We start from the raw sequence: 54880 nt of genomic DNA on the forward strand, positions 1-54880 counted from the left end.
TGCCCTGGCGCAGCGCGGCGAGGTACACGAACAGCTTGAACGTCGACCCCGGCTGGCGCCTCGCCTGCGTGGCGCGGTTGAACGAGGACTTGGCGTAGTCGCGCCCACCCACCAGCGCCACGACCTTGCCGTCCGGCCGCATCGCGACCAGCGCCGCCTGCATGCCGCCCGGCGTGCCCGCGCGCACGCTGCGCTCGGCGGCGCGCTGCAGCCGGCGGTTGAGCGTCGTCTCCACGGTCGAGTCCGACTGGACTTCGCCCGCCCGGTCGCGCGCCTCGGGCAGTACCCAATCGGCGAAATAGGTGCCGCTGGGCAGCGTATCCGCGCGTTTGGCCTTGACGCGCTGCGGCTGGACGCGGTCGGCCTCGCGCTCGGTCAGGAAGCCCGCGTCCACCATCACGCCCACCACCACCGCCTGGCGCTTGCGCGCGCCCGACAGGTTGCTCGTCGGCGCGAGGCGGCTCGGCGCCTTGACCAGCCCCGCCAGCATCGCCGCCTGGCCGATGTTGAGGTTTTGCGGCGTGCGCCCGAAATAATGCTTCGACGCCGCCGTCAGCCCATAGACGTTGTCGCCGAAATAGACGTTGGACAGGTAGCGCGACAGGATCTCGTCCTTGGTCAGCCACGTCTCCAGCCAGAACGCGATCATCACCTCGCGGAACTTGCGCGCCATGGTCCGGTCGGAGTCGAGGAACGCGTTCTTCGCCAGCTGCTGGGTGATTGTAGAGCCGCCCTGGCGCACCCCGCCCGCGCCGAAGTTGCTCCACGCCGCGCGCGCGATGCCGCGGAGCGAGATGCCCCAGTGGTCGTAGAAGCGCCGGTCCTCGATCGCGAGGAACGCCTCGCGCACATGGTCCGGCAGCTTGGCCGCGTCGACCGGCCGGCCGATGATCGCGCCGCGCCGGGCGATCGGCGTCCCGTCGTCGGCGGTCAGCGTGATCGACGGCGGCGTCGGCGGCTTCAAGGACTTGGACAGCGGCGCGGTGATCGCAAGCCAGCCGATCGCCACGACGAGCAGGATGATGCCGACGCTTAACGTCCGCGAGATGATCCGGCCCCAGCGCCGCCGCTTCTTGGGCGCGGGGGGCTCCGGCGGGAGAGGGTAGCCCCAATCGTCCTTCAGCGGCTCGGTGCGACCGCTCGGGGCGGTCAGGTCGTCCATCGGTGCGCCACCCCAGAACGAGCTTCGCCCGCTCTGTTGAGGCGCGAATACCGGGTCCGGCTCGGGGGAGTCGGTCGGCTCGGAGTCCAGGTCGCGCCGCCAACGCCGGCCGTTGCTGTTGTCGAAGGGGTGGGGGCGCATGCCTCTACTCAACCGTGTGAGCCGGCTAATACACCAGCCGATAGCCGGATACTAGTGCCGCGCTTCCCATTCCGCCAGCCGGGCCCTAAGTCGCGACGGAACGAGCGGGAGCGGAAGGTGACGGAAGGCGACAAGCCCTTGGTGGTCGGCATCGGCGGCACGATCGGCGCGGTCTCGTCCACCGAGCGGGCGCTCCGGATCGCGCTCGACGCCGCGTGCGACCAGGGCTTCCGCACGCGCATGTTCGGCGGTGCCGACATGGCGCGCCTGCCGCTCTACGACCCGCGCGCGACCAGCCGCACGGATCACGAGCGCGAGTTCGTCGACACGGTGCGCCAGGCGTCGGCGGTGATCATCGCGAGCCCCGGCTATCACGGCTCCATCTCCGGCGTCGTCAAGAATGCGCTCGACCTCCTGGAGGAGACGGCCAAGGACCAGCGGCCCTACCTCGCCGACATGCCCGTCGGCCTGATCGCCACCGCATACGGCTGGCAGGCGACCGGCAGCACCATCGCCGCGCTCCGCTCGATCGTCCACGCGCTCAGGGGCTGGCCCACGCCCTTCGCCGCGGCGATCAACACGCAGGTGACCAAGTTCGATGACGGGGGCGGCGCGAGCGATCCGGCGGTGCTGGAGCAACTGCGGTTGGTGGGACGCCAAGTCGCCAGATTCGCCCCGCTGGTGGAGCGCCCTTAGCCCGATCCTCCCCCACCTTGCTGGGGGAGGATCGGTTCAGATCACATACTCGACCGACTTCACCTGCGCCCGGTCGGCCTTCACCGCGCTCCGCTTCGCCACCAACCTTGCATGTAACCGCGCGATCGTGCGCGAGCCCGAGGTCTTGCACAGCGCCGGCACCGCCGCGTGCACCAGGCAGGCGATCCCGCCCACGATCATCTCCGCGCCGAACCGGCCCGCGACGCGCGCGTGCTCGCCATAGCTCTCGCCCACCTCGTCGGGATGGTCCAGGAACAGCTTGCGGAACATGCGCGTCTCCCCGTGGTCAGGCCCCAAGTTAACGCGCGGCGAGCTCGCGCACCATCCCCTCTGCGAGCAGGCTCAGCGTGTCGTCGCGCGCGCCCATCACCACGACGCGGTCGCCCGCGCGGGCCTCGGCCACCAGCGCCCGCGCCGCCTCCGTTCGGTCGGCGACGTGGCGCGCATTGCGCCCGGCCTCGACGACGCCCCGCACGATGTTGTCGCTGCCCACCTCGCGCGTGACGGTGCCGCCCTGGTAGACGGGGTCGGGCATGACCAGCAGGTCGTCCGCCGCCATCTTCTCGCCGAAGGTCCGGACCAGCTCGCGCCCCATCATCTTGAGCGGCCCGAAGCCGTGCGGCTGGAACATGAGCAGCAGCCGTCCCGGAAAGGCGTGCAGCGCGTCGAGCGTGGCGGCGATCTTGTCGGGATTATGCCCGAAATCGTCGATCACCGCGACGCCGCCCGCCTCGCCGACCAGCTCCATGCGCCGCCTGAGGCCTACGAAGCCGCCCAGCGCCTCCGCCGCCTCCCCGACCGGCAGTCCGGCCGCGACGCATGCGCCGATCGCCGCCAGCGCGTTGGACACGTTGTGCCGGCCGGGCACCTGGAGCGCCACGGGCGTGACCCCGCCCGCATGGTGCAGCTCGAACTGCACGCCGAACGGCTCCTCGACCAAGTTCCGCGCGACGAGGTCGCCCGCGCCCTCGACCGAGAAGAACAGGCGCGCCTCGCGCTGGATCGCCTCACCCAGCACCAGCGCGTCCGGGTTGTCGGCGTTGACCACCACGCGCGACGCCTTGGCCAGGAAGTCGCGGAACAGCAGGTTCAGCTCGTCCAGCGCCTTGTGGTCCAAGCTCACATTGTTGAGCACCGCCACCCGCGGCCGGTAGAGCGCGATGGAGCCGTCGCTTTCGTCCACCTCGCTCACGAACGCCTCGCCTTGGCCCACCAACGCGCTCGCGAATGGCGCGTCGGGGGTGGCGAAGTTCTTCATCACCGCGCCGTTCATGACGGTCGGGTCGCGGCCGGTGGCGTGCAGGATCCAGCCGATCATGCCCGTGACGGTGGACTTGCCGCTCGTGCCAGCCACGCCGATCGCGAGCGCGCTGTCGTTGAACAGGCTGGCGAGCAGCTCGGCGCGCGTCGCGCGCGGGCAGCCGAGTTCGTTCGCGCGGACGATGTCGGGCACCGTCTCCTCGACCGCGGCAGACGCGACGACGAGCTGGTCGGCGGATGCGATGCCGCTCCCGTCCTGGGCGAAGAGCGCGATGCCGAGCGTGCGCAACGCGTCGAATTTGGCCGGCACGCGCCCCTGGTCGAGCGCGCGGTCGGACCCCGCCACCTCCACGCCCCGCGCGCGCAGGATCATCGCCAGCGGCATCATCCCCGACCCGCCGATCCCGACGAGGAAAGCTTTGTCACGCAACATGGGCTGCGGGGTTAGTGGGGGCGGGGCGGCCGGGCAAGCACCCGCCCGTCTCGACTTCGCGGCCTACGCCCGGCAAACCGCGCACCATGAAGATCGCCGTCGTCGCCCCCGCCAGGCCCATCGACCCGCTGGTAGGCGCCCGCGTCTCCGCCTTCGCCGCGATCGCCTATCCGCAGGTCGACCTGTACGTGCACCCGCAATGCTTCGAGAGCGACGGGCATTTCGCCGGCTCCGACCAGGTTCGCGCCGCCGCTTTCCTGGAGGTCGCGAACGACCCGAGCATCGACGCGGTCTGGTTCGCGCGCGGCGGCTACGGCTCCAACCGCATCCTCGAGCTCGTCATGCCGCGGCTGGGGGACGCGGCGCGCAACAAGACCTATCTCGGCTATTCCGACATGGGTTTCCTGCTCGCCGCCCTCTACGCGCGCGGCTTCGGGCGTCCGGTGCACGGGCCGATGGCGGTCGACATCGGGCGGCAGGGCGGCGACCGGACGGTGGCGCGCTCGCTCGGCTGGATGGTGGGTCGCGACCGGCAGGGGCTCGAGCCCAGCCTCGGCGGACGCCCGGCCGCGGCGTTCAACCTGACGATCCTCGGAAACCTGATCGGGACACCCTGGCTTCCCGACCTGACCGACCATGTGCTCATGATCGAGGAAGTGTCCGAACCGCTCTATCGGATCGACCGGACGCTGTTCCAGATGGCGCACGCGACGCAGCTCCAGGGCCTGGCCGGCGTGCGCCTGGGCGCGGTCACCGACGTCCAGTCCAACGACCCGCCCTGGGGGGAGACGCCGGAGACGATGATCCGCCGCTGGTGCGGGGAGATGGGGGTGCCGTTTCTTGGTGCGGCGGAGATCGGGCATACGGGGGGCAACACCGTGGTACCGTTCGGGGTGGCGTAGGGGTGGGTTCGGCCTTAGATGCCGCGCTGCACACAAGCCCTGGAAAGCCTTCGATGACCGCCATGTTCCGAATCACGCTGCCCGACGGATCCGCCCGTGAGGTCGCGCCCGGAACCACCCCCGCCGACGTCGCCGCCGCGATCGGCCCTGGCCTCGCCAAGGCCGCCATCGCCGCGCGCGTGAACGGCGAGGTGCGCGACCTCAACCGCCCGCTCGACGGCGACACCGAATTGGCGCTGATCACGCAGAAGGACGAGAAAGAGGCGCTGGAGCTCGCGCGCCACGACTATGCTCACGTCATGGCCGAGGCGGTGCAGCACCTGTTCCCCGGCACGGAGATCACCTTCGGCCCGGCGACCGAGGACGGCTTCTACTACGACTTCGCACCAAAGGAGCGGCCGTTCACCGAGGATGATCTGCCCGCGATCGAGGAGGAGATGCGCCACATCATCGCGCGCAACGAGCCCTTCACGCGCGAGGTGTGGACGCGCCGGCAGCTGATCGACCGCTGGACCGAACAGGGCGAGCGCTTCAAGGCCGAGTGGGCCGCCGAATTGCCCGAGGATGAGGAGCTGACGATCTACCGCCAGGGCGAGTGGCTCGACATGTGCCGCGGGCCGCACATGCCCTCCACCGGCCGCCTCGACCCGCAGGCGTTCAAGCTGACGCGCGTGTCGGGGGCGTACTGGCGCGGCGACCAGAAGAACGCGATGCTGAGCCGCATCTACGGCACCGGCTGGCTCAACAAGAAGCAGCTCGACCAGCATCTGCACATGCTGGAGGAGGCCGCCAAACGCGACCACCGCAAGCTGGGCGCGGAGATGGACCTGTTCCATCTTCAGCAGGAGGCGCAGGGCTCCATTTTCTGGCATCCCAAGGGCTATATGATCTGGCGCGAGCTGGAGGCGTATCTCCGCCGTCGCCTGGATGCGGGCGGCTACCGCGAGGTCAAGACGCCGCAGCTCATGGACGCGCGCCAGTGGGAGCAGTCGGGACATTGGGGTAAGTATCGCGAGAACATGTTCGTCGTCCCCGACGAGATCCCCAGCGGAGAGGACGACCGGCCCGTGCTGTCGGGCAAGGCGGACCTCATGGCGCTCAAGCCCATGAACTGCCCCGCGCACGTCCTGATCTTCCGCCAGGGCATCAAGTCGTACCGCGACCTGCCCATCCGCCTGTCGGAGTACGGCTGCTGCCATCGCAACGAGCCGCACGGCGCGCTCCACGGGCTGATGCGCGTGCGCCAGTTCACGCAGGACGACGCGCATATCTTCTGCCGCCAGGACCAGCTCGTCGACGAGGTGAGCATGTTCTGCGACCTGCTCGACCGCGTGTACAAGGATCTCGGCTTCGAGAAGTACGCGATCAAGCTCGCGCTCCGGCCCGAGAAGCGTTTCGGCACGGACGAGATGTGGGACTGGTCGGAGCAGTCCCTACGCGACGCGGTCAAGGCGACGGGCCGCGACACGCCCGAGTTCGGCTGGGAGGAGCTGCCGGGCGAAGGCGCCTTCTACGCGCCCAAGCTGGAGTTCCACCTGACGGACGCGATCGGCCGCACCTGGCAGGTCGGCACTATCCAGACGGACACCGTCCTGCCTGAGCGCCTGGACGCATCCTATGTCGGCGAGGACGGCGAGCGCCACCGCCCGATTATGCTCCACCGCGCGATCTTCGGCTCGTTCGAGCGGTTCATCGGCATCCTGATCGAGCATTACGCCGGCAAGTTCCCGACCTGGCTCGCGCCCGTCCAGGCGGTCGTCGCGACCATCGTGTCGGACGCCGACGACTACGCCCGCGAGGCGGTCGCCAAGCTCCGCGCCGCGGGGCTCAGGGTCGAGAGCGACCTGCGCAACGAGAAGATCAACTACAAGGTCCGCGAGCACAGCCTCGCCAAGGTCCCCAACCTGCTCGTCGTCGGCAAGCGCGAGGCGGAGGAGGGAACGGTCGCGCTACGTCGGCTGGGAAGCCAGGGCCAGGAGATCGTGGAGCTAGGCGCGCTGATCGAGCGGTTGACGGCGGAAGCGACGCCGCCGGACCTTTCCCGTTAACCGGGAAAGGATTATATAAGCGGTTCAGAACAACCAGGAGAAATACCCATACGTCCTCCCATGATGCGCCGGCCCATGCAGGCGCCGCCGATGAACGGACCTCGCTTCAACGAGTGGATCCAGTCGCCCCGGGTCCGCGTGATCGACCATGAAGGCGAGAATCTCGGCGTGATGTACACGCGCGAGGCGATCGCGCAGGCGCAGGAGGTCGGGCTCGACCTCGTCGAAGTGTCGCCCAACGCCGATCCGCCCGTCGCCAAGTTCCTGGACGTCGGCAAGTTCAAGTACGAGGCCCAGAAAAAGGCCAACCTCGCCCGCAAGACGCAGAAGACGCAGGAGATCAAAGAGATCAAGATGCGTCCGAACATCGACGACCACGACTACGACACCAAGATGAAGAAGGTGCAGGAGTTCATCGGCGAGGGCGACAAGGTGAAGGTGACGCTGCGCTTCCGCGGCCGCGAGCTCAGCCACGGGCAGCTCGGCATGGCCGTGCTCCAGCGCGTCGCCAGCGACACCGCCGAGATCGCGAAGGTGGAGGCGTTCCCGCGCATGGAAGGCCGCCAGATGCTGATGGTGCTCGCGCCCAAGTGACGCCGGTCGGCGGGGGCTAGTCGCCTCCGCCGCCATCCTGATGCCAAGCTGTTCCGGTGCTTCGTTCGTCGCCGCCGCGCACGTCGTGCGTCTTCGACGTCAGTCCACGCCATAGGCCAATCAGCCCCAGGGCGATCACGACCGCACCTACAATCAGGATGAGGTGATCGGTCACGCCGCCACCTCCATCCGCTCGCCCGCGGCCGCATCCAGCAGGCGCCGCTCCAGCGCGCGCAGGCGCTGGGGCTGGGTGATGCGGTCGCCCGTCAGGTCGGTCACGTAGAACACGTCCACCGCGCGCTCGCCGTACGTGGCGACGTGCGCGGAGTGGATCGTCACGCGCGACTGGAAGAGCGCGTGGGCGAGCTGGTTCAGCAGCGCCGGGCGGTCGCGCGCGTTGACCTCGACCACGGTGAAGCGGTTGGAGGCGTGGTTGTCGATGAGCACGTTGGGCGCGATCGGAAAGGCATCGGCGCGGGTGCGGGCGGCGGGCTTGGCCTCCAGCCGGTCGGCGAGGCGGCCGCGATTGGCCAGCGCGTCCTCGATCGCCGTCTTGAGGCGCGCGAGCTGGCCCGCCTCGTCGAAGGGACGGCCGAGCGGGTCCTGGACGAGGAAGTTGTCGAGCGCGCAGCCGTCGCGCGTCGTGTGGATGCGCGCGTCGATGATGTTGCCGCCCGCCAGGTGGATCGCGCCCGCGATGCGGTAGAACAGGCCGGGATGGTCGGCCGCCTGGATCGTCACCAGCGTCGCGCCGCGGTCGGGATAGACCTGCGCGTCGATCGCCAGCTCCCGGCCCGCGGCCTCCGCCATGAACCGGGCGTTGTGGAGCAGCACCGCGTCGGGTTCCGCGATCCAGTACGCCTCCGGGAAACGGCGCACGTGCGCGGCGAACGCGTCGTCGGACCAGCCCAGCGCCCCGCGCAACGTCGCCTGCTTGGCCGCGATCCGCTCGGCGCGGCCGCGCTGCTTGTGGCCGAGGCGGAGCACCTCCTCGGCGGCTTCGTATAGCTCGGACAGGAGCTGGCGCTTCCAGCTGTTCCACACGCCCGGCCCGACCGCGCGGATGTCGACCACCGTCAGCACGAGCAGCAGCCGCAGCCGCTCGGGCGACTGCACGACGCCTGCGAAGTCGAGGATCGTCTTGAAATCGGACAGGTCGCGCTTGAACGCGGTCGCCGACATGAGCAGGTGGTGGCGCACCAGCCAGGCCACCGTCTCCGTCTCCGCGTCGGTGAGGCCCAGCCTCGGCCCGAGCCGCTCCGCCACCTCCGCGCCCAGCACCGAATGGTCGCCGCCGCGCCCCTTGGCGATGTCGTGGCACAGCACCGCCACGTAGAGCGCGCGGCGCGAGACGATCTGCGGGAAGATCGCGGTAGCCATGGGGTGGTCGTCGCGGAGCCCCCCTTTCTCCACGCGCGCGAGCAGGCCCAACGCGCGGATCGTGTGCTCGTCGACGGTGTAGTGGTGGTACATGTCGAACTGCATCTGCGCGACGACGCGGCCGAAATCGGGCACGAAGCGGCCGAACACGCCGCTCTCGTTCATCCAGCGTAGCACCAGCTCGGGATCGCGTGGGCTGGTCAGCACGTCGAGGAACAGCGCGTTCGCCCGCGGGTCATCGCGCACCTCGTCGGCGAGCTTGGCGTCGCGCGCGGCGGCGCGCATCGCCAGCGGGTGCACCTCCAGCCCGTGCTTGTCCGCCAGCTGGAAGATCTCAACGAGGCGCACCGGATCCTCGCGGAAGAAGCCGTCATTCGGCAGCGCGAGCCGTCCGCGGTCGAGCACGAAGCCGTGGAGCTTGCCGGGCCGCCGCTTGAAGCTCGGCAGCGCGAACCAGCGCCGCCCCCGCGCCGCGAACCGCTCGTCCAGGTGCGCCAGGAAGACGCCGGTGAGCGTCCCCACCGTCTTCGCCTGCAGGAAGTAGTATTGCATGAACCGCTCGACCTTGGAGCGGCCCGGCCGGTCGCGGAAGCGCATGCGCTCGGCGATCTCGCGCTGGACGTCGAAGGTGAGCCGGTCCTCCGCGCGGCCCGTCAGCGCGTGGAGGTGACAGCGCACCGCCCAGAAGAAGTTGTCGGCGCGGTGGAACTGCCGATACTCCTCCGTGGTGAACAGCCCCACGTCGACGAGCTGCGCGGCGCGGTCAACGTCGTGGATGTACTTGCCGATCCAGAACAGCGCGTGGAGGTCGCGCAACGCGCCCTTGCCCTCCTTGATGTTGGGTTCGACGACGTAGCGCGTGTCACCCATGCGGCGGTGGCGCTCGTCGCGCTCGGCGAGCTTCTGCCCGATGAAGGTGCGTTCGGTGCCGGCCTGCACCTCCGCCTTGAAGCGGCGCATCGCCTCCGCGTGCAGGTCGGGGTCGCCGCAGACGTGGCGCGCCTCGAGGAGCGCGGTCCTGACCGTCACGTCGTTGCACGCCTCGCGGATCATCTCGTCGACCGAGCGGCTGGAATGGCCGACCTTCAGCTTCAGGTCCCAGAGCGCGTAGAGCATCGACTCGATCACCTGCTCCGAGTGCGGCGTGCGCTTGGCCGGCGTGACGAAGGCGATGTCGACGTCGGAATGCGGCGCCATCTCGCCGCGGCCGTAACCGCCCACCGCGAGCACCGTCAGCCGCTCGCCCGCGGTCGGGTTGTGCAGCGGATGGAGGCGGGCGGTGACGAAACGGTGGAGCGCGCCGACCACCTCGTCGATCAGGTACGCCTGCGCGTTCGCCGCCTGGAGCCCGCAGGACGGCTCGGCGAGCAACCGCCGCGCGACCTCCGCGCGGCCGGCGTCGAGCGCGTCCTTCAGCAACCGCGTCGCGTGCCGCCGCAGCGTGCTCCCGTCCGATTCGGGCAAGTGCGACAGCGCGGCGGCGAGCGCGTCGCGGTCGACGATAACGCGGCGGTTCGGGAGCGAGGCGAAGCGGTCGGTCACGGGGCGAAGCTGAACAAGTTGACTCGCGTTGACGCGTGGCGCGGTCCCCGAAGGTAATGAAGGTAAGCCGATGTCGCGTGGAAAACACGACGAACCGTCGTGCGCGGGGCCGAACAACTTGATGCGGGTCGACGCTTGGATCGGGCTTGGCCGGGGAACAGCCTAGCCGGAAAGGAGCGACGTGCGCGCAGCATGAGGTGACGGTCGCACAGCGCCGTTCGGTAGGACAGCGAAAAGTCGGCCGCGGGCCCGAGCCAAATTGCGCTTCCGTTCGGCGCCCCCTAGACCCTGTCGCGACGCTTAGGGAGAGTTTTCGTGGCCAGCATCAACGGAACCGACGGTTCGGACAGCATCAACGGCACGGACGGCGCCGACTCCATCTCCGGCCTGGGCGGCGCCGACACGATCAACGGCGGCCTGGGCGACGACACGATCGACGGCGGGGCCGGAGCCGACCGGATGGTCGACCAGGAAGGGACGAACACGTTCTTCGTCGATAATCGCGACGACCGCGTCGTCGGTAGCGGTCGCGATACGGTGATCACCTCGGTCAGCTACACCCAGTTCCTCACCGCCTTCGAGCCGGGAGGCGGCAGCGGCCTCCTCGAGATGCGCGCGGCGGCCGGAACTGCCCTGATCAATCTGACGGGCGACTTCGGACCCAACCGCCTGATCGGCAATGACGGCGACAACGTGCTGATCGGGTTGAACGTCGAGGGGGCGCTCAACGGCGACACCATGATCGGCCTGGGAGGCAACGACACCTATGGCGTCGCTAATGCCGGCAGCGTGATCACGGAAGCGGTGGGCGGCGGCGTCGACAGCGTATTCGCCGACGTGGACTTCACGCTGGCGGCCGGCAGCGAGATCGAGCTGCTGTCCGCCGCCGATCAGACCGGCACGCGGGCGTTCCGCTTCACCGGCAACGAGTTTGCCCAGACCATCATCGGCAACTTCGGCGCGAACGCGCTTCGCGGCGGCGGCGGCGCGGACACGCTCAGCGGCCTGCGCGGCGACGACAGCTACACCGTCGACTCCACCGCGACCGTGATCCAGGAAGCGGCGGGCGAGGGCGCGGACACGCTGGTCGTGACGGCGGCGGCGGCCAACTACCTCCTTAACGTCGGCGCGTCGGTCGAACTGCTGCGTGCGGAGGCGGGCGGTGCCGCCATCAACATCGGCGGCAACGAGTTCAGCCAGCGCATCGAGGGCAACTCGGGCGCGAACATCCTGTCGTCGGGCGGCGGCGGTGGTGTGGATACGCTGGTCGGCTTCGACGGCGACGACACCTACCGGGTGTTCGCGACCGGCGACGTGATCGAGGACACGGGCGGGTTCGACACCGTGTACGCGAGCGGCACGAGCTACTTCCTGTACTCGACGGCTGCGGTGGAGTACCTCTCGCCGTCCGAGCAGGCGGGCACCACCGCCATCTATCTCGTGGGCAACGGCGCGTCCCAGCTGATCGCGGGCAATTACGGCGACAACATCATCAACGGCCGGGGCGGTGACGGCCAGGCCGCGCCCGACACGCTGGTCGGCCTGTTCGGGAACGACAGCTACGGCGTGTTCAGCCAGGGCGATGTGGTGCGCGAGGCTGCGGGCCAGGGCACGGACGTGGTCTACGCCAGCGCGAGCTACCAGCTGCGGCAAGGAACCGAGATCGAGGGCCTGAGCGCGGTCAACCAGCAGGCCGCGGACGCCGCGTCCGCGTACACGCTGCGCGGCAACGAGTTCGCGCAGACGGTGGTCGGCAACAATGCCGGCAACGTGCTGGACGGGCGCGGCGGCAACGATACGCTGGTGGGCTTGGGCGGGGCGGACACGTTCGCGTTCACCACTGCGCCGGGCACGAATAACGTGGACACGATCCAGGACTTCGGGGCGGGCGACCGCATCGGGCTTGACGCCGGCATCTACCGTGGCCTGGCCGAGGTCACCACCGCGGTGGCCGCCGACCGGTTCGTGGTCGGCACCGCCGCAGGCGATGCGGACGACCGCATCATCTACGACCAGGCCACCGGCCGGCTGTTCTACGACGGCGACGGCAACGGCGCGGGCGCGGCCGTGCAGTTCGCGCAGCTCGCGGCGGGTACGGTGCTTACAGCGGCGAGCTTCGTCATCGTGCAGCCCGTGGGCGACCTGCCGGCGATGTGAACGGGGCGAAGCGCGGGCTCGCTTCCGCCAACCATGAGGTGATTCCCATGACGTCGCCCCGCATCGTCCTCGCTACGATCGGGACGTTGGGCGACCTGCACCCGTTCATCGCGATCGGGCTGGCGTTGCGCGAGCGCGGGGTGGAAGCGGTGCTGGCGGTTCCGGAGGACCATCTGCCCAAGTGCCGCGCGGCGGGGCTGGAGGCGCACGCGATCATGCCGCGGTTCGAGGAGGTCGGGCGGGCGATCGGCCTGCCCGACGACGAGATCGTGCGGCGCGTGGTGTCGGACAACGATTTCCTGCTCCGGCGCGTCATCCTGCCGTCGACGGGGGACGGCGTGGCGCGGCTGGTCGAGCTGGCGCGCGGGGCGGACGCGGTGGTGGGGTCGGCGGTCGCGCCCGCGGCGGGGATCGCGGCGGAGCGGTTGCGGTTGCCGTTCGTGCACGTGCTGCTGCAGCCGTTCCTCTGGTTCAACCCGCACGACCCGCCGCGCGGGCCGTCGTTCCGGTTGTTGAAGGGCGCGCCGGTCGGGCGAGCGGCGCGCGCGTGGAACGCGGTGCTGCTGGCGGCGATCCGGGCGGAGCTGCGGCGGCGCTTCGGCGGGGAGCTTAACCGCGTGCGGCGGGAGAACGGGCTGCCCTCCTCCCGCGCGGCACCGATGGTCGATGCGGGGCCGTGGGTCGCGCGCGAGCTGGGCGTCTACTCGCCGCTGCTGGGCGGCGCGCCGGCGCGGGCGACGGTGACGGGCTATCCCTGGTTCGACCGCGACGAGGACGGGACGGCGGCGCTCGATGCGGAGCTGGCGGCGTTCCTGGACGCGGGGCGGCCGCCGCTCATCGTGTCGCTCGGCTCATTCATCCCGTACTCCGACACCGACCTATATCGGCGCGCCGCCGACTTGGCCGGGCGGCTGGGCCTGCGCGCCGTGCTGCTGACCGGCGAGTCGCAGGCCGAGCCGTCGCGCGACGTGCTCGTCCGGCCCTACGCGCCGCACTCGCTGCTCTTCCCGCGCGCGGCGGCGGTGGTGCATCACGGCGGGATCGGCACGACGGGTCAGGCGCTACGGTCGGGCCGGCCGCAGCTCGTCACGCCGTTCATGGGCGACCAGTTCGACAACGCCGCGCGCGTCGAGCGGCTGGGGGTTGGGCTGCAGGTCGCGCCCAAGCGCTTCGCCGCCCGAGCGCCGGGGCTGGTCCGGCGGTTGCTCGACGATGCGGGCGTCGCGTCGCGCGCGGCCGCCGTCGGCGCGCAGGTCTCGGCTGAGGATGGGGCGGGCGCGGCCGCGGAAGCGATCCTGCGCGTCGCCGCCGATCAGTCTCGCGCCAGCGCCTTCAGCCGGTAGAGCGTGTCGAGCGCCTCGCGCGGGGTGAGCGCGTCCAGGTCGAGCCGCTCCATCTCGGCGCGCAACGGGTCGGGCGCGGGCTCCTCCGCCTGCGCGGCCGCGGCGAACAGCGGCAGGTCGTCCAGCCCCGCCGCGAGCCCGCCCGTCTTCTGGCGGCCGGCCTCCAGCTTCGCCAAGATGCTCTTCGCGCGCTGGACGGTCGCGGGCGGCATGCCGGCGAGGCGGGCGACGGCGAGGCCGTAGCTGCGGTCGGCGGGACCGTCCGCCAGCTCGTGGAGCAGCACGAGATCACCCTTCCACTCGCGCGCGCGGACATGGTGGAGCGAGAGCGCGGGGAGGCGCTCGGCGAGGCGGGTCAGCTCGTGATAATGCGTCGCGAACAGGCAACGGCAGCGGTTCTCCTCGTGGATCGCCTCCACGACCGCCCAGGCGATGGCGAGGCCGTCATAGGTGGACGTGCCGCGGCCGACCTCGTCGAGTATGACGAAGGAGCGGGGCGTCGCCTGGGCGAGGATCGCGGCGGTCTCCACCATCTCGACCATGAAGGTGGAGCGACCGCGGGCGAGGTTGTCGCTGGCGCCGACGCGGCTGAACAGGCGGTCGACCAGGCCCAGGGTCGCGCGGGCGGCGGGGACGAACGAGCCCGCCTGCGCCAGCACGGCGATCAGCGCGTTCTGGCGGAGGAAGGTCGACTTGCCGCCCATGTTCGGGCCGGTGACGAGCCAGAGGCGGCCGTCCTCCGACAGACGGCAGTCGTTGGCGACGAAGCGCTCGCCCTGGCGGGCCAGCGCGGTCTCGACGACGGGGTGGCGGCCGGCCTCGATCTCGAAGCAGGGGTGGTCGACGAGCTGCGGGCGGACCCACCCGCCCTCCGCCGCGCGTTCCGCCAGGCCAGCGGCCACGTCTAGCCGGGCGAGCGCGTCGGCGGTGTCGGCGATGCGTTCGCGATCCTGGAGCGCGCGGGCGGTCAGCTCCTCCAAGTGCGCTGCTTCGGCGGCTAGGGCATGGCTGCCCGCCTGCGTCACGCGCATCGCCACTTCGTGCAGCTCGGGCGTGTTGAAACGGACGACGCCCGCGAGCGTCTGGCGGTGCGTGAAGCCGCTGTCGGGCCTCATCAGCGGGTCGGCGGCGCGGGCCGGGACCTCGACATGATAGCCGAGCACGCCGTTGTGGCGGATCTTGAGCGCCGTGATGCCGGTCCGCGCCTTCAGCTCGCCCTCGAGCGCGGCGATGGCGCGGCGACCGCCCGACCCCGCGTCGCGTAGGTCGTCCAGCGCGGCGTCGTAGCCGGGCGCGATATAGCCGCCGTCGCTGGCGTCCACCGGCGGCTGGGGCACGAGCGCGCGCTTCAAGAGGTCGATGAGGGTGCCGTGGCCGCGCAGGCGGGGCGCGAGGTCGGCGAGGAGGGCGGGGGGGCGGTCGACGCCGGCCAGCCGCTCGCCGAGCTGCCACGCGCCGTCGAGGCCGTCGCGGAGCTGGCCCAGGTCGCGCGGGGAGCCCCGGCCCGCGGCGAGGCGGCCGAGCGCGCGGCCTATGTCGGGAAGCGCGCGCAAGGTGCCGCGCAGCCGCTCGCGCAAGGCACTGTCGTCGTGGAGGGACTGGACGAGGTCGAGCCGCCGGTCGATTTCGGCGCGATCCATCAACGGCGCGCCGATATCCGCGCCCAAGAGCCGCGCGCCGCCGCCGGTCACCGTGCGGTCCACGGCATCGAGCAGCGATCCCTTCCGCTCGCCCGCTTGGCTACAGCATAGCTCCAGGCTCTCGCGCGTGGCGGGGTCGATCGCCATGGCCTGCGCCGAGGCGTGGACGACGGGCGGACGCAGGAAGGGCAGCGCGCCTTTGCTCGTATGCTCCAGATAGGCGACGAGCCCGCCCGCCGCCGCCAGCTCGGCCCGGCCGAAGCGGCCGAAGCCGTCCAGCGTGGCGACGCCGTAGAGCCGCTTCAGCCGCGCCTCTCCGCCCGCGGAGTCGAACTCGGTCTTGGGACGGAGCGCCGTCGCGATCTCGGGGTAGGCCGTCGCCTCGGACGCGACCACCTCGGCGGCCGCCAGCCGCGCCATCTCGGCGGGGAGCGCGCTTGGCTCCGCGCGGACGATCTCGAAACGGCCGGTGGACACGTCGGCGCAGGCGAGCGCCGTCTCGCCGCCCGCCTCGCCCAGCGCGACGCACCAGTTGGCGGCGCGGCTGTCCAGCAGCGCTTCCTCGGTCAGCGTGCCCGCGGTGACCACGCGCACGATGCCGCGCCCCACCAGCGCCTTCGACCCGCCGCGCTTCTTGGCCTCCGCCGGGGTCTCCGTCTGCTCGGCGATGGCGACGCGGTGCCCGGCCTTGATGAGCCGCTGGAGGTAGCTCGTCGCCGCGTGCACGGGCACGCCGCACATCGGCACCGGCTCGCCCCCATGCTCGCCACGCGCCGTCAGCGCGATGTCGAGGACGGCGGCGGCGATCTTGGCGTCCTCGAAAAAGAGCTCGAAGAAGTCGCCCATGCGGTAGAAAAGCAGGCAGTCGCCGGCCTCGGCCTTAAGCGCGAGGTACTGGGCCATCATGGGGGTGGGGGCGGTCACGGCTGGGTCGGCCGACGACGGCCGTGGCGCACGCGGATGATGATCACGATACCGCCCCGTACACGATAGCGCAGGACATATGGCCAGACGGTCGTGAGTTCCCGCAGGTCGGCACCGATCGGCCGTCCACGATGCGGGAACTCGGCCAAGCTCTCGCCTAAGGCGATCAAACGCGCGCCGACCCTCTCCGCCGCGGCCGCGTCGTGCTGCCTGATATATGCGATGATTTCTGAAACGTGGGCAGTGGCGCGTTTCGACCAGACGACCCTAGCCATTCAGGTCGGCGAACCAGGCCTCGAACGATTTCCAATCGGGCCGGCCCGCAGTTCTCAGCCAACGCGCGACCACCTCGTGCTCGTATATGCGTCCCGCCGCGATATCGGCGTCAGCCTCGTCGTCCCCGCCATCGTCCACATGCGGTATGCCGGGCGCCGGCGGGAAACGCGCCATGTACGCGTCGAACTCGTCGTCCGACAGATCGGCTACGGCCTTGCCGCCCAGAAACTCGCCGGGGTCTCGATCCATGCGCGCGACCATAGCCCCGACTGGTGGGAGTGGCTAGGTGGCGGTTTCGTCAGGGGGTCGGCCACGTCCGACGAAGTCACCAACCAGTTCTCCGAGCGCGAGGCGCTGCTGTTCCATTCGGAGGGGCGGCCGCGAAAGACTGGGATCATCAACGTGGCGGCGGAAACCGCCCGCGTCGCCAACCCCGCCGATTAGAGTGGGCGGCCCCGGAACGGAACCGTCAGTGCCGCCCGTTCAGCGTCGCGAACACCTGGTCGTAGTCGCCCCGACGCTCCGCCTGGCGGAGGAAGCCGACGCGCTCGACGCAGATTTCGTGCGCGTCCGGGTTCGCCTCTATCAGAGACATGACCTCGTCAATGTAAGCCTGGAGCGGCATCGAGTTCGGGTTGTCCGCCTGTCCCGGCATCAGGTCGGTCGCGACCGCGGGGGGTACGATCTCGACCACGTCGATCGCCGTGCTCCTCAGCTGCTCGCGTAGCGACTGCGACCAGCTGTGGATCGCCGCCTTGGTGGCGTTGTAGGTGGGGGTCGCAGCGAGCGGCACGAAGGCGAGGCCGGACGAGACGGTGACGATCGACGCGCGCGGCCGGTTCTTCAGATGCGGGAGGAGCGCGGCGGTGAGCCTGATCGGGCCGAGCAGGTTGGTCGCGATGATCGCCTCCGCGTCCGACGTATCGTAGTCGTCAGCCGCCATGTCCTCGGCGCGCATGATGCCGGCGTTGTGGACCACGACGTTCAGCTCGGGATGATCGCCGGCGACGCGCACCGCGAACGACGCGACCGCGGACGCGTCCGCCACGTCGAGCAGCGCGGTCGCCATGCCCGGATTAGCGCGCGCGACCTCTTCCAGCGGCTCGGCCCGGCGTCCGGCGACGATCACGCGGTTGCCGCGGGCGTGGAGCGCTTCGGCCAAGCCCCGGCCGATGCCGGTTCCGCCGCCGGTGATGAGGATGGTGTTACCGGTGATGTCCATGATCGTCCTCCTGATGGCTGGACGCGAGTTAGGCCCGCCGCTTACGATCGGGAAGAAGGCATCCGAAGGTGCGGTACTTACTGTAGGGAAACCGAGCCATGGCGACGCACGCGCACGACTATCCGGAGAACCTCGACCCGCGCGTCGAGGCGCTCGTCACCGAGATCATCGGCCGCGTCGCCGACAAATGGACCGTGATCGTGCTGGAGGTGCTGACCGAGCATGGCGAGCTGCGCTTCACGCAACTCGCCCGCCTGTGCGACGGGATCAGCCAGAAGATGCTGACGCAGACGGTGCGGCTGATGGAGCGCGACGGCCTGCTGGTCCGCACCGTCCACCCGGTCGTGCCGCCGAGGGTCGAGTACCGGCTGACGCAGCTGGGCAGCGACCTGAGCGAGGCGTTCTGCGGCGTGTGGACCTGGGCCGCGCGCAACGTCGACCGGATCGAGGCCGCGCGCCGCGACTTCGACGCCCGCGCATCGGCGTAAGGGGTTCCCTTTCCACCGCCGCATTCCGTAAGGGCGGGGGCGAGCGAGGAGCCCGCATGTCCGACGAAGTCACCAACCAGTTCTCCGAGCGCGAGGCGCTGCTGTTCCATTCGGAGGGGCGGCCGGGCAAGATCGAGATCGTGGCGTCCAAGCCCATGGCGACGCAGCGCGACCTGGCGCTCGCCTACTCGCCGGGCGTGGCGGTGCCGGTGCAGCGGATCGCCGAGGATGCGAGCTGCGCCTACGACTACACGGCCAAGGGCAACCTCGTGGCCGTCATCTCGAACGGCACCGCCATTCTGGGTCTCGGCAACCTCGGCGCGCTGGCGTCGAAGCCGGTGATGGAAGGCAAGGCGGTGCTGTTCAAGCGCTTCGCCGACGTCGACTCGATCGACCTGGAGGTGGCGACGGAGGACGTGGACGCGTTCGTGAACTGCGTGGCGCTCTTGGAGCCGTCGTTCGGCGGCATCAACCTCGAGGACATCAAGGCGCCCGAGTGCTTCATCATCGAGCAGGCGCTGCGCGAGCGGATGAACATCCCCGTCTTCCACGACGACCAGCACGGGACCGCGATCATCGTCGCGGCCGGCCTCATCAACGCGTGCCTGCTGACGCGGCGGCGGCTGGATGAGGTCAAGGTGGTGGTGAACGGCGCGGGTGCCGCGGCGATCGCGTGCACCGAGCTCATCAAGGCGATGGGCGTGCGGCACGACAACGTGCTGATCTGCGACCGCACGGGCGTGATCCACCAGGGCCGCGAGGGCGTGAACCAGTGGCAGTCGGCGCACGCCGCCGTCACCGACCGGCGTACGCTTACCGAGGCTCTCCACGGCGCGGACGTGTTCTTGGGGCTATCGGCGGCGGGCGCGCTCAAGCCGGAGATGGTGACCGACATGGCGCCCGCGCCGATCATCTTCGCCATGGCGAACCCGGAGCCGGAGATCCGCCCGGAGCTGGCGCGCGCCGCGCGGCCGGACGCGATCATCGCGACGGGCCGGTCGGACTATCCGAACCAGGTCAACAACGTGCTGGGCTTCCCGTACGTCTTCCGCGGCGCGCTCGACGTGCGCGCGACGACCATCAACGACGAGATGAAGATCGCCGCCGCCCACGCCATCGCCGATCTGGCCCGCCAGCGCGTGCCGGAGGAGGTCGCGGTCGCCTACGGCGTGCGGCACAGCTTCGGGCCGGATTACATCATCCCGGCGCCGTTCGACCCCCGTCTCATGGAGATCGTCCCCGCCGCGGTCGCGCGCGCGGCGATGGCGTCGGGCGTGGCGACCAAGCCGATCGACGACATGGACGCGTACCGCCAACGCTTACGCGAGCGATTGAACCCGACCACGTCCGTGCTGACGCTGGCCTATGAGGGCGCGCGGGCGCGGCCCAAGCGCGTGATCTTCGCCGAAGCCGAGGAGGAGGTGGTGCTGCGCGCGGCCATCGCGCTGAAGGAGGGCGGGCTGGGCGTGCCCGTGCTGGTCGGGCGCGACGACGTGTACGACCGCCTGCGCGCGCTCGGCGTCGAGCAGCCGGAAGAGTATGAGCTCCACAACTCGCGCAACTCGCCGCTCGTGCCGCGCATGGTCGAGTTCCTATACGACCGGCTGCAGCGCCGCGGCTTTCTGAAGCGCGACGTGGAGCGCATGATCAACCAGGACCGCAACACGTTCGGCGCGGTGCTGCTGCAGCTGGGTCACGGCGACGCGATGATCACGGGCATCACGCGCACCTATGCGCACACGATGCGCGACCTGAAGCGCGTCATCGACCCCGAGCCCGGCCGCGTGCCGTTCGGCATCCACCTGCTCGTCGGCCGGAGCCACACGGTGTTCATCGCCGACACCACCGTCAACGAGCGGCCCTCCGCCGAGGAGCTGGCCGACATCGCTGAGCGCACCGCGCAGGTCGCGCGCCGCATGGGCCACGAGCCGCGCGTGGCGTTCCTCAGCTACTCCACCTTCGGCAATCCGGAAGGCAAGTGGCTCGACAACATCCGCGGCGCGGTGGGCGTGCTGGACGCGCGCGGGGTCGAGTTCGAATATGAGGGCGAGATGGCCCCCGACGTGGCGCTCAACCCGCGCCAGCTCGCCAACTATCCGTTCGCGCGCCTGTCGGGGCCGGCCAACGTGCTGGTGATGCCGGGGCTGCAGTCGGCCAACATCTCCGCCAAGCTGCTGCGCGAGCTGGGCGGGGACGACACGATCGGGCCGATGCTGGTGGGCATGGAGAAGCCGGTGCAGATCGCGCCCATGACGTCCACCGCGAGCGAGCTGGTGACGCTGGCGGTGCTCGCGGCGGGGGGCATCGCGCGATAGGTCGATGCGTAAGCTGTTGATCACGGCCGGCGTCGCGCTGTTGCTCGGCGCGGCCCCGCCCCCTGGCGTGGTCCGGGTGCGGTTGGACACGAGCGCGGGGCCGATCACGCTGGCGCTCGACGCGCGCCGCGCGCCCGTGACTACCGCCAATTTCCTCGCCTATGTCGACGATGGGCGGTTCGACGGGACGATCTTCTACCGCGCCGCGCGCAGCAAGCGGGTGGCGGGCCAGGGCTTCGTCCAGGGCGGCATCCAGACCAACATCCACCGCGCGCTGCCGCCCATCCCGCTGGAGCGCACGGACCGGACCGGCATCCGCCACCTCGACGCGACGGTGTCGATGGCGCGCGGCCAGTTCGACGCGTCGGCGACGGGCAATTTCGTGCTGACGGTCGGGCCGACCAGCTGGATGGACGCGAGAGGGGCGCAGTCGGGCTACGCCGCCTTCGGCCGCGTGGTCGGCGGCATGGACGCGGTCGAGCGCATCCTCGGACAGCCGACCTGCTGCGGCACCGGGCCGATGCGCGGGCAGATGCTGGTCAAGCCCGTCTGGATCGTCCGCGCGGTGCGGCTCGACGGCCGACCAAAGCCGAGCGGTCGGCCCAAGGTGTGGCTGATCCTGGAACGGGCGCGGCGCGGGTAGCGGGCGCGCCCCGCACCCCGTATACCGGCGGCATGCTGGAAGCCCGGCGCGACGAACCCACCTATGACCCGCTCGGCTGCGCCGCCTGCCCGGTGCGCGACGTGGCGGTCTGCGCGGGGTTGGAGGAGGTGGAGCGGCGGACGCTCGCCAGGCTCGGTCGCCGACGCCGGTTCGCGCGCGGCGAGGTGGTGTTCGACGCGGGCGATCCCGACACGGCCTGCGCGACGCTGGTGACGGGCGCGCTCAAGCTGTCGCGCATCGACGCCGACGGGGTGGAACGCACGGTGGCGCTGATCCACGCGGGCGGATTTCTGGCGCGGCTGTTCGCGACGGGAGTGGACTGCACCGCCACTGCATTGGCCGACAGCGAGCTCTGCCTCTTCACGCGCGGCGACGTGGAGACGGCGATGCGGGGCTCGCCGGGGTTCATGGAGCGCATCCTGCAGGCGACGCTGGAGCAGCTGGACGCGTCGCGCGCGCTCATCAATCTGATCGCGCGGCGCGAGACGAAGGCGCGGGTGGCGGGCCTGCTGCTCCTGTTCCTGCGCGGCGGGTGCGAGGGCGAGCCGCGGGACGGGGCGCGGGTCGAATTGCCGCTGTCGCGCGGCGAGATGGCGGGGCTGCTCGGCACCACGATCGAGACGGTGAGCCGACAGTTCGCGCAGCTGGAGGCCGAGGCGCTGATCCGGCGCGACGGCCTCCACCATGTGGTCGTCGAGGATGTAGGCGCATTGGCGGCGGTCGCCGGTTAGACGGCTGCCCTCACGATCGCGACGGTGACGGCGAAGCCGACCAGCACGGCGGGCACCGTCATGATCTGCGCGAGCGCCTGCGCGCCCGTCAGATGGCCCGATCCGGTCTCGACGCCTTCGGCCATGAACTCGGCCCAGCTCTGGAACCGGCCGGTCGTGCCCGGCACGGTGCGCGCCACCACGAGCGGCACGCCGAAGAACATGAGGAGGTAGGCGGCGCAGATCCCGAACGGGACGATCAGCGTGGGGTTCATGAACGCGACCCCGAGCGCGAGCATGAACAGCGCGAAGCTGGCGGCCAGCATGCCGAACACGGCCGGGTGCAGCTCGAAAGCCCGTTCGGCACGGTTGGGGCGGTAGTGGACCGGCGCGTCGACGGCTCGCGCGTCGATGAAGGCGGTGATCGGCTGGTGGATGGTCATGAGCAGCTTCCTTTCGGAAGCCGGTCTATGGCCACCCGGGGCGCGCCGCTTTGACGGTCGTCAAACCGTCAGGCGTCGATGCTGGTCCCCACCGCCGCGTGGACGAGGCCGCCGTCCACCGTGATCGTCTCCCCCACGACATAGTCGCCGGCGCGCGACGCCAGGTAGATCGCCGCGCCCGCCATGTCCTCTTGCGAGCCGATGCGCTTGGACGGGATGCCGCGCGCGACCTCCTGCCCATGGTCGCGGGCGGCGCGGTTCATCTCGCTGGCGAAGGCTCCCGGCGCGATGGAGGTGACGTTGATATGGTCCTGCACGAGCCGCGCGGCGATGCGCTTGGTCAGGTAGATCAGCGCCGATTTGGAGGCGTGATAGCTGTACGTCTCCCAGGGGTTGAGGCGCTGGCCGTCGATGGAGGTGATGTTGATCACCTTGGCCGGGCGCTCCGGCGAGGCGGCCGCCTTCAGCAGCTCGTGAAAGGCCTGCGTCAGAAAGAAAGGCGACTTGACGTTCAGGTCCATGACCTTGTCCCAGCCCTTTTCCGGGAACTGCTCGAACGGCTCGCCCCAGGCGGCGCCGGCGTTGTTGACGAGAATATCGAGCTTGCCGACTTCGGCGGCGTATTGGTCGCGCAGCGCCTTGCAGCCCGCGACCGTGCTCACGTCCTGCGGTAGCGCGACGCAATTCGGTCCCAGCTCCTCGGCGGTCTGGAAGCAAGCGTCGGCCTTGCGGCTGGAGATGTAGACCTTCGCGCCCGACTGGATGAAGCCGGCGGCGATCATCTTGCCGATGCCGCGGCTGCCGCCCGTCACGAGCGCGGTACGGCCGTCGAGGCGGAACAGGTTCTGCACGTCCATGAACTCTCTCCTTATCCGCCGCGCTTCAGCGTTTCGCGGGCGATGATGACCTGCTGGATCTGGCTCGTGCCCTCGTAGATGCGGAACAGGCGCACGTCGCGGTAGAGCCGTTCGATGCCGTAATCGGCGATGTAGCCCGCCCCGCCGTAGATCTGCACCGCGCGGTCGGCGACGCGGCCGACCATCTCGGATGCGAAGTATTTGGCGGCCGCGCTCTCCAGCACGACGTCCTCGCCGCGGTCCTTCTTGGCCGCGGTCTCCAGCACCAGCGCGCGGGCGGCGAGCGCCTCCGTCTTCGAGTCCGCCAGCATGCCCTGGATGAGCTGGTGGTGGACGATCGGGTTGCCGAACTGGCGACGCTCCGAGCCATAGGCGACGCAGTCGGCGATCAGCCGCTCGGCGACGCCGACGCACACCGCCGAGATATGGAGCCGGCCGCGGTCGAGCACGCGCATAGCGATCTTGAAGCCCTCGCCCTCGGCCCCGAGCCGGTTGGCGGCGGGGACGGGCACGTCCTCGAAATAGACGTCGGAGACCTTGGCGCCGCGCTGGCCCATCTTCTTCTCGGGCTCGCCCAGCGTCACGCCGGGCAGGTCGCGCGGGACCAGAAAAGCGGAGACGCCGCGCGCGCCGGGATCGTCGCCGGTGCGCGCCATGACGGTGAAGAGGTCGGCCTTGTCGGCGTTGGTGATGTAGCGCTTGGTGCCCGACAGCCGGTACACGTCGCCGTCCCGGACCGCGCGCGTCTTCACCGAGCCCGAGTCGGAGCCGACGTCCGGCTCGGTCAGCGCGAAGCTGGTGATGACCTCTCCGCTCGCGATGCGGGGCAGCCACTCGGCCTTCTGCTCCGGCGTGCCCGCCATGACGAGGCCCTGGCTGCCGATGCCGACGTTCGTGCCGAAGGTCGAGCGGAAGGCGGGGGTGGTGCGGCCGAGCTCGATCGCGACGCGGCACTCCTCCGACATGGTGAGGCCGAGGCCGCCATGATCCTCCGCGATCGACAGGCCGAACAGGCCCATGTCGCGCATTTCCTGGACCACGTCGTCCGGGATGGCGTCGGCGGCCTCGACCTCCGCCTCGAGCGGGCGCAGCCGTTCGGCGACGAAGCGGCGTACCCCATCCAGCAACGCTTCGAAGGTTTCGGGGTCCAGCGCCACGCGTCCTCCTCTTCCAAGTGCCGAAACGGTTACGCAGGGCGCGCGCGCGATGCAATCCCGCCAAACCGCATCTTCTAATCAGCGCTCGACGGGCGAGCTGGGCCACCATACTATGCGCGGCAAAATAGGAGGGCGCATGCGGTTCGAGGGGAAGCGCGCGGTGGTGACGGGCGGCGCGTCAGGCATCGGCCGGGCGACCGCGCTCCGGCTCGCCGAGGAGGGCGCGCACGTGCTCGTCGGCGACGTCGACGAGGCGGGCGGCGAGGCGCTGACGGCGCAGAGCGACGGGCGGATCGCGTTCCGGCGCTGCGACGTGACGGACGCGGCCGAGCTGGAGGCGCTGGTGGCGGCCGCGGACGGGATCGACCTGCTCTTCAACAACGCGGGCGCGGGCGGCGCGCGCGAGCCGATCGGCGAGGTTTCGCCGGAGGAGTGGGACCGCACCATGGCGCTGCTGCTCCGATCGGTGGCGCTGGGCACGCGCTACGCCGCGCCGATCATGGCCGCGCGCGGCGGTGGCGCGATCGTGAACACCGCGAGCGTCGCCGCGCTGGCGAGCGGCTTCGCGCCGACCGCCTACTCGACCGCGAAGGCGGGGGTGCTGCACCTGACCAAGCTCTCCGCCGCCGACCTGGCGCGCCACGGCGTCCGGGTGAACGCGGTGCTGCCGGGGTTCATCACCACCAACATCTTCACGCGGCACCTGGGCCTGCCCGAGGAGAAGCGCGACGTGGCGAACCGGATGATCGCCGGCGTCGCCGCGCAGGCGCAGCCGATCCGTCGCGCGGGCACGCCGGAGGACATCGCCGCCGCCGTGTGCTTCCTGCTCAGCGACGACGCGTCGTTCGTCACGGGCACCAGCCTGCTCGTCGACGGCGGCATGACGGTGGGCGCGCGGCACAGCTGGGACCCGGAGCAGCCGGGGCTGTTCGCGCACCTGGAGGCGATGCTGTGACCGCCGCTGCCGCAGCCCCGCCGCCCAGACGGTTGCGGCAAGGCACCGTCGTCTCCTACGGATTCGGCGCGGTCGCTTATGGGGTGAAGGACACGGGCTTCGGCGCGTTCCTCCTGTTCTTCTACAACCAGGTGATGGGGCTGCCGCAAACCACGGTCAGCTTCGTCATCATGGCGGCGCTGCTGATCGACGCGTTCGCCGACCCGGCGATCGGTTTTCTGTCCGACCGGACGCGCTCGCGCTGGGGGCGGCGGCATCCCTGGATGTACGGCTCCGCGCTGCCGATTATGATCGGTTACGTGATCGTCTGGAGCCCGCCCGCGGGCGCGACGCCGACGCAGCTGCTCGTCTGGCTGTTCGTGTTCGCGGTGCTGGTGCGCACCGCCGTGTCGACCTATGAGGTGCCCTCCGTCGCGCTCGCGCCCGAGCTGACGTCCGACTACGATGAGCGCACGCGCATCCTCGCCTGGCGCTACCTGTGGGGCTGGGCGGGCGCGATCGCGACCCTGCTCGTCGCCTGGCTCTATTTCTTTCGGCCCGCGCCCGGGTTTCCGGACGGCGCGCTCAACCCGGCGGGCTACCAAGGGCTCGCGGTCGCCTGCGCGCTGATGATGGGGGTCGCGATCCTCGTCTCCGCGCTCGCCACGCATCGCGAGATCCCGAACCTGCCGCGCCCGACCGCGGGCGGTGCGCCCGCCGGCGTCGGCCACGGCTTTCGCGAGCTCAGGCAGACGCTCAACAACCGCGGTTTCGCGGTGCTGATGCTGGCGGGACTGTGCACCTACACCAACCAGGGGGTGATCACCGCGCTCGGCGTGTACGCAGGCACGCATATTTGGGGCTTCACGCCGGGCGACTATGTGCTCCAGGCGCTCGGCTTCATCCTGTCGGCGTCGACGGCGTTCCTGATCGCGCCCAGGCTGGGCAAGCGGCGGAGCAAACCGGCGGTGGCCGCGACGGTGGTCGTGATCGGCGCGAGCCTGATCACGCTTCCCTATTGGCTCCGCTTCGCCGGCTTAATGCCGCCGCTGGGCGACCCGCTGCTGCCCAAGCTCGCCATCGCCATCTCTCTCTGCGGCACCGCGTTCAACATCACCGGCTTCATCATGGGCGCGTCCATGATGGCGGACGTGGTGGAGGAGTCGGAGACGCGCACCGGCCGGCGGGACGAGGGCGTGTTCTTCGCCGGCGCGTTCTTCATGCAGAAGTGCACCAGTGGCGTGGGCATTTTCCTGGCGGGTCTGATCCTGGCGGCGGCGGGCTTCCCGGAGCGCGCGGTGCCGGGGCAGGTCGCGGCGGACGTGCTCGACCGGTTGGCGCTGATCCACGCGGCGAGCTACCTCGGCGTCGCCTGCCTCGCCTCCTTCATCTTCTCGCGCTTTCCGTTCGGCCGCGCGGAGCACGAGGCGCGGCTGCGGGCGCTCGGAGCGGGGCGAGTCGAGGCCTGAACGCGCGCGGACGGGCCGAGAAAGTCCGGGGCTGAAGCAGGTTATCGGCGCGCGAACACAGTTCGTCCCGAATAGTTCCGTCGCTTCTGTACAATTTTTCCGCGTCCGGTAGGTCGGCCTCAACAGTTCAAGCGAGGCCGGGGGCCTATCCGACCATGTTGAAGCGTTTCGCGGCGCGTTTGGCGCTGGTGTCTTCTTGCGTCCTGATGACGGCGGCTCCGGCGCAAGCGCGCTTTTGGCAGTGCGCACCTTATGCGCGCGCCGTGTCGGGCATCCAGATCTTCGGCAACGCCCATACCTGGTGGGACCAGGCGGCGGGCCGTTACGAGCGCGGGAACACGCCCAAAGCCGGCGCGGTGATGGCGATGGCGTCGACCAGCCGCATGCGCCTCGGCCACGTCGCGATGGTCAAGGAGGTCGTGAGCGACCGCGAGGTCATCCTCGACCACGCCAACTGGACGCGTCGCGGCGGCGTCGAGCGTTCGGCCCGCGCGATCGACGTGTCGGCGGCGGGCGACTGGAGCTTGGTCAAGGTGCAGTATGGCGGCGCGCTGGGCACCTCCTCCTACCCGACGTTCGGCTTCATCTATGGGGGCAGGGCCCCGGCCGACGAGCGCGTCCCGCTCGTGATCGCCAGCCGCGGCGGCGCCCGCGGCATCCAGACGCTGGTGGCGGAGTAAAAACTCAGGCTGCGCGGAACGTCAGGGCGACACCGTTCATGCAGTAGCGCTTGCCCGTCGGCTTGGGCCCGTCGTCGAAGACATGGCCCAGGTGACCGCCGCAGCGGCTGCAATGCACTTCGGTGCGGGCGATGAGCATCTTGCGGTCGGTCCTCGTGCCGACTGCGCCGGGCAGCGGCGCCCAGAAGCTCGGCCAGCCCGTGCCGCTCTCGAACTTGGTCCTGCTCGCGAAGAGCGGCTGGCCGCAGCCCGCGCAGGCGTAGGTGCCGGCGCGCTTCTCGCGGTTCAATGGGCTGGAGCCGGGGCGCTCCGTCGCTTCATGGCGGAGCGTCTGGTAGGCGGCGGGCGGGAGGCGGCGCTTCCACTCGGCGTCGGGGTAGGAGACGGCGAAGCGCTCGGCGGCCTTGGCGTCGGCACCGCGGCAGCCGAACAGCGCACCGGAGACGGCGGCGGTGAGCCCGGCGACGATGCCGCGGCGGGAGGGCGGGATGGTCATGCGCGGGATATGGGGAGGGGTGGGCGGGGAGCCAACTCAGCTTGCTGCCCACTCCCCGGCGAAGGCCGGGGCCCAGACATGGCCACGTCGCGAGCGCGGGTGCTCACGCCCGATGACCATCGTAACTGGACCCCGGCCTTTGCCGGGGAGGGAGCTAGGAAATTAAAGCAGCGCCGCGGCGAAGCCGCGTCGTCGGACCTCGCTCCAGCGAGGCCGGCCGGGTCACCCGGTACTGAGCGCGGCTGCGCCTGTGCTCAGTACCGGGTGACCTCAACCGCCATCTTCCGATACCCGTGCACGAAACACGCCGCCACGCGCGTCGGCTCCTCCAGCACGTTCACGCGCAGGCGGCGCTTGGCCATCTCCTCGAGCAGGATGCCGATCTGCAGCTCCGCGAGCCGCGCGCCGACGCAGCGGTGGATGCCATGGCCGAAGGCGAGGTGCCGCCGCGCGTTGGGGCGGTCGACCTTGATCTCGTCGGCGTCCGCGCCGAACACGCTCTCGTCGCGGTTGGCCGACACGTACCAGAGCGCGAGCTTGTCGCCCTGGCGAATCTGTTGGCCCATCAGCTCGTAATCCTGCGTCGCGGTGCGGCGCATGTGCGACAGCGGCGTCTGCCAGCGGATGATCTCCTGCACCGTGTTGGGGATCAGCGCGGGGTCCGCCTCCAGCTTGGCGCGCTCGGCCGGGAACTGGTCGAGGCCGTAGGCGAGCGCGGACATGGAGTTCCTCGTCGTGTCGTTGCCGCCGACGATGAGCAGGATCAGGTTCCCGATGAACTCGTACTGGTCCATGTGCGCCATGGCGTCCGAGTGGATCATCATGGAGATGAGGTCGGGCGTCTGCGGCTTGTCGATCTTCTGGTTCCAGAGGTTCTGGAAATAAGCGCCGCATTCGAACATGTGCTGGAGCCGCTGGAGCCGGAGCTCCTCATTCTTGACCAGCTCGATATCGCCCGCCCAGTCGGACCAGAAGGTCAGCTTGCGCCGGTCCTCCCAGGGAAAGTCGAACAGGATGGCGAGCATCTGCGTCGTCAGCTCGATTGACACGAGGTCGACCCAATCGACTCGGCTGTTGAGCGGCACGCTGTCGAGCACCTCGCCCGTGCGGCGGCGGATGTCGTCGGTCATCCGCACCATCTCGGACGGCGTAAAGGCGGGCGCGACGGTGCGGCGCTGGGCGGTGTGGACGGGGCGGTCGCGCGCGATGAACATGGGCATGCGCACGTCGTGCTTGGTGGGGTCGAAGTCGGCGAGCGTGATCCCGCCCGCCTCCGACGAGAAGATCTCGGGCAGCGACTCGACCTCGACCAGCGGCTTGTAGCTGGAGACGGACCAATAGGGGCCGAAGTCGGACTGCGGCGTGTAGCGCACCGGCGCCTCGGCGCGGAGCCGCCGGAAGGGTTCGTGCCAGGTATCGTCGCGGTAGAGCTCGGCGCGGCTCACGTCCAACAGGTCGATCGCCGGTTCCATATCCTTCAGCGCGGTCGCCATCATCCCTCTCCCAAAACTTCTGGAAAGGTCCGTTTAATCTACAGTCGTGTCAATAGTGTTTACGCCGGATCGCGGCGCAGACGCGACAGCAGGCCTGGCGCGCTGCCCGACTGGAGCACGCCGCGCCGGAACAGCCGCGCGCCGACCGTGATGAAGATCGCGACCCAGAGCAGCTGCCACACGAGCGCGAGCAGGTGCGGCCAGATCTCCGGGCTGTTCGCCGCGCGCCCCGCCATCGCGAAGGGGGAGGAGAGGGGGAACAGCTCCGCCGCGGTCGCGACCCAGCTGCCCGGCCTCGCCGCCGCGGCGGAGGCGAGCGCGAACATGCCCACTTGGACCACGGTTATGGGCAGGCTCAGCATCTGTATCTCGCGCATCGTCGACGCCTGCGCCCCGACGCCGAGGAACACGGAGCCGAGCAGGAGATAGGCCATGGTGAAATAGGCGAAGAACAGGAGCAGGAACGTGCCGCCGCCCACCGCAGGCGTCAGCTCGCCCAGCGCGGCACCGATGGAGGGTGGCAGGAAGCCGCCGATCTGGCCCAGGATCGTGCCCCAGAAGGCGACGAACAGCACCGCCACGCCAAACATGCCCAAGAGCTTGCCGAGGAACACCGATTCCAGCGGCACGGCGGCGGCGAGCACCTCGATGACCTTGTTGTTGCGCTCCTCCGCCATGGTGCCGACGACCTGGCCGGCGAGGAACAAGGTCAGGAAGAACACGCCGAACACCGCGAAGAAGGCGGAGCCGCGTTGGCCGCCGAGCGATGCGCCCCGGCGGGCGTGCTCGATCTCGCTGGCCGTCACCGCGGGTACGTCCGCGCCGAGGCGCCGCTGGAGCAGCGCCTCCTGCGCGAGCAGGCCGAGATAGCGCGCGTCGCGGCGGCCGAGCACGCCGCGCAGGACCGTGGGGCGGTCGAGCGGACCGTAGAGCACGGCGGACACGTCGACGTCCTTGCGCTCCATCACGCCGCGCGCCTGCGCCGCCAGGTCGCCTTCCGGCGCAACGGTGAGGAGTTCCGGCGGGCCCTCGTCGCGGGGGAAGGCGGGTCGGAGCCGCGCGTCGGCGCTCTTCAGCAGCGGCGCCATGTCGGGTGGCGCGATCGCGACGAGCCGTTCCTTGGTCGCCGAGCTGTCGGCGACGCTCGCCGCGCCCAATCCGCCCACCGCGCCGAACGCGCCCATGATGACGGGGGCGAGCAGGAACAGGAGGAAGATGGGCGTGAACACCGTCGCTACGAAATCGCGGCGCGCGACGGTCATCGTCTGACGGAGCGTGCGGGCGAGGCTCACTGCACCCGCTCCGCGGCGTCCGCCTCGCCTACGATACGCACGAACGCCTCGTGCAGCCCGGGCCGCTCTATCGACAGGCCGGCGATGCCGTAGCCGCGCTGGATCAGCTGTTCGAGCAGCCCTTCCACGCCGTCGCGCGGCAGCTCGAAGCGCCAGCCGCCATTCTCGCGCTCAGCGTCGGGCGGCAGCACCCCTTCGATGCCCGAACCGTTGTCGCGGGGCTGGTAGTGGACGCGGCTCGGCAGCGTCGCGCGCGCGTCGTCGACGCTGCCCTCGAAGCGGTGCCGGCCTTTGGCGATGATCGTCAGCCGGTCGCACAGCCGCTCGGCATGCGCCATGATGTGCGTGGAGAAGAGCACGGTCGCGCCCCGGTCGCGTTCGGCCAGGATCAGCGCCTCCAGCTTCTCCTGGTTGACGGGGTCGAGGCCGGAAAAGGGTTCGTCGAGCACGAGCAGGTCGGGCTCGTGGACGACGGAGCCGAGAAGCTGGACGAGCTGCGCCATGCCTTTCGAAAGCTTGCGGATCTTCTCGTCGGCGGCGTGACCGAGCCCGGCCTGCTCCAGCAGCTTGACCGCGCGTTGGCGGCCGGTGCGCCAGTCGAGGCCGCGCAGCGCGCCCATGAAGGCGATCGCCTCCTTGGCCTTCATCGCCGGATAGAGGCCGCGCTCCTCGGGCAGGTAGCCGACCCTGTCGCTGGCGTCGCGCGGATAGGGCGCGCCCAGCAGCTGCCGCCGTCCGCCATCGGGCTCGATGATGCCGAGCAGCATGCGGAGCGTCGTCGTCTTGCCTGCGCCGTTGGGTCCGAGCACGCCGTAGATGGAGCCGGCGGGCACCGCCACGTCGACGCCGTCCACCACGCGCCGGTCGCCGAAACGCTTGACCAGCCCGGAGGCGGTTATCGCCAAACCGTCCCGCACTATATCCGCCCCCTGCGACCTTTATGGATGTGGTAGCGGGCGGGCGTGGCGGAACACAAGCCTCTGGAAGAGCGGATCCGAGATGAGGCGGCGGAGCTGGGCTTCGCGGCGTGCGGGATCGCGCGCGCCGACGCCGCGCCGCGCGCCGCCGAGCGCCTCGCCGAGTGGCTGGAGCAGGGGCGCCACGGGTCGATGATCTGGATGGAGGAGCGCCGGCACCACCGCGCGAGCCCCGCCGGGCTGTGGCCGGAGGTGCGGTCCGTCGTGTCGTTGGGCATGAGCTACGCGCCGGCGCTCGACCCGCTGGCGCTGGCGGGGGAGGGCGATCGGGGCCGCATCTCCGTCTATGCGCAAGGGGCCGATTACCACGACGTGGTCAAGCGGCAGCTAAAGGCGCTCGGCCGCTGGCTGGCAACGGAGGCGGGGGGCGACCTCAAGGTGTTCGTCGACACCGCGCCGGTGATGGAGAAGCCGCTGGCGGAAGCCGCGGGGCTGGGCTGGCAGGGCAAGCACACCAATCTGGTGAGCCGCGAGCACGGGAGCTGGCTGTTCCTCGGCGCGATCTACACCACGCTGGAGTTGGAGCCGGACGCGTCGCGCACGTCGACCTGCGGGTCGTGCCGCGCGTGCCTGGCGGCGTGCCCGACCGACGCGTTTCCCGCACCCTATCAGATCGACGCGCGCCGCTGCGTCTCCTACCTCACGATCGAGAACAAGGGGCCGATTCCGCGCGCATTCCGGGAGGCGATCGGCAACCGCATCTATGGGTGCGACGACTGCCTCGCCGCCTGTCCGTGGAACAAGTTCGCCCGCTCTGCGAGGACCAACCGCGCCTTCCTGCCGCGCGCGGAGCTCGCCGCGCCGTCGCTCGGCGACCTGCTCGACCTGGACGACGCCGGCTTCCGCCAGGTGTTCGCAGGCTCGCCGATCAAGCGCATCGGGCGCGACCGGATGGTGAGGAACGCGCTGGTCGCGGCGGGCAATAGCGGGCGGGCGGAGCTGGTCGGGCCGGTCGCGAAGCTGCTCGACGATCCCGCGCCGGTCGTGCGCGGTGCGGCGGTGTGGGCGCTAGGGCGGCTCGATCCCGAGCGGCTGGAGCGCGAGCGCTGGCGTGCGGCGGGGGAAGAGGACGAGGAGGTGCGGGAAGAATGGACGACCAACTAACCCTCTCCCGCTTTCGCGGGAGAGGGACAGCGGCGCAGCCGCAGGGTGAGGGCCCGTTCTGACGTAAGAGGGTGCCCTCACCCTGGCGCTACGCGCCTGTCCCTCTCCCGCGAAAGCGGGAGAGGGGAGTGACTACTACCTCGCCGTCCCTCGCCGCGTCATCGCGGCCACGCAGCTGGCGCGGTCGATCGGGCTGCCGTCGGGCTGGCGCGTGTCGAGGTGGGTGACGCGCGGTTCGCCGCGGCCTTCCGGGTAGAGATAGGCGTCGAGCACGCATAGCCCGCTCTCGAACTGCAGCTTGCGGCCGACCCCCTCGCGATAGTCGGCGTCGGGCTGGCCGAACAACTGCGTCAGCTCCGCCGCGTTGCGTCCGAGCACGCGGTCGAGCCCGGCGGTCGCGACCGGGGCGGGAAGGGCCGACGCGACGCGCGGGGCGGGCGTCGCCGGCGGCGCGGCGCAGGCGGCGGGGGTTAGGAGGGCGAGCAGGGCGAGGCGCTTCATGATCGGACGCATGACGCGTCCCGCCTCGCCACGTCAACTTGCGCCGGCCGACCCGCGCGGCTAGCCCGCCGCCGATCCCCTCACACCGGAGTCCCGCTTGACCCAGCCCAGCTACGACGTGGTCGCGATCGGCAACGCCATCGTCGACATCCTCAGCCCCGCCGACGACGCGTTCATCACCGCCGAGGGCATGACCAAAGGTTCGATGCAGCTCATGTTCTCGCCGCAGGAGGCGGACGCGCTCTACGCCAAGATGGGACCGGGCACCGAGGCGTCGGGCGGGTCGGCGGCGAACACCGTCGCGGGCGTTGCCGCGCTGGGCGGGCGCACGGGTTTCATCGGCCAGGTCGCCGACGACCAGCTGGGCCAGGTCTTCGCGCACGACATCCGCGCGGCGGGCGTGCGGTTCGGCACGGCGGTCAGGCCCGGCGAGCCGACCACGGGCCGCTGTCTCATCTTCGTGACGCCGGACGGGCAGCGGACGATGAACACGTTCCTGGGCGCGGGGCAGTTCCTGCCCGCGGCCGCGCTCGACCGCGACCTCATCGCCGACGCGGCGATCCTCTACCTCGAGGGCTATCTCTGGGACCCGGAGGAGCCGCGCGCGGCGATGCGCGCCGCGATCTCGGTCGCGCGGGAGGCGGGGCGGAAGGTGGCGTTCACGCTATCCGACGTGTTCTGCATCTCGCGGCACGGCGACGACTTCCGCGCGCTCGTCGAGGAGGGGCAGGTCGACATCCTGTTCGCCAACGAGAACGAGCTCTTAGCTCTCGCCCAGACTGAGGACTTCGAGGCGGCGGTGGCGCAACTCTCGGCCAAGGTGCCGACATTGGTCGTCACCCGCTCCGAGCACGGCGCGCTGGCGGTGCAGGACGGCACCCGCGTCGAGGTGCCGGCCGAGCCGGTCGCCCAAGTGGTCGACACCACGGGCGCGGGCGACCTGTTCGCGGCGGGCTTCCTCCACGGCCAGGCGCAGGGGCGGTCGGTGCGCGACTCGCTGCGGCTGGGGGCGCTGTGCGCGGCGGAGGTGATCAGCCATTTCGGCGCGCGACCGCAGGTGGACTTGAAGAAGCTGGCGGCCGAGAAGCTGGGCTGAGCCGCCCTCCTAGGCAAAGAGAAAGGGCCGGAGCGGCGACGCTCCGGCCCTTTTTCGTTGGTCCGGCGGACCGGCCTTAGGGCTGCTGGCCCACGGGCGCGACATACTCGCCCATGTCGGGCGCTCGGTCCTGTGGCTCACCGTGCTGCAGGTTCGAGTTGCGGATGCCGTACAGGAAGTACAGCGCCACCGCGCCCAGCATGTACCACAGGAAGAAGCGCAGCACGTCCCACGGCACGGTGGTGATGAGGTACGCGCACGCTAGGATGCCGAGCAGCGGCAGCACCGGGTAGAGCGGCACGGAGAAGCCGCGCTTGAGGTTCGGCGCGGTGCGGCGGAGATAGATCACCGACAGGCACACGATCGCGAACGCCGCCAGCGTGCCCACCGAGGTCATGTCGCCCAGCACGTTGATGTCGAAGAAGCCCGCGGCCACCGCCGTGATGACGCCGACGAGCAGCGTGTTGATCCAGGGCGTCTTGAACCGCGGGTGGACGCGCGCGAACACGCCTGGCAGCAGGCCGTCGCGCGCCATGGTGTAGAAGATGCGCGTCTGGCCGTACATCAGCACCAGCACCACTGAGGTCAGGCCGATGATCGCGCCGATCTTGATGAGCTTGGCGAGCCAGCTCCAGGTCGGGCCGAAGCTGTCCACGACGACCGCGACGGGATCGGGCACGTTCAAGGCGTTGTACGGCACCAGCAGCGTCATGATGGCCGCGACCAGCATGTAGATGACGGTGCACACGACCAGCGAGCCGATGATGCCGAAGGGCATGTCCTTTTGCGGGTTCTTGGCTTCCTGGCCCGCGGTCGAGACCGCCTCGAAGCCGATATAAGCGAAGAACACGATGGAGGCGGCGCGCATGATGCCGTCAACGCCGAACTTGCCCTCGCCCTGGTTCTCGGGGACGAACGGCGTCCAGTTGCGGGTGACGAGGTCGCCCAGGTTGGACAGCACGATCAGCCCGCCCACCACGATGAACGCGACGAGCACGCTGACCTTGATCGCGACGATGGCGTTGTTGACCTTGGCCGACTCCGACACGCCGCGCACCAGCAGCGCGGCGAGCGCCAGGCAGATCAGGAAGGCGGGCAGGTTGAACAGCGTGGTCACCGTTTGCCCGTCGACGAGCACGGGCTGGCCGTCCTTCATCAGCGTGTAGCCCGCGGGTCCCGTGAACTGGGGCGGGATGACGATGCCGAAATCGGCGAGCAGGCTGACGACGTAGCCGCCCCAGCCGACCGCCACGACCGACGCGGCCAGGCCGTATTCGAGGAGCAGCAGCGCGCCCATGGTCCAGGCGACGAACTCGCCCAAGGTCGTGTAGCCGTAGGTATAGGCTGACCCCGACACGGGAAGCGTGGACGACAGCTCAGCGTAGCAGAGCCCCGCGAACGCGCAGACGATGCCCGCGACGACGAAGGACAGGAGCACCGCGGGGCCGGCGTGAAGTGCTGCCGCGCTGCCCGTGCGCACGAAGATGCCCGCGCCGATGATGCAGCCGACGCCGAGCAGCAGGAGGTTCCACTTGCCCAGCGTGCGCTTGAGCTCGCTGGTCTCCGTCTCGCGTTGGACCTGCGCGATCGACTTGCGAGCCCACATCCGCTCGAAGATCCCGCGCTTGGGTAATGTGGCCATCTACTCTCCTTGGCCGTCCTCTCCGGCGGCCGTACATTCGAATGCGCGGAACCTAGCCGGAAACGTGGGCCGCGCAACAAATTAACGTGCGAGCATGGGCCCGAGCGGCTGTCCCGCGAAGAGGTGGACGTGGAGATGCGGCACCTCTTGCCCGCCATGCGGCCCCGTGTTGGCGAGCAGGCGGTAGCCCGGCACCACGAACCCGTTCTCCCGCGCGACGCGGCCGACGGCGCGGACGAAGCCGGCCAGCTCCTCGTCGCTGGCGCGTTCGGAGAAGTCGTCCCACGACACATAGGGCCCGCGCGGCACGACCAGGATGTGGGTCGGCGCCTGCGGGTTGATGTCGCGGAACGCCACGGCCCAGCCGTCCTCGTAGACGATGTCGGCCGGGATCTCGTCGCGGAGGATGCGGGCGAAGATGTTGTTGGGGTCGTAGGGCTCGGTGGCGTCGATGGGCATGGGGGCTCCGTTCGGTGGTGCGTCAGGCGAGGTCGGGAAGGGCGTTGCGGAACCAGGCGGGCAGGTCGCGCGCCAGAAAGCGGACGCGCTCGTCCTCGATGACCAGCAGCAGGCGACGTCGCTCGCCGCTGTTGTCGAGCACAAAGGCGCGTTCGGCCAAGTCCATGGCTCGGGGCAGCTTGGCTAGCGTGTCGGGGTAGCGCCGCAGGATGGCGCTGACGGGAACCGGATGGCCGCCGCGCCGAACGCGATCCGCCACGCGGCGGCCCGATGTCTCGGCGTTGCGAAGGCCGACGAACACGAGCGTCGTCCTGTACCCGGCGGCCTTCGCCGCCGTCATGAAACGAAGCGCGCTATTCCCGCTGAGCGTGGTCTCGATGGCGAGGCTCTCGCCTGCGCGGAGCAGCGCGTCCCGTAGCTCGATCGCCATCGTTCCCGCCCGGCGCTCATCGAGGCGGCCGTCGATCAGCGGCAGTTCCTGGGCGATCGCGTCAGGATTCACGACGGGGATGCGGGTCGCGACGCGGTGCGTGACGAGCGTCGTCTTGCCGGCGCCGTTCGGCCCGGCTACCACCCAGAGCTGCGGCCTTCGCCCGTCCACTCAGCGGCCTAGAATGGCTGCGAGCTCCTCGAAGTCGACGCGGACCAACTCCTCGCGGCCGTCAGGATGGATGCGGACCACAAAGCCGGGCGGCGTGTTCTCGCGGGAGACATGGATCGGTTCGCCCGACGCCCAGATCTCGCGCGCGGCGCTGTCGTCGTCCTTGGCGATCTCCTCCTCGAACTCGCGCTCGAAGGAGGACAGGTCGACACGATCCATCGCGGCTCTCCCTTACGAAGCGCAGAGCTTAGCGGACGCCATGCCGTGCGCCTAGCCTCGGCTACGCCGTCCCGCGCCCCGCCTTCTCGTCGTGGCCCGAGACGCCTTCGCGCCGGGCGAGTTCGGCGCGGACGTCGTCAAGGGTGAGGTCGGCGTCGGCGAGGAGGACGAGCAGGTGATAGAGGAGGTCGGCGGCTTCGGGCACAATGGCGGCGGGGTCGGGGCCGAGCGCGGCGATCACGGTCTCCACCGCCTCCTCGCCCAGCTTCTGCGCGATGGTGGGGCGGCCGCGGGCGAAGAGGCTGGCGGTGTAGGAGGAGGCGGGGTCGGCGCCGCGGCGCGCGCGGACCGTGGCCTCCAGGCGGGCGAGGGGGTCGTCGGTCACTTGGGGCCTCGGTCGCGGAAGCGCTTGCGTAAGGAACGGCGGACGAACCAGACGGCGAGCACGGCGGCGGCGAAGAGGAACAGGTCCGACGGCTCGGGCGCGGTGCGCGGGGTCGTGGCCGAGGCGAGGAGGGGGAGCACGCCCACCTGTTACACCAGCGGCGTTCGCACCGGCACCCCCGCCGCCGCTAAGGCGCGGTGGGCGCCGGCGACGCTGGCCTCGCCGAAATGGAAGATGGACGCGGCGAGCACCGCGCTGGCGCCGCCCTTCGTGACGCCCTCTACCAGGTGGTCGAGCGTGCCGACGCCGCCGGACGCCACCACCGGCACGCCGACACGATCGGCAATGGCGCGGGTGAGGTCGAGGTCATAGCCGTCGCGCGTGCCGTCGCGGTCCATGGAGGTGACGAGGATCTCGCCCGCGCCGAGCTCGGCCAGGCGGACCGCGTGCGCGACCGCGTCAATGCCGGTCGCGCGGCGGCCGCCATGCGTGAACACCTCCCAGCCCGCGCCCGAACGGCGCGCGTCGACGGAGGCGACGCAGCACTGCGAGCCGAAGCGCTCGGCGATGTCGGCGACCAGCTCCGGCCGGGCGACGGCGGCGGAGTTGACGGCGACCTTGTCCGCGCCGGCGAGCAGCAGCGCGCGCGCGTCGTCGGCCGAGCGCACGCCGCCGCCGACGGTGAGCGGCATGAAACACACGCTCGCGGTGCGGCGCACGATGTCGAGCAGCGTGCCGCGGTCTTCGTGGCTCGCGGTAATGTCGAGGAAGCACAGCTCGTCCGCGCCCGCCGCGTCATAGGCGCGCGCCTGCTCCACGGGATCGCCCGCGTCGCGCAGCTCGACGAAGTTGACGCCTTTGACGACCCTGCCGTTCGCGACGTCGAGGCAGGGGATCACGCGTGCGCGAACGGTCATGCGGCGGCTGCGACGCTCAGCGCCGCGGCGAGGTCGAGGCGGCCGTCGTAGAGGGCGCGACCGGTGATGACGCCTTCGATCCCGTCGCGGGCGTGGAGGGCGAGGAGGTGGATGTCGGCGATGCCCTTCACGCCGCCGCTCGCGATCACTGGGATCGAGACTTGGCGGGCGAGGTCGACGGTCGCCTCGATGTTGGCGCCCTTGAGCAGGCCGTCGCGGCCGACGTCGGTGAAGAGCAGCGCGGCGACGCCGGCGTCCTCGAAGCGGCGGGCGAGGTCGACGACCGACACGTTCGACACGTCCGCCCAGCCGCGGGTGGCGACCATGCCATCGCGCGCGTCGACCGCGACGACGATGCCGCCGGGGAAGTCGCGCGCGGCGGCGCGGACGAAGTCGGGGTCCTCCAACGCGGCGGTGCCGATGACGACGCGGGCGACGCCGAGGTCGAACCAGCGCTCGACGGCTTCGCGGGTGCGAATGCCGCCGCCGAGCTGGACGTGGCCGGGGAAGCGCGCGACGATCTCGGCGACCGCGTCGCCGTTGACCGACTCGCCCGCGAACGCACCGTCGAGGTCGACGACGTGGAGGTGGCCCGCGCCGGCTTGCGCGAACAGCATCGCCTGCGCCGCGGGGTCGTCGCCGTAGACGGTGGCGCGCGCCATGTCGCCTTCGGCCAGGCGCACGACCTGACCGCCTTTGAGGTCGATGGCGGGGAAGACGATGAGGCTCACGGCCGCCACGCGAGGAAGTGCGCCAGCAGGTCGAGGCCGTAGCGCTGGCTCTTCTCCGGGTGGAACTGTACGCCGAGGAGGTTGTCGCGGCCGATCGCGGCGGTGACGGGGCCGGCATGGTCGGTGGTCGCGAGCACGCCGTCTCCTTCGAAGGCGTAGGAGTGGAGGAAATAGGCCTCGCCGCGCGGCACGAGCGCGTGGGCGGTCGCGGGGACGACGTCGTTCCAGCCCATGTGCGGCACGCGCGCGTCGGGGCTCGCGGGCGAGACGCGGCGGACGCGGCCGGGCATCCAGCCTAGGCCCTTGTGGGCCCCGTGCTCTTCGCCCGTGTCGGCCATGAGCTGCATGCCGACGCAGACGCCCAGGAACGGGCGCGCGGCGGGGCCGAGCACGGCGTGGCGCAGCGCCTGCTCCATGCCGTCGATCGCGCGCAAGCTGGCCGCACACGCGCCGAACGCGCCGACGCCGGGGAGGACGATGCGGTCGGCCTCCGCCACCGCGTCCGGGTCGGCGGTGACGCGCACGTCGGCCGCGCCCGCGGTGCGCAGCGCGTTCTCGACCGAGTGGAGGTTGCCCGAACCGATGTCGATCAGCGCGAGCGTCATCGGGGTCCCCGCGCCGCTCGCGGCGTGGGGCGCCTCATAGCACGCCCTTGGTGGACGGGATCGCGTCGCCTTTACGCGGGTCGATCTCAACCGCTTGGCGGAGCGCGCGGGCCAGGCCCTTGTACGCGCTCTCGACGATGTGGTGGTTGTTGGTGCCGTACAGCGTCTCGACGTGGAGCGTGAGGCCGGCGGTCTGGGCGAAGCTGTGGAACCAGTGCTCGATCAGCTCCGTGTCCCAGGTGCCGAGCTGCGTTTGCGTGAACCGCGTCTTCCACACGAGCCAGGGGCGCCCCGATATGTCGAGCGCGACGCGCGTCAGGCACTCGTCCATCGGCGACAGCGCGTCGCCGTAGCGGCGGATGCCGCGCTTGTCGCCGAGCGCCTGCGCCACCGCCTGGCCCAGCGCCAGCGCGGAGTCCTCGGTGGTGTGGTGGCCGTCGATGTGGAGGTCGCCGTCGACGCGCAAGCTGATGTCGATCAGCGAATGGCGCGACAGCTGCTCTACCATATGGTCGAGGAAACCGATGCCTGTACGCACGTCGTACGCGCCCGTCCCGTCCAGATCGACGGTCGCGGCGATCCGGGTCTCGGCGGTGTTCCGTTCGATGGTGGCGCGGCGCATGGCCCGGCTAATAGCGACGGGCCGCGCGTAAGCAATCTTGACCGGTCGGGAAAACGGGGCCACCCGTTAACGCATGAGCGACGGCCTGCCCGACAGCCTGATCCCCTATGACGAGATCGTCCAGGAAGCCTTGCGCGCGGTGGTCGGCCGCGTGCTGGGCTCGGTGGCGGACGGCGGGGGCGATCTGCCGGGCGAGCACCATTTCTACATCACGTTCAAGACGCGCGCGCCGGGCGTCGACATTCCCAAGCGCCTTCTCGAGCGCTTCCCGGACGAGATGACGATCGTGCTGCAGAACCGCTTCTGGGACCTGACGGTCGACGAGGCGAAGTTCTCGGTGGGCTTGAGCTTCAACCAGGTGCCGTCCAAGCTGACGATCCCCTATTCGGCGATCACGGGGTTCCACGACCCGGCGGTCGCGTTCGAGCTGCGCTTCCAGGCGCAGGAGGGGCCGAACGACGGCCCGACCGAGCATGACGAGGCGGAGAATGACGGGCCGACCGTCGTGCCGGCGGAGGACGGGTCGAACGTCGTGAGCGTGGATTTCAAGAGAAAGAAGTAACGCGCCAGGGCGCACGCGCCGAGCGTAGCTCGAAGCGAGACGCCCCAGCCCGGCCGGCGCGAGCCTGCTCGCGTTCGACGACGCGGCTTTGCCGCGGCGGGATTGAGCGGGACCCCGGATCAAGTCCGGGGTGACGGGGTTGTGCGAAGCATGACCCAAACCCGCACCGAAACCGACTCCATCGGCCCCATCGAGGTCTCCGCCGACGCATACTGGGGCGCGCAGACGCAGCGCTCGATCGAGAACTTCCCCTTCGGCTCGGCCGAGCGCATGCCGATCGGCATCGTCCACGCCCAGGCGATCGTGAAGCAGGCGGCAGCCCGGGTGAACCGGCGGCACGGGCTCGCCCCCGAGATCGCGGACGCGATCGACGCGGCGGCGCGGGAGGTGACCGCGGGGAAGCTCGACGAGCAGTTCCCGCTCGTCATCTGGCAGACGGGCTCGGGCACGCAGACTAACATGAACGTCAACGAGGTGCTGGCCGGCCGTGCCAACGAGGCGCTAGCGGGCAAGCGCGGCGGCAAGTCGCCGGTGCACCCGAACGACCACGTCAACATGTCGCAGTCGTCGAACGACAGCTTCCCGACCGCTCTCCACGTCGCCGCCGTGCTGGCGACGGAACGGACGCTGCTGCCCGCGCTCGACCGGCTGGAGGCGGCGCTGACCGCCAAGGCGGCGGCGTGGGACGACATCGTCAAGATCGGCCGGACGCACACGCAGGACGCGACGCCGCTGACGCTGGGGCAGGAGTTCTCGGGCTACGCGGCACAGATCCATAGCTGCCGCGCGCGCGTCCTGGGCGCGATGAACGGCAACCTGCGCAAGCTCGCGATCGGCGGCACGGCGGTGGGCACGGGGCTGAACGCGCCGGAGGGCTGGGCGGAGGACATGTGCCGCGAGATCTCGGAGATTGCCGGCACCGCGTTCGAGCCCGCGCCCAACAAGTTCGAGCAGCTGGCGGCCAAGGACGGGCTCGTCTTCTTCCACGGCGCGCTCAACACGCTGGCGGTGGCGCTCAACAAGATCGCCAACGATATCCGCTTCCTCGGCTCCGGGCCGCGCTCGGGGCTGGGCGAGCTGTCGTTGCCCGCCAACGAGCCGGGCAGCTCGATCATGCCTGGCAAGGTCAATCCGACGCAGGTGGAGAGCCTGACCATGGTGGCGGGCCAGGTGATCGGCAACCACGCCGCCGTGACGGTGGGCGGCATGCAGGGGCATTTCGAACTCAACGTGTTCATGCCGCTGATCGGCGCGAACGTGCTGCGGTCGATCCACCTGCTCAGCGTCGGCATGGTGAGCTTCGCCGAGCGATGCGTCGACGGCACGGCGGCGAACGAGCGGCAGATCGCGGAGCTGGTCGGTCGGTCGCTGATGCTGGTCACCGCGCTCGCGCCGGAGATCGGCTACGACAACGCGGCCAAGATCGCGAAGCACGCGCACGAGAAGGGCCAGACGCTGAAGGAGGCTGGACTGGAGCTCGGGCTGGTGGACGAGGCTACGTTCGACCGGGTGGTGCGGCCGGAGCTGATGCTGGGGCGCTAGGGCGCACGCGCCGAGCAAAGCTCGAAGCGAGACGCCCAAGCCCGGCCGGCCTAGCTTCAGCTAGGTTCGACGACGCGGCTTGGCCGCGGCGCTTCCCGGCCCCCCGGGAACATCCCGTCCGCCTGGGAGTCGTACGCGTAACGGAGGTGTTATCATGATCGGCAAGGTTATCGGTGCTCTAGTCGGCCGCGAGATCGACCGTCGCGATGGGTCGGGCGGGCTGAAGGGCGCGCTCACGGGTGCTCTCATCGGCGGCGGGCTGCGTCGGATGGGTCCGCTCGGCATGGCGCTGGGTGCTGCCTATGTGGGCAAGAAGGCGCTCGACCGTCGGCGCATGATGCGTCGCGGCTATTGATCCAGCAGCCAGGCAGGAGAGGGCTGAATGAGCGCAGGCGAGACGACCACCGACCACGACGTCATCAAGAAGTGGATCGAGGAGCGCAACGGTCACCCCGCCGTGGTCCGCGCGACGGAGGACAACGGCCAGTCGGGCGGCCTGCTCCGCGTCGAGTTCCGCGATCCGGAGGACAAGCTCCACGAGATCGACTGGGACGAGTTCTTCAAGGTGTTCGAGGATAACAAGCTCGCTTTCCTGCACCAGGATAAGACGGCGGACGGCAAGGTGAGCCGGTTTAATAAGTTCGTGCACCGGGAAGGCTGACGGCGAAGCCTCAGCCTTCCCGACGCACGGCCGGCGGGGCTATAGCCCCGTCCGACGGCGCGGCTTCGCCGCGGCGCTGACCCGTTAGCCACCAGCCTTTCCATTATGCCGGGCTTGACCCGGCATCCCGCTTCCCTCTTCTGCTAAAGGACAAATAGCGGGACCCCGGCTCAAGGCTGGGGTGACGAGTGGGGGAGGCGAGCTATTGGCTAGAGACGATTACGAGCCAAGCGCGCGCCCGGCCATCAACCCCGCCATCGTCCGCTCCTACGACCTGCGCGGCGTGGTCGGGCGCGACCTGACCGAGGCGGACGCGCACCTGCTCGGCCTCAAGCTCGCGAACGCCGTCCGCGCGCGCGGTGGCAGGACGGTGGCGGTCGGGTATGACGGGCGGCTCTCCTCGCCGATGCTGGAGGCGGCGCTGGTGGACGGGCTCGCGGCGGGCGGCGTCGCGGTGGAGCGCACCGGGCTAGGGCCGACGGGGCAGCTCTACTACGCCGTCCACGCGCGCGGGCTGGACGGGGGAGTCATGGTCACCGGGTCGCACAATCCGTCGGACCAGAACGGGTTCAAGATCCTGATCGGCGTGGAGCCGGTGTTCGGGCAGGCGTTGCGGGAGCTAGTCGAGGGGCCGGCCGATCCCGCATCCGGCGGCTCCGCGCGCGAAGTCGCAGTGGTGGATGCCTACCGCGACCGCCTGCTCAACGCGGCGGAGGGCGCGCCGGCGCTGCGCATCGGTTGGGACGCGGGGAGCGGCGCGACGGGGGAGATGCTACGCCGCTTGACGGGGCGGCTGTCGGGCGAGCATCGAATGATCCATTGCGACGTCGACGGGCGCTTTCCGGGGCATCATCCAGACCCGTCGGTGCCGGAGAACCTTCGAGACCTGATCGCCCTCGTCCGCGACGAGCAGCTGGACCTCGGCATCGCGTTCGACGGCGACGGTGATCGGATCGGCGTGGTGGACGGGGATGGCGAGATCGTCTGGCCCGACCAGCTGCTGCTGTTCCTGGCGGAGGACGTACTTGCGCGGCGTCCGGGAGCGTCCGTCGTCGCCGACGTGAAGTCCAGCCGCGTGCTGTTCGACGGCATCGACGCGGCCGGGGGCAGGGGCGTGCTGTCGCCGTCCGGCTATGTCCTGATCCGCGAGGCGATGTTGCGGGAAGGCGCGCCGCTGGCGGGCGAGATGAGCGGGCACCTGTTCTTCGCCGACGATTGGTACGGGACGGACGACGCGCTCCACAACGCCCTGCGCCTGCTCGCCGCGATCGGGCGGCGCGGGAGCTTGACCGAGTGGCGGCGCAAGCTGCCGCGTACCTATGCTACGCCGGAGCTGCGGCTGGCCTGTCCCGACGCGGACAAGGCGCGGGTGCTGGCGGAGGTGGAGCGCGACCTCGCGGCGGAGGGCGCGACGATCAACCGCACCGACGGGCTGCGCGTCACCGCGCCGGACGGCTGGTGGCTGCTGCGCGCGTCCGGCACTGAGCCCAAGCTCACGGCGCGCGTCGAAGCGTGGACGCCCGACGCGCTGGAACGGCTGCGCGGCGACTTATCCGCGCGGCTCGCGGCCGCGGGCCTAGCCGCCGAATGTATAGGTGGCGGCTAGACCGCCGGAGAACTGGTCGCGCGACCCGAAGCGCCGCACCACGGGCGAATCCCCCGCATCCTCGACCAGCCGGTCGTAGCGCACGAAGCCCGTCACGCCCCAGCGCCGCGTGAGCTGGCGCAGCGCCCCCACCGTCGCGCCCACCGACTGCAACCCGCCGTCGGGCCGGAACGCCGGGAGCCCCGCGGGCGCGGCGTCGCCGGGCCGTACGCCGAAATAGGCGCGCTGGTAGCGCCCGTTGGTCAGGGTCACGCGCGGTCCTATCGAGACGAGCCATGCGTCGCCGTCGCGCACGACGAAGTCGCCGCCGACTTCGCCGATCAAACCTTCATGTCCGCCGATCCCGCGGCGAGCCTCGGCGCGCAGCCTGAACGACGGGGTGAGCTGAAACTGCGCGAAACCGCCCACCTCGACCGTGGACCCGACGCGCGGCAGCAGGCCCTCGGTATCGCGCCGCCGCCGGCTTCCCTGAAACGCCAGCGACGGACCCGCGGAGAACCCCTCCGCGTTGATCAGGCCGATCGCCGCGCTCTCGTCGGGTGCCTCGAAGACGAACGGCTCGTCGCCGCGCGCCCGCGACAGGTCCACGAACGGCCGCAGCGTCACCTTGTCCGAACCCGGAAAGCGCGGCTGCAGCGCCGGCCCTAGTGCCACGCGGGTGCGGCGGGGGCGGTCGTCGCGCTCTTGCGCCGAGGCGGGAACGGACGGGACGGCCAGCACGATGGCGGCCAGGGCGAGCGGGCGGCGGATGCTCATCATCGCTCGATAGCCGGTGCGCGCGGGGGTGGCGAGTCCCGCCGCGCTCGGGCTAAGATCGGGTCGGCTCTTCATCGTTCGGAAAAGCTCATGCACCGTCGCTTGTTCCTGCTGCTCCTCGCCTTCCTCGCCGTTCCGCTCGCGGCGCAAACGCCCCCGGCGCTCCCGCGCGTCGCGTTAGAGACGAGCGAGGGGCGGATCGTGATCGAGCTGGAGACCGTCCGCGCGCCGGCGACGGCGGCGAACTTCCTACGCTACGCCCGCGAGAAGCGGCTGGACGGCGTCGACTTCTACCGCGCGGTGCGGGCGGGGCCGGCGTTCGGCTTCGTGCAGTTCGGCGTGCAGAACGCGCCCAAGCGCGTGCTCCCGCCGATCAAGCACGAGCCGACGACGCAGACGGGCCTGAAGCACCTGGACGGCGCGATCTCGATCGCGCGCAACGCGCCGGGCACGGCCAGCGGCGACTTCACGATCATGGTGGGCGACCAGCCCTCGCTCGACGCCGATCCGAGCCGGCCGGGCGACAATCTGGGCTATGCCGCGTTCGGGCGCGTGGTGGAGGGCATGGACGTGGTCCGCCGCATCCTGGAGGCGCCCAAGGCCGCGGGCGGGCACTTCAAGGGCGAGATGCTGGCGAGCCCCGTGCGGATCACCTCGGCGCGCGTGCTGCCCTAAGCGCGGGTCACGCGGCGGCGGACGGTCGTCAGCGGCTCGGCACCCCAAGCGTATTTGTAGGGTTCCTCGCCGCGGAGGAAGTGGAACGCGCGCGCGCCGTTGCCAAGCGCGTCCTCGATCAGCAGGCGAAAGGCGAGCGTGCCGAAGCTCTGGCCGGGGATGCTCTGGTCGACGCCGTTGATGTAGGAATAGCCGCGCCGCCCGTCGGCGAAGCCGAGCAGCACGGCGACGACGCAGCCGTGGTGGCGAACGACGCCGACGCGTAGCAGGCCCGCCTCCATCAGCGCGGGCGCGGCCGCGCGGTGGAAAGCCTGGATGCGGGGATCGGCGAGCACGCCAAGCTCGCCCGCCGCCTCCCAGCGTGCGGCGTGGAGCGCGAAGAGCGCGTCGAGCGCTTCGTCGAGGCCGTGCGCGTCGACCAGCTCCTCCGTGACGCCGCCCAGCGCGTCGGCGCGGTTGCGGTCGTGCTGGACCTTGCGGCGCTTCGACTTGGACATGCCGGCGAGCAGCGGCGGCGCGTCGGGGAGCGGCATGACGGGGCAGACCTCGTGCGGCTCATCCGCCGCGCGCCAGCCGCTAGGGACCGGGCCGAGCAGGGGCGAGTCGGGGCGGAGGTCGGGGAGCAGCAGCTCGTCCCAGCGATCGGCGGTGGCGAGGATCGTGTCCCAGATCGCGGGCAAGGCGTCCGCGTCCGGGTCGATCAGCGCGTCGAGATAATCGCTATGGCCCGCGCCGACGGGGACGAGGCGGCGGGTCCTTTCGTCATTCCAAACGAAGAGCGGCAGCGCCGCGACGAGGCGGCCCGAGGCGTCGCGGACCTCGGCGTCGAGCCGCTCGCCGCCGCCGAGATGCGTCCACCACGCCTCCGCCCAAGCCGGCGACTGGAAGGGGGTGGCGCGGGGGTCGCGGCGGTGGAGGTCCCACCACTCGTCGCGCGTCACGGGGAGCGCCTGAGGTGGAAGCCGCTCGCGTCCCAGATCGCGAAGGGCCGCTCGCCGGAGCGCAGGCAGGTAAAGCCGGGCGCGTTCGCGGCTTCGGCCACGTCCGCCGCCTCGTCGCCGCGGTAGGACCAATTGAACACGACGAGATCGCCGCCGGGGCGGAGCACGCGCGACAGTTTGGCGAGCTGCGGCTGGAGCACGCCCGCGCGGACGAGGTAAGGAAAGCTGTCGACCGCCAGTACGAGGTCGAAGCTCGCGTCGGGGAAGGGCAGCACGCCGCCGTCCGTGGCCTCGAAGCGGGCGTTGGCGAGCCCGGCCGCCCGCTCGCGCGCTTGGGCGACCATGGCGGGCGAGATGTCGACGCCGACGATCTCAGCGACGTACGGCGCGAGCGCGAGGGCGACGCGGCCGATGCCGCAGCCGAAGTCGAGCACGTGCGCGCCGTCCAGGGCCACCCAGGAGCGCACCACCTCGACCAGCTCGTCGGTCGCGGCGCGGAGCAGCGCGGGGTCGCCGAGCGAGTAGAAGGCGACGGCGGCCTCGGGCTCTTCGCCCGCGAGACGGTCGAACAGCGCGGCGGTGGCGGCGAGCGGGTCGGGGCCGTCGGGATCGAGCCCCGCCGCGGCGAGCTGGCCCAGCCGGTCGAGCTTGGCGCGGTGCGCGCGGGCGAGGCGGGCGACCTCGCGGAGCGGCGAACCGTCGGGCGCGTCGCGCTCGATCGCGTCCGCGTCGATCGGTTCGCCCGCGAGCACGAGCCGCGCGAGCGCGATCTGGGGCGAGATCACGCCGCGGGCGCAGAGGTCGAGCGCGTCGCTCACGCCGCCAGCCGCTCGTACAGGTTGAGGTAAGCGGCGGCGGTGCGGCGGCCGTCGAAGCACGCCTCCGCCGCGCGTCGGCACGCGGCCGGGTCGATCGCGGCCACGCGGCCGATCCCATCTGCCATGTCGGCGACGCCATCGACCAAGAAGCCGGTCACGCCGTTCTCGACGATCTCGGGGAGCGCGCCGCTGCGATAGGCGATGACGGGCGTGCCGCTCGCCAGCGCCTCCATCGCGACGAGCGACGAGGTCTCGGGCGCGGTGGAAGGGACGAGCAGGCAGCGCGCCTCGGCGAGCAGCCGCCGCTTGTCCTCGCCCGCGACGGCACCGATCCAGCGGCGGCGCTCGTCGAGGCGCGGGCGGACCTCCTCGTCGAGGTAGCGGACGTGCTCAGGGTGCGGGAAGGCGGGGCCGGCGGCGATCAGGGGTATGTCCGCGCGCTTGGCGGCGTCGATCGCGTCGGCGAAGCCTTTCTCCGGCGCGATGCGGCCGAGCACGAGCGCGTGGTCGCCTTTTGCGGGCGCGGGCCGGTAGCGGTCGAGATCGACGCCGTTGGCGACGGGCTCGAGCAGCCGCGCGCCCTCCGGGGCACGGCGCGCCTGCGCTTGCGAGACGGGAAGCAGCCACAGGTCGTCCCGGTCGGGCCGGAGCGCGTCGGCGGGGTACCAGTCGAGCGGCAGGTGCAGCGTGACGAGCGTGCGCACGCCCGGGCCGGGCAGGTAGACGGGGTAGTCGATGCCGTGGAGGTGGACGAGGTCGGCCGCGCCCGCGACTTGGGCGACCGCTCCGCGCACGACGGCGTGCACCTCCGCGCGGCGGGCGTCGTCGATCAGGCCGTCGCTGGCGGGCACTGCGACGAGCTCGCCCGCGACCTCCGAACCTTCGCACGCGACCACGATCGAGCGGTGGCCGGCCTCCACCAACGCACGGTCGAGCTGGGCGAGCACCTGCTCCGCACCGCCCGCCGGATCGGGGGTGACGGGCGCGAAGGGATAAGCGACGCTCACGACGGTGAGCGTCACGCGGGCACCCCCAAGAGCGCCCGCGCCCGCTCGCGCCAGATCCCCGACGTGATCGCCCAGCCGAAGCGGTCGTAAAGCGAGTTGCCCGGCGGGGGCGGGCCCGTGAAGTCGTATCCCGGCGCGTCGCGCCAGCGTTCGGCGTCGGGGACGTAGTCGCCGATCACGTCGCGCTGGCTCCTATGCGCGGCGAGCGCGCGGGCGACCGCGCCGCGCTCAAACGGCGAGAGCGGGCGGGCGTGCTCGGGCGTGCCGGGCCAGAAGCGGCCGAAGACGCGTGTCCCGTCGAACTCGGCGTAGCAGGCGAACTCGACGAGCGCGCAGCCGAGCCGGTCGGCGACGATCCGGCAAGCGAGCGCCGCGCCGTCATGGTCGGGGTGGCCGCCCTCGTACGGGTGCGTGACGATGGCCGACACGCCCCGGCAGTCGCCTGTGAGCCGCTCGACCAGCGCGGGAAGGTGGTCCGCCGTCTCCTGGTCGGGCACGTCGTAGGCGATGCGCTCGGGCGTCGCGCCCAGCTCGGCGAGCGCGGCGTCGAGCTCGGCGGCGCGGAGGCGGGCATAGTCCTCGCGCCGCTCGATCCCGAGCCGGTGGGCGTCGATCATGCTGCGCGGCGCGGAGTCAGTGAGGTGGATCAAGCGGCAGTTGCGCAGACGGGCCAGGGCGGAGCCGGCCCACAGCGTCTCGTCGTCGGCGTGCGCGACGACGACCGCGACGGGCTCCTCCACGGCCGCGCCGTCGGCCAGCCGCGCGGCCCAGCTCACCGTTCGGGCCCGAGCAGCTGGATGGCGGAGCGGTAGCCGCCGAGCGTGCCGACATCGACGTAGGCCTCGCCCGCGCGCACGCCCACCGCCTCGTTGCCCTGCGCCAGCCAGGCGTTGACGAGCGTGCCGAAATACTCGTCCTGCCGCTCCGGCCGGCACCATAGGCGATGGAGGTCGTGGAACACGCGGCCGGGCATGCGGAACGCGCCCCAGACCCAGTTGGAGCGTGCGCCCTCCCGCTTGACCTGCACCTCCTCCACGCGGTCGCCGTCGCCCAGCACCACGGCGTCGAACAGCTCGGGCCGCTCGACGGGAAAGAGCAGGAACGCCAAGCGATCGCGGGGCAGGCGGGCGAGGCCGTCGGAGGGGAACCAGATCGTGTCGGGCAGGCCGATCAGCACTTCCTCGTCCGCCGCGATCAGCGGGCAGGCGCGGAAGATCGCGTCGCACAGGCCCGCCGCGTGCGGCTGCACTACAAAGGCGGTGTCGACCTTGCCGATGCCGCCGCCATAGTAGCGCACGATGTCCGACTTGGTCGGCGAGATGACGAAGCAGATCTTGGTCGCGCCGCCCTCCACCATGCGCTCGACCAAGTATTCGCTGACTGCCTTGGGGCGCTCGGAGCCGTCCTCCTCGGTGCGGGATCCGACGGGCAGGAGCTCCTTGGAAAAGGCGAGCGGCTGGATGCGCGTGCCGTTGCCCGCGGCCGGGATGATGCCCCACATCGCGCGGTTACGCGGCCTCGACCTGGCGGACGGCGGCGGTCTCGATCAGCTGGACGAGCTCGCGCGCGCGGTGTTCGGAGCTGTGCTCGGCGAGCACGCGCGCGCGCGCCGCGTCGGCGATGCGCCTGAGCTCGGCGTCCGAGAGCTCCAGCGCGTCGAGCGTATCCTCCGGCCGGTGCGCGAACAGGATTTCCTCGCCGGGCGTGAAAAAGCGGTCCAGGCCGTCCCACACGTCGGAGATGATCGGCGCGCCGCACGCCGCCGCCTCGAACAACCGGCCCGACGGGCACCAGCCCATCGCGGCCATGTCCGCGCGCGTCACGTTCAAGGTCAGCCGGCTGGAGCAGAAGAAGGCCGGGTGGTCCGGGGGCGCGACGTGGTTCATGAAGTACATGTTTGGCCGCCACGGGAAGTCGGCGGGGTAGCTCGATCCGCCGAGCACGAAGCGATGCTCGGGCGAGCGGGTCGCGGGCTCGACGAACAGGCGCTCCAGCGTCGGCTGGCGGTCGGCGGCGTAGGTGCCGAGATAGGACAGGTCGCCGCGGAACAGATCGCGAGGCTCGACGGGCCGGTGCGCGGCGGGGTCGACATGGCCGTAGAGCGGCGCGGTGCGCCTGGCGCCCAGCCGATCGCGCAATGCGTCGAGCGCGGGGCCGCCGGTATAGCTCAGCACCAGGTCGTAGCGGCCGAGCCCTTCCTCCGGGAAATAGTCGACGCGCTCGCCCGCCTGGAGCCGCCCGAAGCTGACGGGGGTGTCGAGGTCGTAGAAAACGGTGAGCCCGCGCCCGCGGTCGTGGATGAGCCGGTGCGCGGCGGCGGCGTCGGGACAGTAGCTCGTGACCATCAACGCGTCGGCGTCGAGCAGGTCGCGGCGGGCGAGCACTTCCGACCAGTCACTGTAAAGGAGAAGCTCGCCGCCCGGCAGCTCGGTCAGGTCGCGATGGGGAGCGTACCAGGGCTGGTCGCGTTCGACGAAGACGATCTGGTGGCCCTGCGCGCCGAGCGCCCGGATCAACCCGCGCCACAAGGTCGCGTGACCGTTGCCCCAGGAAGAACTGACGGTCAGGCCCCAAATGGCGATCTTCATCAACACTCCCCCTGAGTTACGTTTGTGTAACGACGAGGAGGGGAGAGCGTTCCCGCTACTCAGGCCGCCCCTTGCTCAAGCGGCTGCGAGCGCGGCTTTCGTCTCGGCGATCCAGCCGCCGCCGAGCACACGGTCGCCGGCGTAGAGCACGGCGGCCTGGCCGGGCGCGACGCCGTATTCCGGCTCGTCGAACACGACGCGGTCGCCGACAAGGCGCGCGGGCGTGGGCTTGGCCATGGAGCGCACCTTGGCGGTGAGCGGGCCGGAATGGTCGCCGCCGATCCAGTTGAGGTCGGTCAGCCGCGCCGCGTCCACCGCCAGCGCGCGGCGGGGCCCCACGACGACGCGCTTCGACTCCGGCTCGAGGCGGACGACGTAGAGCGGCTCGGGCGTGCCGCCGATCTCCAGCCCGCGGCGCTGGCCGACGGTGAAACGGATCAGCCCGCGATGCGTCCCCAGCGCGTGGCCGGCGAGGTCGACGATGTCGCCCGCGGTGTCCGCCTCGGGGCGAAGCTTGCGGACGAGGCCGGCGTAGTCGCGGTCGGGGACGAAGCAGATGTCCTGGCTGTCGGGCTTGGCGGCGACGGGCAGACCGATCTCGGCGGCGATCTCGCGCACGCGGGCCTTGGGCAGGCCGCCGAGCGGGAAGCGCAGGTAGTCGAGCTGCGCCGACGTGGTGGCGAAGAGAAAGTAGCTCTGGTCGCGCGCGGGATCAGCGCCGCGGTGGAGCTCGGGGCCGGCGGAGCCCTCGACCCGCCGGACATAGTGCCCGGTCGCCAGGCAGTCGGCGCCGAGCTCGCGCGCGAGGCCGAGCAGGTCGGTGAACTTCGGTCCCGTGTTGCACTGGACGCAAGGGATGGGCGTGCGGCCGGCGAGATACTCGTCGGCGAAGCGGTCCACCACCTGCGCACGGAAGCTCGACTCGTGGTCGAACACGTAATGCGCGATCCCGAGCCGGTCGCACACCGCGCGCGCGTCGCGGATGTCGCGGCCGGCGCAGCAGGACCCGGCGCGGCCCACCGCCTCGCCGTGGTCGTAGAGCTGGAGCGTGACGCCCACCACCTCCGCGCCGGTGCGGGCGGCGAGCGCGGCCACGACCGAGCTGTCGACGCCGCCCGACATGGCGACGACGATGCGGCGCTTGGCGGGGTCGCCCCCGAGCTGGAAGTCGATCTCGGACATGGGAGCCTCGCCAGATAGGGCCTGCACGCGCCCAGCGGAAGCCGCGCGTTCACGAAGGCTTACCGGCCGCTTTACGCCGCCTTCACGAGGCCGGGGCTAGGCCGTGCAACCTTTGTTATCTTGGACGTGCGCCTTTTGAACTTGAGCCCCGCCCGCTTCGACGCCGCCGACCCCGCCGATCTGGCGGTGCTGCTGGCGGGCGTGCTGGCGCGCCAGGCGGCGAGCCGGACGGCGGCGGCGCAGGCGCGATTGGGGCGCGTCGACGGGATCGCCGGTCGGTTCGGCCCGGCGGACGGGCGCTTCAACGCGGAGGCGGCCAGGACGTTAGCTGAATGGAAGGAGCGGTGAAGGCCGTGTTCACCAAGCCGTTTTAGCGGGCGGCAAGTCCGGACCCGTAACAGTGTGCCGCGTCAAGGGGGCCCCCCGCCCCGAGAGAGAGTTAGATGATCGAGAACCAGAAGATCCGCCCCGCCAAAGTCATCGGCCCGCTCGGCGAGCCGCTGACCATGGACACGCTGCCCCCGCCCACCACCACCCGCTGGGTGGTCCGCCGCAAGGCGGAGGTGGTCGCGGCGGTGAACGGCGGCCTCTTGTCGGTGGACGAGGTCTGCGAGCGCTACGGCCTGACGTCCGAGGAGTTCGCCGGGTGGCAGCGCGCGATCGACCGGTCGGGCATGCCGGGCCTGCGCGTGACGCGGATCCAGCATTACCGCGACCTGTACGAGCGCCAGCAGAAGTACTGAGCGCGCTTCCGTTAACCGCAAATCGGGTTACGCGGGCGGAACAACCTCCCGCCCCATACGTCGTACCCTCCGCAGCCCGGATGTAACGGGCGTTAACGGAGGGACGGTAGCATGGGTCTCATTCTTTGGTTGATCGTCGGCGGCGTGATCGGCTGGCTCGCCAGCATCATCATGCGCACCGATGCCCAGCAGGGCATCTTCCTCAACATCGTGGTCGGCATCGTCGGCGCGTTCTTGGGCGGTATCATCGGCAACGCGTTGGGCATCGGCGGTGGCAGCATCAACAATGCGTCGCTGAACCTCACCTCGTTCCTGCTCTCGCTGCTGGGCGCGGTCGTGCTGCTCGGCATCGTGAACATGTTCCGTCGCGGTCGCGTGCGCTGAGCGTCGCAGCCGGTTGAACATGAAGGTGACCCCCGCTCCGGTTCGGAGCGGGGGTTTCTTTACGGCTTTGGCCACCCGGCATGGCTCGCGTGCTTAATCTGATTTCCGGACTTGTAGGGGCGCTTCTCGGTCTGTTGCTCGTGCACGGCGGACGCCTCGCAAATTTTGCTTTGACCGCACCAGCCGCGCTGGCCGGGTTCGCGGGCGCGATCATGTCGATCGGTCTCGTGAACCTAGTCCGCCGCGGCCGGGTGCGCTGACCCGCTCACCGCTTTGAAGCGGCATGAAGGCCGTCCGGGCGACCGGGCGGCCTTTTCGTTCGCGGGCGCCGTAGCTAGGTTCAGGGCATGCCCGACGGCCCCGATCCCGAAGCCTTGCGCGTCGCCAAGCTGTTCGTCGACCGGATCAGGGCCGACTATCCGATCGTGCGCGCGCTGCTCTACGGCTCGCGCGCGCGGGGCGACGCGCGGCCGGATAGCGATCTGGACGTGGCGTTGATCCTGTCAGGCCCGAAAGGGCGCGCGATCGATGTCGGGCCTGAGATGACGGGGAAAGGCTTCGAGGTCGCGCTCGAGAACAACGTGTTCATCTCCCCGCTTCCTATATGGGAGGAGGATTGGCGCGAGCCCGAGCGTAATTCCAATCCTTGGCTGGTTCTGAACGTCCAACGTGAAGGAGTGGTGGTTGATAGCTGATGTTGCCAAGTAGTTGGACCGAGCGGATCGAGGCGTCCGCTCGGCCGAGATGACGTTGCAGGACGGCGATGCGAACGGGGCATGTGGGCTCGCCTACTACGCCATGTTCTACGCTGCCCGAG

61 protein-coding genes (2 of these 61 running past the window's edge) are annotated in these 54880 nt (G+C 70.7%); 27 read left to right on the plus strand and 34 right to left on the minus strand.

Annotation, left to right across the window (positions count from 1 at the left end; genetic code table 11):
• Positions 1-1162, minus strand: partial view of a transglycosylase domain-containing protein gene (locus CKY28_RS10400; RefSeq protein WP_095998606.1) — the 5' portion only. Its footprint begins 893 nt before the window's first position; the window shows 1162 of its 2055 coding nt (coding positions 1-1162); it begins with the start codon at positions 1160-1162; its stop codon lies beyond the left edge, outside the window.
• A 258-nt stretch (positions 1163-1420) separates the two neighbouring features.
• On the opposite strand from CKY28_RS10400, the gene CKY28_RS10405 reads away from it, so the two are divergent.
• Positions 1421-1999 (plus strand): NADPH-dependent FMN reductase, encoded by a 579-nt coding sequence (locus CKY28_RS10405; RefSeq protein ID WP_095998246.1) that lies wholly within the window; start codon positions 1421-1423, stop codon positions 1997-1999.
• Positions 2000-2035: 36 nt separating this feature from the next.
• On the opposite strand, the gene CKY28_RS10410 is transcribed toward CKY28_RS10405, so the two are convergent.
• Both CKY28_RS10410 and CKY28_RS10415 read right to left on the minus strand, forming a co-directional pair.
• Positions 2036-2290, minus strand: coding sequence for a DUF6356 family protein (locus CKY28_RS10410; RefSeq protein ID WP_095998247.1), 255 nt, complete (start codon positions 2288-2290; stop codon positions 2036-2038).
• A gap of 28 nt (positions 2291-2318) precedes the next feature.
• The gene (locus CKY28_RS10415; RefSeq protein WP_095998248.1) at positions 2319-3713 is read right to left on the minus strand and encodes a UDP-N-acetylmuramate--L-alanine ligase; all 1395 of its coding nucleotides are present in this window, start codon (positions 3711-3713) and stop codon (positions 2319-2321) included.
• An 86-nt stretch (positions 3714-3799) separates the two neighbouring features.
• Between CKY28_RS10415 and CKY28_RS10420 the strand changes: the two genes are divergently transcribed.
• From CKY28_RS10420 to infC, 3 genes are read left to right on the plus strand one after another with little or no spacing between them, the layout of a single operon-like run.
• Entirely contained in the window at positions 3800-4615 is an 816-nt protein-coding gene (locus CKY28_RS10420; RefSeq protein ID WP_095998249.1) for an LD-carboxypeptidase, read from the plus strand.
• A 53-nt stretch (positions 4616-4668) separates the two neighbouring features.
• Positions 4669-6663: a threonine--tRNA ligase gene (thrS, locus tag CKY28_RS10425; protein ID WP_095998250.1), complete on the plus strand. Its 1995-nt coding sequence runs from the start codon at positions 4669-4671 to the stop codon at positions 6661-6663.
• 60 nt (positions 6664-6723) lie between these two features.
• Positions 6724-7257, plus strand: a complete 534-nt coding sequence (gene infC / locus CKY28_RS10430; protein WP_095998251.1) for a translation initiation factor IF-3 — start codon at positions 6724-6726, stop codon at positions 7255-7257.
• A 16-nt stretch (positions 7258-7273) separates the two neighbouring features.
• Here infC and CKY28_RS18680 read toward each other — a convergent pair whose 3' ends face one another.
• Positions 7274-7432, minus strand: coding sequence for a hypothetical protein (locus CKY28_RS18680; protein ID WP_176473052.1), 159 nt, complete (start codon positions 7430-7432; stop codon positions 7274-7276).
• Positions 7429-10179, minus strand: a complete 2751-nt coding sequence (locus CKY28_RS10435) for a [protein-PII] uridylyltransferase (RefSeq protein WP_095998252.1) — start codon at positions 10177-10179, stop codon at positions 7429-7431. Before CKY28_RS10435 ends, CKY28_RS18680 begins: the two co-directional genes overlap by 4 nt.
• Before the next feature lie 315 nt (positions 10180-10494).
• Between CKY28_RS10435 and CKY28_RS10440 the strand changes: the two genes are divergently transcribed.
• Together CKY28_RS10440 and CKY28_RS10445 are read left to right on the plus strand one after the other, a co-directional pair.
• Positions 10495-12336: a beta strand repeat-containing protein gene (locus CKY28_RS10440; RefSeq protein WP_095998253.1), complete on the plus strand. Its 1842-nt coding sequence runs from the start codon at positions 10495-10497 to the stop codon at positions 12334-12336.
• A 47-nt stretch (positions 12337-12383) separates the two neighbouring features.
• Positions 12384-13679 carry a glycosyltransferase gene (locus CKY28_RS10445; protein ID WP_141243906.1) on the plus strand — a complete coding sequence of 432 codons (1296 nt, stop codon included), beginning with the start codon at positions 12384-12386 and terminating at the stop codon, positions 13677-13679.
• Here CKY28_RS10445 and mutS read toward each other — a convergent pair.
• Entirely contained in the window at positions 13649-16225 is a 2577-nt protein-coding gene (gene mutS, locus CKY28_RS10450) for a DNA mismatch repair protein MutS (RefSeq protein WP_095998607.1), read from the minus strand. The genes CKY28_RS10445 and mutS overlap by 31 nt on opposite strands.
• 14 nt (positions 16226-16239) lie before the next feature.
• On the minus strand, positions 16240-16518 hold the full coding sequence (locus CKY28_RS10455; RefSeq protein WP_095998255.1) for a type II toxin-antitoxin system RelE/ParE family toxin: 279 nt from the start codon (positions 16516-16518) through the stop codon (positions 16240-16242).
• Here CKY28_RS10455 and CKY28_RS18685 point away from each other — a divergent pair.
• A complete protein-coding gene (locus CKY28_RS18685; protein ID WP_176473005.1) occupies positions 16487-16963 on the plus strand; it encodes a hypothetical protein in 477 nt (158 codons plus the stop codon). The genes CKY28_RS10455 and CKY28_RS18685 overlap by 32 nt on opposite strands.
• Positions 16964-16988: 25 nt before the next feature.
• Here the strand turns inward: CKY28_RS18685 and CKY28_RS10465 are convergent, their stop codons facing one another.
• Positions 16989-17741 carry an SDR family oxidoreductase gene (locus CKY28_RS10465; protein ID WP_095998257.1) on the minus strand — a complete coding sequence of 251 codons (753 nt, stop codon included), beginning with the start codon at positions 17739-17741 and terminating at the stop codon, positions 16989-16991.
• A 98-nt stretch (positions 17742-17839) separates the two neighbouring features.
• Between CKY28_RS10465 and CKY28_RS10470 the strand changes: the two genes are divergently transcribed.
• The 4 genes from CKY28_RS10470 to CKY28_RS10485 are packed head-to-tail and all read left to right on the plus strand — an operon-like array spanning position 17840 to position 21939.
• Entirely contained in the window at positions 17840-18229 is a 390-nt protein-coding gene (locus CKY28_RS10470; RefSeq protein ID WP_095998258.1) for a winged helix-turn-helix transcriptional regulator, read from the plus strand.
• Positions 18230-18285: 56 nt separating this feature from the next.
• Positions 18286-20544 carry an NADP-dependent malic enzyme gene (locus CKY28_RS10475; RefSeq protein ID WP_095998259.1) on the plus strand — a complete coding sequence of 753 codons (2259 nt, stop codon included), beginning with the start codon at positions 18286-18288 and terminating at the stop codon, positions 20542-20544.
• A 4-nt stretch (positions 20545-20548) separates the two neighbouring features.
• On the plus strand, positions 20549-21187 hold the full coding sequence (locus CKY28_RS10480) for a peptidylprolyl isomerase (protein WP_095998260.1): 639 nt from the start codon (positions 20549-20551) through the stop codon (positions 21185-21187).
• A gap of 32 nt (positions 21188-21219) precedes the next feature.
• Positions 21220-21939 (plus strand): Crp/Fnr family transcriptional regulator, encoded by a 720-nt coding sequence (locus tag CKY28_RS10485; RefSeq protein ID WP_095998261.1) that lies wholly within the window; start codon positions 21220-21222, stop codon positions 21937-21939.
• Here the strand turns inward: CKY28_RS10485 and CKY28_RS10490 are convergent.
• The 3 genes from CKY28_RS10490 to CKY28_RS10500 all read right to left on the minus strand — a co-directional run bounded on the left by CKY28_RS10490 (position 21936) and on the right by CKY28_RS10500 (position 24375).
• A complete protein-coding gene (locus CKY28_RS10490) occupies positions 21936-22361 on the minus strand; it encodes a hypothetical protein (RefSeq protein ID WP_095998262.1) in 426 nt (141 codons plus the stop codon). The genes CKY28_RS10485 and CKY28_RS10490 overlap by 4 nt on opposite strands.
• A 68-nt stretch (positions 22362-22429) precedes the next feature.
• Complete coding sequence (locus tag CKY28_RS10495) at positions 22430-23218, minus strand: SDR family oxidoreductase (protein WP_095998263.1); 789 nt, start codon at positions 23216-23218, stop codon at positions 22430-22432.
• A gap of 11 nt (positions 23219-23229) precedes the next feature.
• Positions 23230-24375 (minus strand): acyl-CoA dehydrogenase family protein, encoded by a 1146-nt coding sequence (locus CKY28_RS10500; protein ID WP_095998264.1) that lies wholly within the window; start codon positions 24373-24375, stop codon positions 23230-23232.
• Between the two features lie 136 nt (positions 24376-24511).
• On the opposite strand from CKY28_RS10500, the gene CKY28_RS10505 reads away from it, so the two are divergent.
• From CKY28_RS10505 to CKY28_RS10515, 3 genes are all read left to right on the plus strand, one after another.
• Positions 24512-25330, plus strand: a complete 819-nt coding sequence (locus CKY28_RS10505; RefSeq protein WP_095998265.1) for an SDR family NAD(P)-dependent oxidoreductase — start codon at positions 24512-24514, stop codon at positions 25328-25330.
• Positions 25327-26778 (plus strand): MFS transporter, encoded by a 1452-nt coding sequence (locus tag CKY28_RS10510; protein WP_245841760.1) that lies wholly within the window; start codon positions 25327-25329, stop codon positions 26776-26778. The genes CKY28_RS10505 and CKY28_RS10510 overlap by 4 nt, the downstream gene beginning before the upstream one ends.
• A gap of 155 nt (positions 26779-26933) precedes the next feature.
• Positions 26934-27458, plus strand: coding sequence for a CHAP domain-containing protein (locus CKY28_RS10515; protein ID WP_095998267.1), 525 nt, complete (start codon positions 26934-26936; stop codon positions 27456-27458).
• 4 nt (positions 27459-27462) lie between these two features.
• Here CKY28_RS10515 and msrB read toward each other — a convergent pair whose 3' ends face one another.
• From msrB to CKY28_RS10535, 4 genes are all read right to left on the minus strand, one after another.
• Positions 27463-27954 carry a peptide-methionine (R)-S-oxide reductase MsrB gene (gene msrB / locus CKY28_RS10520; RefSeq protein ID WP_095998268.1) on the minus strand — a complete coding sequence of 164 codons (492 nt, stop codon included), beginning with the start codon at positions 27952-27954 and terminating at the stop codon, positions 27463-27465.
• A gap of 254 nt (positions 27955-28208) precedes the next feature.
• On the minus strand, positions 28209-29447 hold the full coding sequence (locus tag CKY28_RS10525) for a cytochrome P450 (protein ID WP_095998608.1): 1239 nt from the start codon (positions 29445-29447) through the stop codon (positions 28209-28211).
• Positions 29448-29506: 59 nt separating this feature from the next.
• Positions 29507-30739, minus strand: coding sequence for an ABC transporter permease (locus CKY28_RS10530; RefSeq protein ID WP_245841762.1), 1233 nt, complete (start codon positions 30737-30739; stop codon positions 29507-29509).
• Positions 30736-31644, minus strand: a complete 909-nt coding sequence (locus CKY28_RS10535; protein ID WP_245841764.1) for an ABC transporter ATP-binding protein — start codon at positions 31642-31644, stop codon at positions 30736-30738. Before CKY28_RS10535 ends, CKY28_RS10530 begins: the two co-directional genes overlap by 4 nt.
• Before the next feature lie 57 nt (positions 31645-31701).
• Between CKY28_RS10535 and queG the strand changes: the two genes are divergently transcribed.
• A complete protein-coding gene (gene queG, locus CKY28_RS10540) occupies positions 31702-32820 on the plus strand; it encodes a tRNA epoxyqueuosine(34) reductase QueG (RefSeq protein WP_095998270.1) in 1119 nt (372 codons plus the stop codon).
• 135 nt (positions 32821-32955) lie between these two features.
• On the opposite strand, the gene CKY28_RS10545 is transcribed toward queG, so the two are convergent.
• Entirely contained in the window at positions 32956-33321 is a 366-nt protein-coding gene (locus CKY28_RS10545) for a hypothetical protein (RefSeq protein WP_176473053.1), read from the minus strand.
• A 97-nt stretch (positions 33322-33418) separates the two neighbouring features.
• On the opposite strand from CKY28_RS10545, the gene CKY28_RS10550 reads away from it, so the two are divergent.
• A complete protein-coding gene (locus CKY28_RS10550) occupies positions 33419-34417 on the plus strand; it encodes an adenosine kinase (RefSeq protein ID WP_095998272.1) in 999 nt (332 codons plus the stop codon).
• Between the two features lie 76 nt (positions 34418-34493).
• Here the strand turns inward: CKY28_RS10550 and CKY28_RS10555 are convergent, their stop codons facing one another.
• The 10 genes from CKY28_RS10555 to hisB all read right to left on the minus strand — a co-directional run bounded on the left by CKY28_RS10555 (position 34494) and on the right by hisB (position 40598).
• Positions 34494-36059: an amino acid permease gene (locus tag CKY28_RS10555; RefSeq protein ID WP_095998273.1), complete on the minus strand. Its 1566-nt coding sequence runs from the start codon at positions 36057-36059 to the stop codon at positions 34494-34496.
• An 81-nt stretch (positions 36060-36140) separates the two neighbouring features.
• Positions 36141-36518 carry a histidine triad nucleotide-binding protein gene (locus CKY28_RS10560; protein ID WP_095998274.1) on the minus strand — a complete coding sequence of 126 codons (378 nt, stop codon included), beginning with the start codon at positions 36516-36518 and terminating at the stop codon, positions 36141-36143.
• 22 nt (positions 36519-36540) lie between these two features.
• Positions 36541-37119 (minus strand): ATPase, encoded by a 579-nt coding sequence (locus tag CKY28_RS10565; RefSeq protein ID WP_095998275.1) that lies wholly within the window; start codon positions 37117-37119, stop codon positions 36541-36543.
• The gene (locus CKY28_RS10570; RefSeq protein WP_095998276.1) at positions 37120-37338 is read right to left on the minus strand and encodes a hypothetical protein; all 219 of its coding nucleotides are present in this window, start codon (positions 37336-37338) and stop codon (positions 37120-37122) included.
• 61 nt (positions 37339-37399) lie between these two features.
• The gene (locus tag CKY28_RS10575) at positions 37400-37723 is read right to left on the minus strand and encodes a phosphoribosyl-ATP diphosphatase (protein ID WP_095998277.1); all 324 of its coding nucleotides are present in this window, start codon (positions 37721-37723) and stop codon (positions 37400-37402) included.
• Positions 37720-37863: a PEP-CTERM sorting domain-containing protein gene (locus tag CKY28_RS18275; RefSeq protein ID WP_245841766.1), complete on the minus strand. Its 144-nt coding sequence runs from the start codon at positions 37861-37863 to the stop codon at positions 37720-37722. Before CKY28_RS18275 ends, CKY28_RS10575 begins: the two co-directional genes overlap by 4 nt.
• Positions 37864-37872: 9 nt before the next feature.
• Positions 37873-38640 carry an imidazole glycerol phosphate synthase subunit HisF gene (hisF, locus tag CKY28_RS10580; RefSeq protein ID WP_095998278.1) on the minus strand — a complete coding sequence of 256 codons (768 nt, stop codon included), beginning with the start codon at positions 38638-38640 and terminating at the stop codon, positions 37873-37875.
• Positions 38637-39371, minus strand: coding sequence for a 1-(5-phosphoribosyl)-5-[(5-phosphoribosylamino)methylideneamino]imidazole-4-carboxamide isomerase (gene hisA, locus CKY28_RS10585; RefSeq protein ID WP_095998610.1), 735 nt, complete (start codon positions 39369-39371; stop codon positions 38637-38639). Before hisA ends, hisF begins: the two co-directional genes overlap by 4 nt.
• Positions 39368-39976, minus strand: coding sequence for an imidazole glycerol phosphate synthase subunit HisH (gene hisH / locus CKY28_RS10590; RefSeq protein ID WP_095998279.1), 609 nt, complete (start codon positions 39974-39976; stop codon positions 39368-39370). The genes hisA and hisH overlap by 4 nt, the downstream gene beginning before the upstream one ends.
• Before the next feature lie 34 nt (positions 39977-40010).
• Entirely contained in the window at positions 40011-40598 is a 588-nt protein-coding gene (hisB, locus tag CKY28_RS10595; RefSeq protein ID WP_095998280.1) for an imidazoleglycerol-phosphate dehydratase HisB, read from the minus strand.
• Between the two features lie 73 nt (positions 40599-40671).
• Here hisB and CKY28_RS10600 point away from each other — a divergent pair, with 73 nt between their 5' ends.
• The 5 genes from CKY28_RS10600 to CKY28_RS10620 all read left to right on the plus strand — a co-directional run bounded on the left by CKY28_RS10600 (position 40672) and on the right by CKY28_RS10620 (position 44969).
• Positions 40672-41160, plus strand: a complete 489-nt coding sequence (locus CKY28_RS10600; protein WP_095998281.1) for an SspB family protein — start codon at positions 40672-40674, stop codon at positions 41158-41160.
• Between the two features lie 150 nt (positions 41161-41310).
• A complete protein-coding gene (gene fumC, locus CKY28_RS10605; protein ID WP_095998282.1) occupies positions 41311-42702 on the plus strand; it encodes a class II fumarate hydratase in 1392 nt (463 codons plus the stop codon).
• Positions 42703-42856: 154 nt separating this feature from the next.
• The gene (locus CKY28_RS10610; protein ID WP_095998283.1) at positions 42857-43057 is read left to right on the plus strand and encodes a hypothetical protein; all 201 of its coding nucleotides are present in this window, start codon (positions 42857-42859) and stop codon (positions 43055-43057) included.
• 27 nt (positions 43058-43084) lie between these two features.
• The gene (locus CKY28_RS10615; protein ID WP_095998284.1) at positions 43085-43363 is read left to right on the plus strand and encodes a hypothetical protein; all 279 of its coding nucleotides are present in this window, start codon (positions 43085-43087) and stop codon (positions 43361-43363) included.
• A gap of 205 nt (positions 43364-43568) precedes the next feature.
• Entirely contained in the window at positions 43569-44969 is a 1401-nt protein-coding gene (locus CKY28_RS10620) for a phosphomannomutase/phosphoglucomutase (RefSeq protein ID WP_245841768.1), read from the plus strand.
• On the opposite strand, the gene CKY28_RS10625 is transcribed toward CKY28_RS10620, so the two are convergent.
• Positions 44940-45800, minus strand: a complete 861-nt coding sequence (locus tag CKY28_RS10625) for a MipA/OmpV family protein (RefSeq protein WP_095998285.1) — start codon at positions 45798-45800, stop codon at positions 44940-44942. The genes CKY28_RS10620 and CKY28_RS10625 overlap by 30 nt on opposite strands.
• A 15-nt stretch (positions 45801-45815) precedes the next feature.
• Here CKY28_RS10625 and CKY28_RS10630 point away from each other — a divergent pair, with 15 nt between their 5' ends.
• Positions 45816-46400, plus strand: a complete 585-nt coding sequence (locus CKY28_RS10630) for a peptidylprolyl isomerase (protein ID WP_095998286.1) — start codon at positions 45816-45818, stop codon at positions 46398-46400.
• Here the strand turns inward: CKY28_RS10630 and CKY28_RS10635 are convergent.
• The 7 genes from CKY28_RS10635 to mnmA form a co-directional block, all read right to left on the minus strand.
• Positions 46397-47341 (minus strand): GNAT family N-acetyltransferase, encoded by a 945-nt coding sequence (locus CKY28_RS10635; RefSeq protein WP_095998287.1) that lies wholly within the window; start codon positions 47339-47341, stop codon positions 46397-46399. The genes CKY28_RS10630 and CKY28_RS10635 overlap by 4 nt on opposite strands.
• Complete coding sequence (locus tag CKY28_RS10640) at positions 47338-48159, minus strand: class I SAM-dependent methyltransferase (protein ID WP_095998288.1); 822 nt, start codon at positions 48157-48159, stop codon at positions 47338-47340. Before CKY28_RS10640 ends, CKY28_RS10635 begins: the two co-directional genes overlap by 4 nt.
• Positions 48156-49181, minus strand: a complete 1026-nt coding sequence (locus tag CKY28_RS10645) for a glycosyltransferase (protein ID WP_176473054.1) — start codon at positions 49179-49181, stop codon at positions 48156-48158. The genes CKY28_RS10640 and CKY28_RS10645 overlap by 4 nt, the downstream gene beginning before the upstream one ends.
• On the minus strand, positions 49178-49942 hold the full coding sequence (locus CKY28_RS10650) for a PIG-L deacetylase family protein (protein ID WP_095998289.1): 765 nt from the start codon (positions 49940-49942) through the stop codon (positions 49178-49180). The genes CKY28_RS10645 and CKY28_RS10650 overlap by 4 nt, the downstream gene beginning before the upstream one ends.
• Positions 49939-50667 carry a sugar phosphate nucleotidyltransferase gene (locus CKY28_RS10655; protein ID WP_095998290.1) on the minus strand — a complete coding sequence of 243 codons (729 nt, stop codon included), beginning with the start codon at positions 50665-50667 and terminating at the stop codon, positions 49939-49941. The genes CKY28_RS10650 and CKY28_RS10655 overlap by 4 nt, the downstream gene beginning before the upstream one ends.
• Before the next feature lie 7 nt (positions 50668-50674).
• Positions 50675-51754, minus strand: coding sequence for a CgeB family protein (locus CKY28_RS10660; RefSeq protein ID WP_095998291.1), 1080 nt, complete (start codon positions 51752-51754; stop codon positions 50675-50677).
• A gap of 75 nt (positions 51755-51829) precedes the next feature.
• Positions 51830-52936 carry a tRNA 2-thiouridine(34) synthase MnmA gene (gene mnmA / locus CKY28_RS10665; protein ID WP_095998292.1) on the minus strand — a complete coding sequence of 369 codons (1107 nt, stop codon included), beginning with the start codon at positions 52934-52936 and terminating at the stop codon, positions 51830-51832.
• Positions 52937-53062: 126 nt separating this feature from the next.
• Between mnmA and CKY28_RS10670 the strand changes: the two genes are divergently transcribed.
• The 5 genes from CKY28_RS10670 to CKY28_RS10690 all read left to right on the plus strand — a co-directional run.
• Complete coding sequence (locus CKY28_RS10670; protein WP_245841770.1) at positions 53063-53284, plus strand: hypothetical protein; 222 nt, start codon at positions 53063-53065, stop codon at positions 53282-53284.
• A gap of 95 nt (positions 53285-53379) precedes the next feature.
• Positions 53380-53679, plus strand: coding sequence for a CtrA inhibitor SciP (sciP, locus tag CKY28_RS10675; protein WP_095998294.1), 300 nt, complete (start codon positions 53380-53382; stop codon positions 53677-53679).
• 111 nt (positions 53680-53790) lie between these two features.
• On the plus strand, positions 53791-54063 hold the full coding sequence (locus CKY28_RS10680) for a GlsB/YeaQ/YmgE family stress response membrane protein (protein WP_095998295.1): 273 nt from the start codon (positions 53791-53793) through the stop codon (positions 54061-54063).
• A 347-nt stretch (positions 54064-54410) separates the two neighbouring features.
• Positions 54411-54758, plus strand: a complete 348-nt coding sequence (locus CKY28_RS10685; RefSeq protein ID WP_095998296.1) for a nucleotidyltransferase domain-containing protein — start codon at positions 54411-54413, stop codon at positions 54756-54758.
• Between the two features lie 13 nt (positions 54759-54771).
• Positions 54772-54880, plus strand: partial view of a HEPN domain-containing protein gene (locus CKY28_RS10690; RefSeq protein WP_281253234.1) — the 5' portion only. Its footprint extends 272 nt past the window's final position; the window shows 109 of its 381 coding nt (coding positions 1-109); the start codon lies at positions 54772-54774; the stop codon falls past the right edge of the window.

Origin of the sequence: Sphingomonas lenta (genome assembly GCF_002288825.1) — a bacterium.
Classification (GTDB): Bacteria; Pseudomonadota; Alphaproteobacteria; order Sphingomonadales; family Sphingomonadaceae; genus Sphingomonas; species Sphingomonas lenta.

Coding starts and splice junctions, on each gene's coding strand:
- CKY28_RS10410 (WP_095998247.1), bottom strand. CDS start 2,290: ATGTTCCGCAAGCTGTTCCTGGACCATCCCGACGAGGTGGGCGAGAGC.
- CKY28_RS10415 (WP_095998248.1), bottom strand. CDS start 3,713: ATGTTGCGTGACAAAGCTTTCCTCGTCGGGATCGGCGGGTCGGGGATG.
- CKY28_RS10420 (WP_095998249.1), top strand. CDS start 3,800: ATGAAGATCGCCGTCGTCGCCCCCGCCAGGCCCATCGACCCGCTGGTA.
- thrS (WP_095998250.1), top strand. CDS start 4,669: ATGACCGCCATGTTCCGAATCACGCTGCCCGACGGATCCGCCCGTGAG.
- infC (WP_095998251.1), top strand. CDS start 6,724: ATGATGCGCCGGCCCATGCAGGCGCCGCCGATGAACGGACCTCGCTTC.
- CKY28_RS10445 (WP_141243906.1), top strand. CDS start 12,384: ATGACGTCGCCCCGCATCGTCCTCGCTACGATCGGGACGTTGGGCGAC.
- mutS (WP_095998607.1), bottom strand. CDS start 16,225: ATGATGGCCCAGTACCTCGCGCTTAAGGCCGAGGCCGGCGACTGCCTG.
- CKY28_RS10455 (WP_095998255.1), bottom strand. CDS start 16,518: ATGGCTAGGGTCGTCTGGTCGAAACGCGCCACTGCCCACGTTTCAGAA.
- CKY28_RS10465 (WP_095998257.1), bottom strand. CDS start 17,741: ATGGACATCACCGGTAACACCATCCTCATCACCGGCGGCGGAACCGGC.
- CKY28_RS10470 (WP_095998258.1), top strand. CDS start 17,840: ATGGCGACGCACGCGCACGACTATCCGGAGAACCTCGACCCGCGCGTC.
- CKY28_RS10475 (WP_095998259.1), top strand. CDS start 18,286: ATGTCCGACGAAGTCACCAACCAGTTCTCCGAGCGCGAGGCGCTGCTG.
- CKY28_RS10480 (WP_095998260.1), top strand. CDS start 20,549: ATGCGTAAGCTGTTGATCACGGCCGGCGTCGCGCTGTTGCTCGGCGCG.
- CKY28_RS10485 (WP_095998261.1), top strand. CDS start 21,220: ATGCTGGAAGCCCGGCGCGACGAACCCACCTATGACCCGCTCGGCTGC.
- CKY28_RS10490 (WP_095998262.1), bottom strand. CDS start 22,361: ATGACCATCCACCAGCCGATCACCGCCTTCATCGACGCGCGAGCCGTC.
- CKY28_RS10495 (WP_095998263.1), bottom strand. CDS start 23,218: ATGGACGTGCAGAACCTGTTCCGCCTCGACGGCCGTACCGCGCTCGTG.
- CKY28_RS10505 (WP_095998265.1), top strand. CDS start 24,512: ATGCGGTTCGAGGGGAAGCGCGCGGTGGTGACGGGCGGCGCGTCAGGC.
- CKY28_RS10515 (WP_095998267.1), top strand. CDS start 26,934: ATGTTGAAGCGTTTCGCGGCGCGTTTGGCGCTGGTGTCTTCTTGCGTC.
- msrB (WP_095998268.1), bottom strand. CDS start 27,954: ATGACCATCCCGCCCTCCCGCCGCGGCATCGTCGCCGGGCTCACCGCC.
- CKY28_RS10525 (WP_095998608.1), bottom strand. CDS start 29,447: ATGGCGACCGCGCTGAAGGATATGGAACCGGCGATCGACCTGTTGGAC.
- CKY28_RS10545 (WP_176473053.1), bottom strand. CDS start 33,321: ATGAAGCGCCTCGCCCTGCTCGCCCTCCTAACCCCCGCCGCCTGCGCC.
- CKY28_RS10555 (WP_095998273.1), bottom strand. CDS start 36,059: ATGGCCACATTACCCAAGCGCGGGATCTTCGAGCGGATGTGGGCTCGC.
- CKY28_RS10560 (WP_095998274.1), bottom strand. CDS start 36,518: ATGCCCATCGACGCCACCGAGCCCTACGACCCCAACAACATCTTCGCC.
- CKY28_RS10570 (WP_095998276.1), bottom strand. CDS start 37,338: ATGGATCGTGTCGACCTGTCCTCCTTCGAGCGCGAGTTCGAGGAGGAG.
- hisF (WP_095998278.1), bottom strand. CDS start 38,640: ATGACCGTTCGCGCACGCGTGATCCCCTGCCTCGACGTCGCGAACGGC.
- hisH (WP_095998279.1), bottom strand. CDS start 39,976: ATGACGCTCGCGCTGATCGACATCGGTTCGGGCAACCTCCACTCGGTC.
- hisB (WP_095998280.1), bottom strand. CDS start 40,598: ATGCGCCGCGCCACCATCGAACGGAACACCGCCGAGACCCGGATCGCC.
- CKY28_RS10600 (WP_095998281.1), top strand. CDS start 40,672: ATGAGCGACGGCCTGCCCGACAGCCTGATCCCCTATGACGAGATCGTC.
- fumC (WP_095998282.1), top strand. CDS start 41,311: ATGACCCAAACCCGCACCGAAACCGACTCCATCGGCCCCATCGAGGTC.
- CKY28_RS10610 (WP_095998283.1), top strand. CDS start 42,857: ATGATCGGCAAGGTTATCGGTGCTCTAGTCGGCCGCGAGATCGACCGT.
- CKY28_RS10615 (WP_095998284.1), top strand. CDS start 43,085: ATGAGCGCAGGCGAGACGACCACCGACCACGACGTCATCAAGAAGTGG.
- CKY28_RS10625 (WP_095998285.1), bottom strand. CDS start 45,800: ATGAAGAGCCGACCCGATCTTAGCCCGAGCGCGGCGGGACTCGCCACC.
- CKY28_RS10630 (WP_095998286.1), top strand. CDS start 45,816: ATGCACCGTCGCTTGTTCCTGCTGCTCCTCGCCTTCCTCGCCGTTCCG.
- CKY28_RS10655 (WP_095998290.1), bottom strand. CDS start 50,667: ATGTGGGGCATCATCCCGGCCGCGGGCAACGGCACGCGCATCCAGCCG.
- CKY28_RS10660 (WP_095998291.1), bottom strand. CDS start 51,754: ATGAAGATCGCCATTTGGGGCCTGACCGTCAGTTCTTCCTGGGGCAAC.
- mnmA (WP_095998292.1), bottom strand. CDS start 52,936: ATGTCCGAGATCGACTTCCAGCTCGGGGGCGACCCCGCCAAGCGCCGC.
- sciP (WP_095998294.1), top strand. CDS start 53,380: ATGATCGAGAACCAGAAGATCCGCCCCGCCAAAGTCATCGGCCCGCTC.
- CKY28_RS10680 (WP_095998295.1), top strand. CDS start 53,791: ATGGGTCTCATTCTTTGGTTGATCGTCGGCGGCGTGATCGGCTGGCTC.
- CKY28_RS10685 (WP_095998296.1), top strand. CDS start 54,411: ATGCCCGACGGCCCCGATCCCGAAGCCTTGCGCGTCGCCAAGCTGTTC.